This is a genomic window from Mycolicibacterium duvalii (assembly GCF_010726645.1).
In the GTDB taxonomy this organism is placed as follows: Bacteria; Actinomycetota; Actinomycetes; order Mycobacteriales; family Mycobacteriaceae; genus Mycobacterium; species Mycobacterium duvalii.
This window is the reverse complement of record NZ_AP022563.1, coordinates 5057705-5114363: the sequence shown is the minus strand read 5'-3', so window position 1 is coordinate 5114363 and position 56659 is coordinate 5057705. Positions and strand designations below refer to the sequence as shown.

Here is a 56659-nt window from a genome sequence, read left to right as displayed (position 1 = left end):
ACCGTCACCACCGCGGAGGTCGAGGACATCCACACCGCCCACTTCCGCACCCCCACCGGCGCGGTCTACCAATCCACCGCCCCACCACTGCCCGGACCGCCACCACAACGGCGCAGCATCATCGAAGACGGCATCACCATCGACCTCATCACCTTCGACGCTGCGTGACGTACCAGTCGAGTAGCTCGGGATCGTCGACGGCGCTGCGCTCGACCACCTTGGCGGCGTCGCGACCCTGGAACAGCTTCTTGATCGGCACTTCGAGCTTCTTGCCGGTGCGGGTGTGCGGAATGCCGGGCGCCACGATGATCTCGTCGGGGACATGCCGCGGCGAAACCTCGGTGCGGATGGTGTCGTTGATGCGGTCCCGCACCTCGTCGGTGAGGTTCACCCCGTCGGCCAGGACGACGAACAGCGGCATCCAGTAGCCACCGTCGGGTTGCTCGGCGCCGATCACCAGCGCCTCGACCACCTCGGGCAGCCGTTCGACAGCCTGGTAGATGTCGGCGCTGCCCATCCGGATCCCATGCCGGTTCAGTGTCGAATCCGAGCGGCCGTGCACCACGACACTGCCGCGCTCGGTGACGGTGATCCAGTCGCCGTGACGCCAGACGCCGGGGTAGACATCGAAATAGGCGTCGTGGTAACGGCTTCCGTCGGGATCGTTCCAGAACGCGATCGGCATCGACGGCAGCGGTTTGGTGACCACCAGTTCGCCGACCTCTCCGAGGACCGGTTCGCCGGACTCGTCCCATGCCGCCAGCGCCACCCCGAGATACGGCGCCGACAGCTCACCCGGCCACACCGGCACCGAGCGCACTCCGCCGATGAACGCCGACACCACGTCGGTGCCGCCGCTGATCGACGAGACCTGTACGCCCACGTGGTCACGCAGCCACAGCGACGACGTCGGCGGCAGCGACGATCCGGTGATCCCGACGCTGCGCAGCGCCGACAGATCGTGGGTCTTCTTCGGTTCGGCGCCCGCCTTCATGCACCCCAGCACGTAACCTGGGCTGGTGCCCAGCACCGTCGCCCGCACCCGGGCGGCGATGTCCCACAGAGCATCCGGCTGCGGAGAACTCGGGCTGCCGTCGTAACAGACGATCGTCGAGCCGACCAGCAACCCGGCCACCTGGAAGTTCCACATCATCCAGCTGGGGCTGGTGTACCAGAAGAAGGTATCGGCGGGGCCGATGTCGGATTGCAGCGCAACAGCTTTCAGGTGCTCGACGAGGACCCCGCCGTGTCCGTGCATGATGCCCTTGGGCAATCCGGTCGTGCCGGACGAGAACAGGATCCACAGCGGATGGTCGAACGGCACGGCAACCGGTTCGAGCCGATCGGCAGTCGACGCGGCGAGATCGTCGAGCCCGAAACTCGCCTGCACCGTCGGCAGGCCCGAACGCACCGCGTCGACGTCATCACGCTTGTCGCGGTACTTCCCGGCGAAGAGATACCCGTCCGCGGCGACCAGCACCTTGGGCTCGAGCTGGCCCAGCCGGTCCAGCGCGGCCTTGGCCGAGTAGTCCTGTCCGCAGGCGCTCCACACCGCGCCGATGCTGGCCGTAGCCAGGAACGCGATCACGGCCTCGGGGATGTTGGGCAGGTATCCGACCACCCGGTCACCCGGCTGCACGCCGGCCGACCGCAACGTCTCGGCGAACGCCGCCGTCCGGCCCAGCAGGTCCTGCCAGGAGATCTCGCGGTCGGGACCGGTTTCGCTGACGGCGACGATGGCGGGCCGGTCGGTCCGGGCGCTGCGGATGACCTGATCGACGTAGTTCACGGTGGTACCCGGAAACCACTGCGCCCCAGGCATGTCCATGCCGGACACCACGGTGTCACCGCGCTCGCCCAGAGCGAAGTAGTCCCACAGCGCCGCCCAGAACGCGTCCGGCTCGTCGACCGACCACCGCCACAGGGCGCCGTAGTCGTCGAACGTCTCGCCGATGCGCTTCTCGACGAAGCCCGTGAAGTCGGTGATACGCGCGTTGGCGATGTCCTCGTCGGTGGGGACCCATTGCGGCACGGTGTCGGTCACTTGGCGCTCCACCCACCGTCCATCGTGTATGACGCCCCGGTCACCATGCCCGCTGCCGGCGATGCCAGCCATCCCACCAACGCACCCACCTCCTCCGGCTCGACGAGCCGCTTCACGGCGCTCTCCTTGAGCAGGATCTCGGTCAGCACCTGCTCTTCGGGAATGCTATGCGTTCGGGCCTGATCGGCGATCTGCCTGGTCACCAGCGGCGTGCGGACATAGCCGGGGTTCACGCAGTTGCTGGTGACGCCATGAGGCCCGCCTTCCAGCGCCGTCACCTTCGACAACCCCTCGAGGGCGTGTTTGGCGGTGACGTAGGCGGACTTGAACGGTGAGGCCCGTAGTCCGTGCACCGACGAGATGTTGACGACGCGGCCGAACTCGTTGCGGTACATGTGCGGCAGCGCCGCCCGGATCAGCAGGAACGGCGCCTCGACCATCAGCGCCAGCATCGCGCGGAACGTCTCCGGCGGGAAGTCGACGATCGGGTTGACGCTCTGCACCCCGGCGTTGTTGACCAGGATGTCGACCTCGAGCCGGAGGTCTTCGAGCGCTCGCCCGTCGGAAAGATCCAGCGTCCAGGCGGTTCCGCCGATGGAGCTTGCGACCTCCCGCGCCCCCGGCTCATCGACGTCGACGACCGTGACCGTCGCGCCCCTTCCGGCCAGTTCGCGCGCGCATGCCGCGCCGATGCCGCCCGCGCCTCCGGTGACCAGCGCGGTGCGGCCGCGCAGATCACTCACACCAGCCCCGCCCGGGCCAGTTGCTCACGGTCGGCCTCGTCGAGGTCGTGCAGGTCGATGCCGTTGGTCTCCCGGGTGAACCAGGCCGCCGCGAGCGTGATCACCGAGGCTCCCGCCAGGTACAGCGCGATGGGCACCCAGGTGCCGAACCTGTCCAGCAACCAGGTCGCGATCGCCGGTGCCAGCGAGCCCGCGACGATCGAGGTGACCTGATAACCCAGCGAGACACCGGAATACCGCATCCGGGTCGGGAACATCTCGGCCATGATGGCCGGCTGCGGGGCGTACATCAGGGCGTGGATCACCAGGCCGAGGATCACCGCGCCCATGATCATCAGGTAGTCGCCGGTGTTCATCATCGGGAAGGCGAAGAACCCCCAGGTGGCCGCCAGGATCGCACCGACCATGTACACCGGTCGTCGCCCGAACCGGTCGGCCAGGCGGCCCACCTGCGGCACCACCACGAAGTGCACCGCGTGCGCGGCCAGCAGATACCACAGGATGTCGCCGGTGTCGGTGCCGACGTGGGTCTTGAGGTAGACGATGGAGAAGGTGACCACCAGGTAGTACATGATGTTCTCGGCGAACCGCAGTCCCATCGCGGTGAAAACGCCACGCGGGTAACGCTTGAGCACCTCGACGACGCCGTAGGAGACGGACTTGACCCGGTCCACCTCTTCCTGTGCGGCGACGAAGATGGGCGCGTCGGTGACCTTGGTACGGATGTAGTACCCGATCAGCACCACCACCGCCGACAGCCAGAACGCCACCCGCCAGCCCCACGACAGGAACGCGTCGTCCGACAGCACACCGGTCAGCACCAGCAACACCACCGTGGCGAGCATGTTGCCGATCGGCACCGCCGCCTGCGGCCAGCTGGCCCAGAACGCGCGCTTGGAGTTCGGGCTGTGCTCAGCGACCAATAGCACCGCCCCGCCCCACTCCCCACCGACGGCGAAGCCCTGCAGAAAGCGCAGCGCCACGAGCAGGATGGGTGCCCACACCCCGATCTGGGCGTACGTGGGCAAGCACCCCATCAGGAACGTGACGGCGCCGACGAGCAGGATCGCGAACTGCAGCAGCTTCTTGCGGCCGTACTTGTCGCCGAAGTGGCCGAACACGATGCCGCCGAGCGGTCGCGCGACGAAACCGACCGCGTAGGTCAGCAGCGCGGCGATGAGTCCCGCGGCTTCGCTCGTGCCCTCCGCGAAGAACACCTTGTTGAAAACCAGCGTCGCCGCGGTCGCGTACAGGAAGAACTCGTACCACTCGACAACGGTGCCCGCCATCGACGCGACCACCACCCGCTTGAGGCCGGTCGGGGCCGAGGCGGCGCTGTCCGACTGTTGTGTGCTCATCGCGCACCCCTCCTTGTGATGCTCACCACAGATCGCAGTGAGTATTCATGCAGCTACCCACGCGGTGCAATGCCCAAAACTGCACCACGCGTCTGCAAAAATGCAGAGGTGTCCGTGCCTACCCGCCGTCCCAGCGCCGACGACTTGTTGGTGCTGCTGGCGGTCGGCCGCACGGGGCGCTACACCACGGCCGCCGACGAACTGGGTCTCAACCACACCACGATCAGCCGCCGGATCGCCGCACTCGAACGGGCGATGGGCGGCCGGGTGCTGGCCCGGGTGGGCGGTGGATGGGAACTCACCGATCTGGGCCGCGAGGCGCTGACCGCAGCCGAGGCGGTGGAGAGCGCGGTGCGCTCGCTGGCCACCGACGCGGCCGGTACGCGCGCACTCGAAGGTGTGGTGCGAATCTCGGCGACCGACGGCTTCTCCGCCTACATCGCCGCTCCGGCTGCGGCCGCGGTGCAGCGGGACCACCCCAAGGTCGCGGTGGAGGTCGTGGCCACCACCCGGCGCGCCACGCAACAGCGTTCCGGGATGGACATCGAGGTGGTCGTCGGCGAACCGAAGGTGCACCGGGCGCGGGCGCTGCGGCTAGGTGACTACTGCCTCGGGCTGTACGGCTCGCGCGACTACCTCGCCGCGCACAGCGCTCCGGTCGACGTCGCCGACCTGCACCGGTTTCCGCTGGTCTACTTCATCGATTCGATGCTGCAGGTCGATGATCTGGATCTGGCGACCAGCTTCGCGCCGGCGATGCGGGAATCGGTGACCTCCACCAACGTGTTCGTCCACGTCGAGGCGACCCGTGCGTCGGCCGGGCTGGGGCTGCTGCCCTGCTTCATGGCCGACCGGCACGCCGACCTGGTCCGGGTACTGCCCGACGCGGTGTCCATCCGGTTGACCTACTGGCTGGTGACACGCGCCGAGACGCTGCGCCGCCCCGAGGTGGCGGCGGTGGTGGACGCCATCCGCGCCCGCGTGCAGGACCAGCGCGACGTGCTCCTGGGCAGGCGCTGAGCAGTTGTCCCCAGCGCTTGTCCACAGTGTGGATGAATCACATCGATGTGATTAGTGCAGGTCAGTGCACGCCTTCCATCCGGCGACTGATCCACGGGGCGATGAGCAGAACGACGAGACCGGTGGCCACCGTCACCCCACCGAGAGTGCCGAAGTACGCGATCTCGCGAGTTGGGTCGTAGGCGCCGGCCAACACGCCCGACATCGCGGTCCCGAGACCGACCGAGAAGAAGTACAGCGCCATCATCTGGGCGCGGAACGCCTCCGGGGCCAGCTTGGTGGTCACCGACAGCCCGATCGGCGACAGCAGCAGCTCCGAGACCGCGAACACACCGAGGATCACCAGCACGAGCAACGCCGGTACCGCGTCGACGCCCGCCAGCGGGACGAAACAGAGGAAGGCCAGCCCCATCCCGATGACGCCGTAGGAGAACTTGCGCGGCGTGGTGGGCGCCCGGCTGCCCAGCCGGGTCCACATCGCCGCGAAGAGCGGCGACAGCGCGATGATCCAGATGGGTTCGATCGAGCCGATCCAGTTCGACGGCGCCACCCACCCGAAGATCGACCAGTTCATCCGCTCGTCGGAGTAGATCGCGAGCACGGTGAAGATCTGCTGGAACAACGACCAGAAGACCGCGTTGGCGATGAACAGCGGGATGAAGGCGCGCACTCGCTCTCGCTCTGCAGCGGTGACCGTGCCCGAGCGCAACATCACGACGAAGTAGGCCACCGACGCGGCGACGATCACCGCGGTGGTGATCTGCGACAGATTCTCCAGGGTCACCCACCGCAGGCCGATCGCGGCCGCGACGACGACCACCGCGGCACCGGCCACCCCGGCGGCCCTGCCGAGCGCGCTGCGCGGCAACGGGTTGGGCACCTCGCGCCCATGGGTGCCGAGGTTGCGCCGGAACACCACGTACTGGATCAGCCCGAGGGCCATGCCGACCGCAGCGGCACCGAAGCCGTAGTGGAAACCGACCCGGGTCTGCAACAGACCGGTGAGCAACGGCCCGGCGAACGCACCGAGGTTGATGCCGAGATAGAACAGGGTGAACCCGCCGTCCGCACGCGCGTCACCCTTGGCATAGAGCGTGCCGAGCAGCGATGAGGCATTCGCCTTGAGTGCGCCCGACCCGAGGGCGACGAAGACCAGCCCGATCCCGACGCCGGTCAGTCCGGGGAGTACCGCGAGCGCGATGTGGCCGATCATGACGACCACCCCGCCGTAGAACACCGTCCGTTCCATTCCGAGCAGCCGATCGGCGATCCACGCACCCAGCACCGTGGACAGATAGACCAGACCGCCGTAGGCCCCGACGATGCCGGTGGCGGTGGCCTGGGACAGCCCCAGACCGCCGTCGGTGGCGGTGTAGTACAGGTAGTAGCCCAGGATGGTGAGCATCCCGTAGAACGAGAACCGTTCCCAGAGTTCGACACCGAACAGGTTGGTCAACCCGATCGGGTGTCCGAAGAAGGTACGCGCGGGGCTCTGCTCGCGGGTCGTCACAGCGCCAGACTAGAGCCAGGTGTCTTCGCTGGCGACGGTGAGAAAGGCCTCCAGGTCGTTGCGCCAATCCGCCGGGGTGTTCTTCTCGGGCTCGATGCCGGTGTACTGCCCCTGGTAGAACAACAGCGGCCGGGGCTTGGTGTCGGGCACCTCCGACAGCGAGTGCACCGCGCCGAACACCACGAAGTGATCTCCGCCGTCGTGCACCGAGTCCACGGTGCAGTCGAGGTGGGCCAGGTTGCCCTCGATCACCGGGGAACCCAGTTCGGACGGCTTCCAGTCGATGCCGGCGAACTTGTCGGGCTCGCGGGAACCGAAGCGCGCCGAGACGTGCTGCTGGTTCTCGTGCAGGATGTTGACGCAGAACCGGCCGCTGGCCTCGATGGCCTGCCAGGACCGCGACTGCTTGGTCGGGCAGAACAGCACCAGCGGCGGATCCAGCGACAGCGCAGCGAACGACTGGCAGGCGAAACCCACCGGGGCGTCCTCATGAACGGTGGTGATCACCGTGATGCCGGTACAGAACTGGCCGAGCACATTGCGGAAGGTGCGCGGATCGATCGGGCTGCCCACGATGGCTAGCTCTTGAATCCCACGCTGAAATCGTGCCCCCACAGCGACACCGCGGTGCTCTCTCGCGCCACCCAGTTGTCGTCGTCGACTTCGAGTCCCTCGCAACCGAATTCGATGTCGAAGCCGCCGGGCGTCTTCATGTAGAACGACAGCATCTTGTCGTTGACGTGCCGGCCCAGCGTGGCCGCCATCTTGACGTTGCGGCGCAGTGCGCGGTCCAGGCACAGACCCACGTCGTCGGAGTTCTCCACCTCCACCATCAGGTGCACGATCCCGCTCGGGGTTTCGCCCGGCATGAACGCGAGGCTGTGGTGGCGCGGGTTGACGCCGAGGAAGCGCAGCCACGCCGGGGCTCCGTCGGCGGGTCGGCCGACCAGTTGCGGGGGCAGCCGCATCGAATCGCGCAGGCTGAATCCCAGCACGTCGCGGTAGAAGTGCAGGGTCTCGGTGTCGTCGCGGGTGGTCAGCACCACGTGCCCCAGTCCCTGCTCCTCGGTGACGAACTTGTGGCCGTACGGGCTGACCACGCGGCGGTGCTCGAGTGCGACGCCGTGGAAGACCTCCAGGGTATTGCCCGACGGGTCGTCGAAGACGATCATCTCGTCGACGCGGCGCTCAGCCAGCTCGGCGCCGGTGGCCTCCTTGTACGGCGTGCCGTGCACATCGAGGCTGTTGCGGATCTCCTGCAGCGCCGCGGCGTTGGCGGTCTCCCACCCCGAGCTGATCAGCCGGTCGCTGTCCCCGGGCACGATCACCAGCCGCGCCGGGAACTCGTCCATCCGCAGATACAGCGCGCCGTCAGTGCCGCCTTTGCCTTCCACCATGCCGAGCACCTTGAGCCCGTACTCGCGCCACGCCGCGACGTCGGTGGCCTCGATCCGCAGATATCCCAGTGATCGGATGGTCATGACTATGCCTCCAGAAGGAAGTCTGTGGTCAGCTTGTTGAACTCGTCGAACTTCTCCAGCTGCGCCCAGTGCCCGCACTGTCCAAACACGTGCAGTTGCACCCGCGGAATCTGCTTGAGCGCCACCAGCGCCCCGTCGAGCGGGTTCACGCGGTCCTCGCGGCCCCAGATCAGCAGTACCCGCTGGCGCAGCTTGTACACGTCGCGCCACATCATGCCCAGCTCGAAATCCGCACCTGCGAACGATTTCCCCATGGCTTTGGTGGCGGCCAGCGACTCCGGGGTGCTGGCGATCCGGAAGCGCTCCTCGACCAGTTCTTCAGTGATCAGGCTCTGATCGAAGACCATGATGCGCAGGAACTTCTCGATGTTCTCCCGGGTCGGTTCGGCCGCGAACCTGCCGAGCATCTTCACGCCCTCGGTCGGGTCGGGCGCGAACAGGTTGACGCTCAGGCCGCCGGGGCCCATCAGGACCAGCCGGCCGGCCCGCTTGGGGTTGTCCAGCGCGAAGCGCACCGCGGTGCCGCCACCAAGCGAATTACCCACCAGCGCAGCACGTTCGATACCGAGGTGATCGAACAGGTTCAGCAGTGCGGTCGCGCTGTAGCGGTTGTACTGCTCGTGCTCGGTGTGCTTGTCGGAGTGGCCGTAGCCCGGCTGATCGACAGCCAGCACGTGAAAACGCTGGGCCAGCACCGGGATATTGCGGCTGAAGTTCGACCAGCTCGACGCGCCGGGGCCACCGCCGTGCAGCAGCACCACGGTCTGCGTGTTGCCGACGCCGGCCTCGTGGTAGTGCAGCCGCATGTCGTCACGCACCTGCGCAAAGCGTGACGTCGACTCGAACGTGACCTCGGCCTGCTGCTCGGTCTCCTGGATGTAGGACGTCATACCATCGTGTCCTGCGGCGGCAGTCCGAACGCGTCGTTGCCGAAGATCAGGTACGCCCGCTCGGGCTCGTTGGCGGCGTGCACGCGCCCCGCGTGCGCGTCGCGCCAGAACCGCTGGACCGGCTGGTCCAGTCCGAGCGCGGTCGCGCCCGAGGCTTCGAACAGCAGGTCGATCGAGGCGATCGCGCGCGCGGTGGCGCGGACCTGGTCGCGGCGGGCGGCGGCGCGCAGCGAAAAGGGAATCTCCTTGCCGGCCTGCAACAGCTCGTACTCGTCGCGGACGTTGCCGATGAGCTGACGCCACCCGGCGTCGATGTCGCTGGCCGCCTCGGCGATCCGGATCTTGGCGAACGGGTCGTCCTTGGACTTCTCGCCCGCGAACGCCGCGCGCACGCGCTTGCCCTGATGCTCGACGTGCGCCTCGTAGGCGCCGTAGGCCATGCCCATGATGGGTGCACTGATCGTGGTGGGATGCATGGTGCCCCAGGGCATCTTGTAGACCGGCGCGGTGTTGTTCTGGTAGCCGCCCGCGGTGCCGTCGTTCATCGCGCGGTACGACAGGAAACGGTGCCGCGGCACGAACACGTCCTTGACGACCACGGTGTTGCTTCCGGTGGCCTTGAGGCCGACCACATTCCACACGTCGTCGATGGTGTAATCGGTGCGCGGGATCAGGAAGCTGCCGAAGTCCACCGGCTTGCCGTCCTTGATCACCGGGCCGCCGAGGAACGCCCAGGTGGCGTGGTCACATCCCGACGACCACTGCCAGGCCCCGCTGACCAGGTAACCGCCGTCGACGACGTGTCCGGCGCCCATCGGCGCGTACGAGCTCGAGACCCGCACCGTGGGGTCGTTACCCCAGACGTCGTCCTGGGCCTGCTGGTCGAAGAGGGCCAGATGCCAGTTGTGCACGCCGATGATCGACGACACCCAGCCGGTGGAGCCGCATGCGCTGGCGATGCGCCGCACGGCCTCGTAGAACAGCGTGGGGTCGCACTGCAGCCCACCCCACTGTTCGGGCTGGAGCAGTTTGAAGAAACCGACCTCGTCGAGTTCGGCGACGGTCTCGTCGGGCAGGCGGCGCAGCTCTTCGGCGGCCGGCGAGCGCTCGGCGATCCGCGGCAACAGGTCGTCGATACCGGCGAGAACCGTCTGCGCGTCGCGCTGTTGAATGGACGTCACTGGTGTGCCTCCCGAGGCGTGCGAAGTAACCTGTATGAGATTAGAACACGTTACGATTTGTGTCGAGTAGCGCTGTCCTGTGGCTGCTGGACCTGCGGACATGCATTTCTGTAACCTGTTCTAGTTATGACCGGCCGATGACGTGGAGGAAAGGGCCCATCTTGTGACGGACGTAGCCGCCGACGAGCCATTGGGCAGTCACGTTCTGGAGCTGGAGATCGCCCAGATCGTCGATGAGACGCCCGACGCGCGTTCTCTGGTGTTCAAGGCGCCGGCCGACGCGCCGGTCCCGGACGAGAAACTGCGCTACTCGCCCGGGCAGTTCCTGACCCTGCGTGTCCCCAGCGACCGGACGGGTTCGGTCGCGCGCTGCTACTCGCTGTGCAGCTCCCCGTTCACCGGCGACCCGTTGACCGTGACCGTCAAGCGCACCGCCGACGGCTACGCGTCGAACTGGCTGTGCGACAACGCCCACGCCGGCATGCGCCTGCATGTGCTGGCGCCGTCGGGCACCTTCGTCCCGAAGAATCTCGACTCCGATTTCCTGCTGCTGTCGGCCGGCAGCGGAATCACCCCGATGATGGCGATCCTGAAGTCGGCGCTGAGCGAGGGCACGGGCAAGATCACGCTGATCTACGCCAACCGCGACGAGAACTCGGTGATCTTCGCCGCCGCGCTGCGCGAACTGGCGGCCAAGTATCCCGACCGGCTGACCGCCGTGCACTGGCTGGAATCGGTGCAGGGGCTGCCGACGGTGTCCGGGCTGAGCGAACTGGTCGCGCCGTACACGGCGCGCGAGGCGTTCATCTGCGGGCCCGGACCGTTCATGGCCGCTGCCGAGGAAGCGCTCACCTCATCGGGAACAGCACCCGAGCGCATTCACATCGAGGTGTTCAAGTCGCTGGAGTCCGACCCGTTCGCCGCGGTCAAGGTGGAGCAGGACGACAGCGACGAAGGTCCCGCCACCGCCGTCGTCACCCTCGACGGCCAGACCCACGAAGTGACCTGGCCGCGGCGCGCCAAGCTGCTCGACGTGTTGCTCGACAAGGGTCTCGACGCACCGTTCTCCTGCCGGGAAGGCCACTGCGGCGCCTGCGCGGTGGTGAAGAAGTCCGGCGAGGTCGAGATGGAGATCAACGACGTGCTCGAACAGCAGGACCTCGACGAGGGACTGATCTTGGCCTGCCAGGCGCACCCGTGCTCCGATTCGGTCGAAGTCACCTACGACGAGTAGCGAAGGACTACCTTCTTGACGATGAAGCGGCTCGCAGCGGCAGGTGCCGCCGCCCTGTTGACGATGGCGCTGGCCCAGCCCGCATCGGCCGGGGCGGCGTCCAATTCGGCGGTCACCTCGATCCCGGTCGACGGCGCGACCTCGATCGAGATGCACGTCAACGCCAACTGTGTGCCGGCCGAGAACAAGTGCTACTTCGACACCGCAGCGAACCTGCTGACGCCGACCGGACCGATCGGATTCCCGCAGGACACCTGGGCGCGCCAGACCATCACACTGCGTAGCGACGAGCGCAGCGTATGGCAGGAGGCCTGGTACAGCGCCCCGGCCGGGGTACCGCGAGAACTCAAGGGCGCCAACCACAACAACGTGCTGTCGAAGATGTACAAGGCACTCAACAACGTCGAGATCTCGGTGACGTACTTCGGCGGCGGACCACTGGAACGGTTCCGGGTCGACGGCGACTCGATGCCGACCGTGTGGGCCACCGGCCTCCCCGCCACCGAGGCCGACTTCCTGGCCTGCTCGCAGATCCAGGTGGTCTACGGCGGGGTGAACCTGACCACCCCGACCGCCTGCGCGCAGACACGCTTCTAGCTAGCGCGGCAGGCCCAGCAACCGCTCCCCCGCCATGGTGAGCAGAATCTGCTCGGTGCCGCCGGCGATCGTCAGGCAGCGGGTGTTGAGGAAGTCGTGCACCTGTTGGTTGACCACCACACCGGCCCCGTCGGACAGGTCCATCCGGAACTCGGCCAGACCCTGGCGGTACCGCACGCCGATCAGCTTGCGGGCGCTGGCTTGCGCTCCCGGATCCTGCCCCTCGACGGCCAGCTGCGCGATGCGCTGATCCAGCAGCGAGCCCACCTGCGCCAGCCCGATCAGCGTGCCGAGGCGATCCTGTTGCGCCGCATCGATTCCCGCGTCGGCGACCACATGCAGAAGCTCCTCCATCGGGTTGCCCAGCGCGGTGCCGTTGGCCATCGCGACGCGCTCGTTGGCCAGCGTGGTGCGCGCCAGCCGCCACCCGTCATTGACCTGGCCGACCACCATCTCGTCCGGCACGAAGACGTCGTCGAAGAACACCTCGTTGAACAGTTCGTCGCCGGTGATCTCGCGCAGCGGCCGGATCACGATGCCCGGTGACCGCATGTCGATCAGGAAATACGTGATGCCCTTATGTTTTGGAGCGCTTGGGTCCGTCCTGGCCAGGCACACGCCCCAGTGCGCCTGCTGTGCGGCTGAGGTCCACACCTTCTGGCCGGTGAGCTTGAAGCCCCCATCCACACGAACGGCCTTGGTGCGCAATGCCGCGAGATCCGAGCCGGCGCCCGGTTCGCTGAACAGCTGGCACCATCTCAGCTCGCCGCGCAGGGTCGCCGGCACGAACTTCTCGACCTGCTCAGCGCTGCCGTGCTCGAGAATCGTCGGCACCGCCCACCAGCCGATGACCAGATCGGGCCGGGTCACGTCGGCAGCGGCCAGTTCCTGGTCGATCAGCAGTTGCTCGGCCGGCCCGGCCGCCCGGCCGTATGGGCGCGGCCAGTGCGGTGCCAGCAGACCCGTCTCGGCCAGCGCGACCTGCCGCTGGTCCTGCGGCGCGGCCACCACCTCGGCCACCGCCGCCGCGATCTCGGGCCGCAGGTCGGCCACCGAATCGAGGTCGATGTGCAACTCGCGGCGCACACCCTGCTGGGTCAACTGCACCACCCGGCGCAGCCACCGGGACCGACCGCCGAGGAACTGCGCGATGCCGTAGGCACGCCGCAGGTACAGGTGCGCGTCGTGTTCCCAAGTGATGCCGATTCCACCGAGCACCTGAATGCAGTCCTTGGCGTTGGCCTTCGCGGCCTCGATGCCCACGGAAGCGGCCAGCGCGGCGGCGATGGACAGCTGGTCGGCATCGTCGCCCGCGGCGGCGGTGGCCGCGTCGGCAGCGGCGACCGAGGCCTGTTCGGAGCGCAGCAGCATCTCCGCGCACATGTGCTTGATGGCTTGGAAGCTACCGATCGGCTTGCCGAACTGTTCGCGCACCTTCGCGTAGTCGGTGGCGGTCTGCAACAGCCGGCGCGCCAGGCCGGCCGCCTCGGCGGCCATCAGCGTCACCGCCAGGTCGACGATGCGCTGAGCAGACACGTCGATCACCGCGGCGGCGGCGCCGTCGAAGGTCACCTTTGCCAGCGGCCGGGAGAAGTCGGTCGCCGTCAGTGCTTCGACGGTCACCCCGTCGGCATTCGCGTCGACCAGCACCCAGCGGTCGCCGGCGGGCATCAGCAGCACGGCGGTCGCGTCCGCGCCGAGTACGTACGGCGCGGTTCCCGACACCCGGCCGTCGACGCAGTCGAGCTCAGCTGTCAACGTCATCCCGGCGGTGCGCTCACCGGCAACCAGCGCCCCGACGAGCTCAGGGTCGGCGTCGCCCAGCACCAGGGTGGCCAGCGCCGTCGTGGCCACCGGCCCCGGCGCCAGTGCCGCGGCCGCTTCGTCGACCATGGCGCACAGGTCGCCGATCGAGCCGTCGGCACCGCCGAGTTGCTCCGGGAGCGCGACACCGAAAATCCCGAGTTCGGCCAGACCGCGGTATGAACTGCGCCACGCATCGGGGCTGCCCTGCTCGACCTCGCGGGCCGCCTCGATGCCGCCCGAACCGCTTGCCCAGCTCCGGACCAGTTCACGCGCCGCGGCCTGTTCGTCGGTGATGCTCGCCGAGGAAGATACCGACACCGTGACTCCTAGCGTTTGGGGGAGAAGACGGTGCTTCTCACTAGAACGTGTTCTAATAGTGCCAGCGCTCGACAGTCAAGTCGACCGCCGTTGCAGCAGCGCACGCCGCGAATCGAGTGAGGAGCCGCAGGTCGCATGTCCGGGACGTCTGAGTCAGCGAAGGTGTCGCCGACGCCTGCGCGCGAGTCCGCCGGCTCCGAGTCCGACTCGCGGCCACGGCAGGTGATGAACGTCGCGGTGCTGGCCGAGTCGGAGTTGGGTTCGGAAGCGCAGCGGGAGCGCCGCAAGCGCATCCTGGACGCCACGCTGGCGATCGCCTCCAAGGGTGGCTACGAGGCGGTTCAGATGCGCGCGGTGGCCGAACGCGCCGATGTCGCGGTCGGCACCCTGTACCGCTATTTCCCGTCCAAGGTTCACCTGCTGGTCTCCGCGCTCGGACGGGAGTTCGAACGTATCGACGCCAAGACCGACCGGTCGGCATTCCCGGCCGGCGCCACCGCCTATCAGCGGCTCAACATCATGGTCGGCAAACTCAACCGCGCGATGCAGCGCAACCCGCTGCTGACCGAGGCGATGACGCGCGCGTTCGTGTTCGCCGACGCATCGGCGGCCGGCGAGGTCGACCATGTCGGCAAGCTGATGGACTCGATGTTCGCGCGCGCGATGAGCGATGGCGAGCCGACGGAGGACCAGTACCACATCGCCCGGGTGATCTCCGATGTCTGGCTGAGCAATCTACTGGCCTGGCTGACCCGCCGGGCGTCGGCCACCGACGTCGCCAAGCGGCTCGACCTGGCCGTGCGCCTGCTCATCGGAGACGGCGAGCAGCCCAAGATCTGACGGTGCGCAGCTGCCCGCTAGGCCGGCGGACCTGCAGTCCGGCCGCGCACCACTTCGGTGGTCAACACCTCGACGACCGGGACTCCCGACCGTAGGTGCAGCAGTTCGCCTGCCCGTCTGCCCTTGTCGACACTGGGCTGCACGACCGTCGTCAGGCCGCGGCGCAACGCCTCCGGCACGCCGTCGAATCCGGTGACGGTCATCTGGCCCGGCACGTAGATGCCGCGTGCCCGCAGGTGGTCCATCGCCGAGAGCGCCAGTACGTCGGCGGTGCACATCAACGCCGTCAGGTTCGCGTTGGACCGCAGCGCGACCTCTGCCGCGGCGCCGCCGGAGGCCGGCCCGTGGTCGTAGCTCTCGACGATGGTCAGCGCACCCGGATCCAGACCCGCGGCGGCCATCGCGTCGCACACCCCACCGATCCGTTCGGCCTGCACCCCGAACGCGGGATTGCGCAGCCGGCCGGTGTCGGCCAGCGCCGGGCCGGGGCCGCCCGGTGGCCGAGCGCGATCCAATCGCATTGTCAGCAGCGCGATCTCACGATGCCCCAGCTCGATCACGTACTCCGCCAGAGCGCGCATCGCGGCTCGGTCGTCGATACCCACCCACGACGCGCCCGCGACGCCCTTGGGTTGGTCGACCACGACCACCGGCAGCTGACGCTGCAATACCGAGGGCAGGTAGGGGTCGTCGTCGGAGGCCGAGTAGACGACGAATCCGTCGACGCCGGCGGCCAGCACCGCCGCCGAGCCCTCGCTGACGCTGCGGTTCGGTCCGACCGCGACCAGGAGTAGGCCCTGCCCGGCCGCCTCGCACGATTCGGCCAGTCCTGCAACGAAATCCAACGCTGCCGGGTCACTGAAGCTGTAGTTCAACGGCTCGGTGGTCAGCAGGCCGACCGCCCCGGCTCTGCGGGTCCGCAGCGAGCGCGCCACCGGGTCGGGGCCGGGGTAGCCGAGCCGCTTGGCCGTCGAGAGCACCCGCTCGCGCAACTCCGCCGACAGCTGGTCGGGGCGGTTGTAGGCGTTGGAGACCGTGGTCCGCGAGATCTTGAGCTCGGCGGCCAACGAAGCCAAGGTGGCCCGCCGGCGCGGCGTGGGACTCCTGGGCATGCTCCCGGAGGCTAGCGCACACCGTCGGCAGTGTGGGTTGCGGTCTACGCCGTCAACACCCGATCGGCGGATGACCGCTCACGGCGGAGGACCCACACCACAGCCCACACGCCGCATGCGATGGTGACGATGACGAAACTGGGCGGTGCGTTGAAGATTGCCGACAACGCCAGCCCCAGCCACACTGCGAGCAGGCTGATCGCCGTCGAGACCGCGATGGCCAGCGCCGGGCGCGGAGTCAGCATGATCGCCGCTGCAGCGGGCGTGACCACCAGCGCGAAGAGCAGTAGGGTGCCGACCGCCTGCACGGCCATCGTGACCGTGAGGCCCAACAGGACCATGAAGATGATGGACAGTCCCCGCACCGGGACGCCGCGCGCCTCGGCGACTTGAGCGTTGACCGACGTGAAGAGCAGCGGTCGGTAGATCACGGCGATGCTCACGGCCAGCACGGCAAGCAACACCGTAAACGACACGATTTGTTCGTCGGTGATCGCGAGCAGGTTCCCGAACAGGATGTTGGTCATCGTGCTGGAACTACGCGTGGCCAGGGAGTTGAACAAGAGGCCCAGTGCCGTGGCCATCGCCAGCACGGTGCCGGTGGCGACCTCTCGGTCCCCGGCGCGGCGTCCGAGGGCACCTATGACCAGGGCGCCGCCGACGCAGAAGATGCCCAACCCGATCGCGACCGGCATGCCGACCAGCACGGCACCGGTGGCGCCGGGCAGTCCGATGTGGGCGAGTGCGTGCGCGGCGAACGAGGTGCTGCGGACCACCACGAAGTAGCCGATCAGTCCGGCGGCCACCGCGACGATGGTGCCGCCGATCAACGCGTTGCGCATGAAGCTCGACGAGAGAATCTGCCACCAGTTCTCCTGGTAGCCCAGAGCTACGAGCGTCGTCGTCATGAGGACCGCCGAACGTACAGCTCACCCTGCGGCGTGTGAACGACATCGACCTGTGTGCCGTACAGGTGGGTGAGCAGGGTGGCGTCCACAACACCCTCCACCGAGTCATAGTGGGCATGCCCGTCGAGCAGGTAGACCGCCCCGGTCAAGATCGGCAGAAGCGGGTTCAGGTCGTGGGCGACGAGCAGGACGGTGACGTCGAAGTCACGGTTGACCCGTTGCACCAGGCTGACCAGTTCCTGCTGGCTCTTGAGGTCCAGGGACGCCAAGGGCTCATCGAGGATCACCATCCGCGGGTGGCCGACCAGCGCCTCGGCGAGGGCCACCCGCTGACGCTGACCGCCCGACAACTGCGACAGGCGCCGGTCGGCGAACGCGGTGGCGGCGACGGCTTCGAGCGCCTCGTCGACGCGCCGGCGGTCGGCCCGCGACGTGCGGCCGAAGCCCCAGCGGTGGCCGTTCAGACCGAGCATCACCGCGTCGCGCGCCCGAATCGCCTCGCCGACGGTAGCCGCGTAGTTCTGCGGGACGTAGCCGATCTGGTCGTTGGCCGTGCCGGGCGGCTGACCGAACACCTCCACACGGCCGGTGGCACACGGCATCAGACCGAGGACGACCTGAAGCAGGGTGGTTTTGCCGGAGCCGTTCGTTCCGATGACGGCGACCACCGCGCCGGCGGGGATGTCGAATGTCGCTTCCGACCATACGGTGCGGCCGCCGCGGACAACGCTGACGTCATTGAACGCCAGGGCTGTCTCAGTCTGAGACACCCAACGCCCCGGCGAGCGATCTGAGTTGGCTCATCTGCCACGTCTGGAACGATTCGGCATCGGGGGGAAGCGTTTCGGTGACCTCGACCACCGGAACCCCCGCATCCTCAGCGGCACTGCGGATCTGTTCCGGCACCGAGCCTTCGGTCTGAGTGTTGTAGATCAACACATCGACACCCCTGTCCCCGAGCAGTCGCAGGAACGCGTCGAGATCGGCGGGCGATGGTTCTGTCTCGTTGGCCGACGCCGCCTGATAGCCCTCGGGCGTCCGGTTCTGCAGACCGACCGCAGCCGCCATGTCGTCGAACACGCTCTCCGTGGCAGCATAGGTCTTTCCGGATGCGCCTGCCTTGATCGAGGCGATCTGCTCGTCATACGACGTCAGCGAGGCCGCGAATGCGGACCGGCGTTCGCCGAAGTAGTCCGCCGCCTCCGGCGAGAGTCGTTTCAGCTCTGCGGTGACGTTGTCCGCGACGGCGGTCACGGCACCCGGGTCGTACCAGACGTGGGGGTTGGTGTCCCCGGCGTGGTCGTGGCCATCGTCGGGGCCATGCTCATGGCCGTGGTCCTGGTCACCGAGGCCACTGGCTTCCAGCGCGTTGACCACGGGCGCATCAGGGGCCGACGTGGCCGCCAGCTTCACCGCCCACTCGTCGTAATGGCCGCCGTTGAGGACGACCAGTTGCGCTGCTTCGAACAGCGCGGCATCGCGGGGCGCGGGTTCGAAGTCATGGGGGTCCACCGACGAACTGGCGACGATCGTGGTCACCGTCGCGCACTGGCCGCCCAGCTGGGAGACGATGTCGCCCCACTGGTCGACGCTCACGACGACCTTGACCGGTGCCGCCGGACAGTCGCTGCTCGTTGGCGGAGGTGCCGAGGTGGCGCCCTCGTCGGCCGCCGAGCATGCGGACAGTGCGAACGGGAGGGTGAGCAGTGCACCGGCGGCGAGCCGACGGAGTCGTACACGAGCGGAGATCACCCGATAACGATAACCGTTTGCAATAGCTTGAGCACATCTCGTGTCGCTTGATGCGTCACGTCCTCCGCCCGTGGACCGAACCGGACGACCGTCCCACATTCAGCGCTCAGTGGTGGTGATGTCCGACTGCGCCGCTGACCTCGTTGGGGGTCTGCTCCAGCGTCGCCGACGCGGTGACCGTCCCGGCCTGCACGTCGACCAGGTGAATCTGCCTGGTGGCCGGATCCGCCACATAGACCGCGTCGTCACGGCTGAACGCGGTCGGGCGAGGGTCCTGCCAGTCGTCCGGTTCGGTCCACGGGCCGGTGACATCGACGGTTTTGATCGTGTCTCCGGTCACCGGGTCGAACACGTAGAGCCTGCCGTCTGTCCCCAGGATCAGGGCCTCCGCCTGCGGACCGCGGGCCAGCGACCGGAACGAGTAGCTCACCGACGCGGGCAGGTCGACGATGTTCAGCGTGTCGGTGGTCGTGTCGATCAGCGAGAACTGCTCTGGACGTTCCAGTTCAGCGTCCTCGTCGATCTTCATATCCCCCAAAGCCACCGGAGAATCACTATGTCCCTTGATGTTTCCGATGCGGCCGTAGGGTGTGGGGCTGGGCACTTTGGTGAACTGTCCACCCGCGTAGATGAGTGCTCCGTTCTCGCAGCCGAGGACGACCGCTTCGTCCGCGACCACTGTTTCACCATGCAGTCCGGGACAGTCGTCGTTGCGAGCGATCTCGCGGTCTCCCTGCAGCGCAACCGCGCCCGTACGGCTCTCGGGATCACCGAGGCTGTGCACCAGCGTGCCGTCGGACAGGACCACGGCGACACCGTGGTGGGGCTGCGGCGTGGTGAACTTCTCGGTCTCGGGCATGCCGTCACCCAGATCGTGTGGGTCGAACGCGGTGATCTCGCCGCTGCCGTCGGCGAACAACACCGTGCGTTCACCGTGCGCGACCACGTGACCGGCCTCAGCCGCGGGGAACGTGTCGTCGGTCAACTGGCCCTTGCCGGCATCCAGGATTCGGAAGCCCTCGTCGGTGGTGACCAGCACATGCGACTCGTCACCTGCCGGGTTGACCCGCAGAAATCCGTCGAGGGGAATATCCTCCCGCACTTCGAGGGTCGCACCATCCAGGACATACAGACCGCCGTCGTATGTGACCACCAGGGGCTCCTCGAAGCTGACCCCCTCGGCGGGGGTCTCGGTCGCCGGACCGGTGCCGTCGGCGGTCTCGTTGTCGCCCCCGCACGCCACCAGGAGTGCGGCGGTGCACGACAGTGCTCCGACGCGGTACAGCCACCGCGTACTTTTCATGGTTGCTCCCTTCCGAAGCTGCTGTCTGCGCTCATCGCAGACCGCTGACTATGGCGTCGGTGTTCGCGCGCATCATGTCCAGATACGTCGCGCCCGGCGTGCCCGGTGGACCGAGCGATTCGCTGTAGAGCGCGACGATGCGGACATCGATGCCCGCGTCGTCGGCAAGCACCCGCGCCAGGCGCTCGGGCTGCGAGGAGTCGACAAAGATCGCGGGGACGCGCGCCGACCTGATGGCCCCCACCAAGGACTGCAAGTCAGAGGGGCTCGGCGCGGCCAGCGTGGTACCGCTGGGAACGATCGCACCGATCACGGTGAAATCGAATCGCTGCGCCAGATAACCGAGTACGTGGTGATTGGTCACCAGCTTGCGCCGCTCGGCGGGGATCGTGTCGAAGCCTGCCGCCATGGATCGGCCGAGTTCGTCGAGCTGCTTGCGGTAGGCGTCGGCGTGCGAAGTCACATCTCCCGCGTCGACACCTCCGACGTCGCGCAGGATCGCCTCCTCGATGACATCGACGGCGGTGATCATCCGGTGCGGGTCGGTCCAGAAGTGCGGATCCGGCGCACCGGCGGTGCCGCCCTCCGCGTACTGGATCGGGTCGATGTGCGCGCCGACGGCCAGCGTCGGAACACCCTGAGCTGCCGCGCTTTGCACGTTGCGGGCGATGTTCTCCTCCAGACCCAGACCATTGGAGATGATCAGCCCCGCCTCCGACATCGCTGCAGCGTCCTGCGCGGAGAGGCCGAACGAGTGCGGATCGGCGTTCGGCTGCATCAGGACGCGTACGGACGCAGCGTCGCCGACGATGTTGCGAACGACGTCACCGAGGATGTTGGTGGTGACGATGATCTCCGTACCGGCACCGGTGTTGCCGCCACATGCGGTGACCAACCCAGCGATCAGCGCGACGATCCAGACCTGCGGCGAACGATTCACCGTCCCGTCTCCACCATCAGTCCTGGCGCGACCTCGGTGTGCAGGGTGCGTGCGATGCGTAGTCCGTCCGCATAGTCCACCTCGTAGACGACCTGTTCGGCGGCGTTGTTCACATAGGCCCGGTCAGAGTCGATGTCGACCACCGGCTGCGGCCCCGCGGCAGGAACGGCGCCGGGGAACAGAGGCACCCGCGCCGTCTCGGTACGGGAATCGACGTCGAACAAGCTCAACGTGCCGTCGCGGTGTAGCACCAGGACGGTTCCGTCACCGCCCGTGTTGGCCGCTACCGCGCCGGGCGCCGGGATGACCGTCCACGCGCGCTGCCGACTGTCGAGCACCCAGACCGTTCCGTCGGACACACCGGCGAACACGTCTGCGCGATCCCGGTGCTGTATCCGTTGTGGCCGCTCCGGCGGGGCATCCGGCGGGAACGGCATCGCCGTCACCGTGAGATCTCCGGCCCCACCGGTTATCCGCACCGCTCCGGTGCCGCAGCCGAACACCACGGCACGCCGCGTCGGCCTCGACCAGGATGGGTCGGGACAATCACCAGCGAGATCCGTTGCGCCGCTGCCATCGACGACCTGCAAGCGACCCGTCCGGGCCACCGTGACAACCCGGGTCCCGTACGGAACCGCGGCAACGACGTCGTCGCCGATGTTCAGGCCGACCGGGGCTTCGACCGAGCGGCGACCCAGTTCCTCCCGGTCGAGCAATCGCACTGCACCGCCGTCGGTTTCGACGACCACAGTGGAGTTGCTCGCGCCCACCGAGGTGACTGCGGCGTCGAGTCTGCCGACTTCGCCGATGTCGCTCGCGAAGTAGTGATAGTGATCGCCGTGGTCGAACGTCCAAGCGCCGGCGTCGATGATGGTCGTGCTCTGGCCCGTGCGAAGATAGGCGAATCGGCCGTCACCGGCGATCTCGTCCACGGCCCCGAACGAGCCGACGCGCGTCTCGGCTTCGTCGATCGCATCGTAGACTGCGGTGTCCCCGGTTTCCGGGTCGACCAGCACCAGCCTCGTCAGCGCACCGTCGAGCTCCCGGGCGCCTTCTACCACGACCTCATCTTCGCCCGCGCCGAGCGACTGCACCGGGGGCGAAGAGGCACCGTCGCTGGCACATCCCACTGCGACGCCGAGCGAAAGCGCGGCCACTGCAGTGCGTTTGAGCATCGTTGCGTTGGCGAGCTGCCGGACCAGCGTCGAGACGAAGAAGATCAGGACCGCGACTCCCGCGATGGTCGCACCACCCGCGGTCCCGGCGTGCCACGAGAGCAGGAGGCCCAGGTAAACAGCAGCCGAACCGATCATCGCGGCGAGCACCATCACCGTCGGAATCGATCGAGCCCAGGCCAGGGCAGTCGCCGGTGGCGCGACCAGTAGTCCCAGCACCAGCAGAGTCCCGACGACGTGAAACGAAGCCACCATGGCCACGGCCATCAGCACCGTCAGCGCGGAAATGGCCAGCTGCGGACGGAGTCCGAGAGTGGTGGCTTTGCGCGGGTCGAAGGTGACCGCGACAAACGCACGGTGGCCGAGAGCCGCAGCCGCTGCGGTAACCGCCAGGGCTCCGGCCAGCACAACCAAATCTGCTGCCCTCACGGCGAATACATCGCCGAACAGGAATCCGGTGAGATCGACCGCGAAGCCCTGCGAACGCGAGACGATGATGACCCCCAGGGCGAGCATGCCCACCAGCAGCAGCCCAATGCTGGTATCCGAGGACAGCTTCGACGAACGCCCGATGGCCGCGATACCGACGGCCATGGCCAATGCCGCGATCATCCCGCCGACCATCAGGCTGACACCCAGCAGAGCCGCGACGGCGACACCCGGCAACATGCCGTGCGTCATCGCCTCGCCGAGGAACACACTGCCACGCAGCACGATCCAGCAGCCCACCAGCGCGCACAGGCACGCGGCGACGACGCCGGCGACGAGTGCCCTGGTGACCACCTCCGCCTCGAACGGCGCCGTCCACCAGTCAAGGGTCATGACGTACACTTCTATCAGTAATGAAAACCATTTTCAACAAGCTGGCCCCGGTCACGGCTCCGCTAGTCGCGCGCGGTGTGGATTTCAGCTATCCGCAGACGCCGGTCTTCCGCGACCTCACAGTCGCCCTGTCCCCCGGGCGATTCCACGTGCTCGCAGGATCGAACGGCTCCGGCAAATCGACGCTGCTCGCGTTGCTCGCGGGAGTGCTTCGGCCCCAGCGCGGGCTCGTCGAGGTCGGTACCCGCAACATCGCGTTCGCCGTGCAGCGCAGTGCGGTGACCGACAGCTTTCCCATCACCGCTGGTGAGGCGGTGATGATGGGACGCTGGCGACAGCTCGGCCTGTGGCACCGGCCCCGAAGTGCCGACCGCGATGTCGTCGACCACTGGCTGTCGGCGCTGGATCTTGACACGCTGCGCAACCACACCCTGGGCGAGTTGTCGGGCGGTCAGCGCCAACGCGTGCTGCTGGCGCAGACTTTCGCGCAGCAGGCCCCGCTGCTGCTGCTGGATGAACCCACCACCGGCCTCGACGTCGCATCGGCGACACGGGTGAGGACGATTCTGCGGCGTCTGACCGACGGCGGCGCGACGGTCGTCGCTGCCACACACGACGCGCTTGTCATCGACGCGGCGGACTGCCGTCACGACCTCGACGAACTCGGCAATGACCGAGTGCTTCGGCCCTCGGACAATTCCCCGAATGCGGGTCACGTCGGGGACGCAGATCGAACCTCCGCGTGACCGGTACAGTTTCTGAGTGCCATCCGGGCTCGTTCAGCCGGGGTCGTCGCGCCCCAGATTCCGTGGGGTTCCGCCGTTTCCAGCGCATGCTCCAGACACTGGCGCCGGACGCCACAGGCCAGGCAGATCTGTTTGGCGCGTTCTTCGCACGCCCGCCTGCCCGCGCCGCGGTGTTGTTCGGATACGAAGAACAGATCGGTGGGCAGGCTTGCACAGCGCGCATGTCGTCGCCAACGCCACGTCTCTGCGTGTGCGGACAATTCTAAGCGGGTCACTGGTCGTTACCGGAGGTCCGCGACCCAAAGCGGCGGCGAAACTTCTCGACCTGCCCCGCGGCGTCGACGATCCGCCGGCTGCCGGTCCAGAACGGGTGCATCCCCGGTTTCATCTCGCCTCCGCTGTTCGTTATTGAAAATCGTTTCCATTAGTACCGGATCGCGCCAGCCGGTGGCAAGACCGGCGCATTACGCTGGTGAGGGTGGACACCCCGACCGTCGACCTCAACGCCGATCTCGGCGAGGGCTTCGGCGTGTGGCAGATCGGCGACGACGACGCCATGCTCGACATCGTCACCAGCGCCAATGTCGCGTGCGGTTTTCACGCCGGTGACGCCGCGACGCTGGCCCGCACCTGCCGGGCCGCGACCGAGCGCGGCGTACGCATCGGGGCGCAGGTGGCCTACCGAGACCTGGCCGGGTTCGGCCGCCGCTTCATCGACGTCGCACCCGACGAACTGACCGCAGACGTGATCTACCAGATCGGCGCGCTGCAGGCGCTGGCGCGGGCCGCCGGCTCCACCGTGACGTACGTCAAACCGCATGGCGCGCTGTACAACGCGATCGTCGACCACGAAGAACAGGCGCAGGCCGTCGCCGCCGCGGTACATGCGACCGACCCCGGCCTCGCGGTGCTCGGCCTGGCCGGTTCGGCCTTTCTGAACGCCGCCGAACGGCTTGGACTACGCACCATCCCCGAAGCATTCGCCGACCGCGCCTATACCCCCGATGGCCGGCTGGTGTCGCGGCGTGAACCGGGCGCGGTGCTCGACGACGCCGACGAGATCAGCCACCGCGTCGCGTCGATGGTTCGGGACGGCACGGTCACCGCCGTCGACGGAACCGCCATCAAGATCCACGTCGAATCGGTGTGCGTGCACGGGGACTCCCCGGGCGCGGTACAGATCGCCACCGCCGTGCGGCGCCGATTGATCGCCGACGGGATCGCCGTGGCGCCGTTCGGCTGACCGTCGGGCATGATGTGCGTCGATGTCCTCCTCACTGCGCGACGTGCTGGCCACGCTGAACCTGCGGCGCGCCGGCGACAACCGGTTCATCGGTGAGCAGCTGCCCGCCCCGTTCAACCACATTCTCGGAGGCCATATCTCAGCCCAGGCGCTGCTGGCTGCCGGCCTGACCACGACAGACCGCCGGATCCACAGCATGCACACCTACTTCCTGCGCCCCGGTGATGCACGCCGTCCGGTCGACTTCGAGGTGGTGAGCCTGCAACAGGGCCGCACCTTCTCCGCGCGCCGGGTCACCGCCCGCCAGGACGACGAGGTGCTGCTGGAGGCGATGGCGTCGTTCAAGCACGACACCGCCGACGACACGTACTACCAGCCGCCGATGCCCGCCGTCACCGCACCCGAGTCGTTGCCCAGCGGCCCGACGCATTCGGCCGAGGACACCGACGGTGGGCGCGGCCAGTGGGCCAGCCTGCGCTGGTTCGAGCGGCGCGTCGTCGACACCGACACCGCACCGCCGGCGCCGTCGCGGATATGGTGGCGGCCCGACGGCGAAGTTCCCGCCGAACCGGTGGTACACACCGCACTGGTGGCCTACCTGTCCGCGGTGACGCTGACCGAGCCGGCGTTCGCGGCACGGGGGGCACTGGGCGCGTCCGCGCAGCGCGACCACTCGGTGTGGTTCCACCGGCCGGCCCGGTTGTCGGACTGGATGTTCTACGACCAGAGCTCACCGAGCAGCGTCGACCGCGTCGCGCTGGCCAGCGGACGGATGTACAACCGCAACGGCGAACTGGTCTGCACCGTCCGCCAGGAGATGTATTTCCCGTGATCCTGCGCCGGCCCGACCTGCACGCCTACACAGTGCGTTTCGACGTGCCCGCCGCGACGGCCGGCTCGTCGGTCACGGTGTCGTGGGCCGGGGTGACGACGCTGCTGGTCGATGACGGTCAGTCGGCGGTGCTGACCGACGGATTCTTCTCCCGCCCGAACCTCGTGACCGTCGCGACGCGCCGGTTGACGTCCTCGCTGCCGCGCATCCAGACCGCGCTGTCCCGGCTGGGAGTGCAGCGGCTCGATGCGGTCACCCCGGTGCACACGCACTACGACCACGCGCTGGACTCCGCGGTGGTGGCCGAACGCACCGGCGCCCGGCTCATCGGCGGCGAATCGGCGGCGCACCTCGGCCGCGGTCACGGGTGGCCGCACGTCGAGGTGGTCACACCCGGGCAGCCGGTACCGGTGGGCAATTTCGAGTTGACCCTGATCGAGGGCGCGCACTGTCCCCCCGATCGGTTCCCCGGCCCGATCACCGCACCGATCCACCCGCCGGCGCGGGTGTCGGCCTACCGGTGCGGCGAGGCCTGGTCGACGCTGGTTCGTCACCGCCCCACCGGCCGGCGGCTGCTCATCGTCGGAAGCGCCGGATACGTGGCCGGTGCGCTGGCCGGCCAGCGCGCCGACGTGGTGTATCTCGGGGTCGGGCAACTCGGCCGCCAACCGCTCGACTACCTGAAGGCCTACTGGCAGGAGACCGTGCGCACGGTCGGCGCGCGGCGGGTGGTGCTGATCCACTGGGACGACTTCTTCCGCCCGCTGCACGAGCCGTTGCGCGCCTTGCCGCGCGCCGTCGACGACCTCGACGTGTCGATGCGGGTGCTGTCCGGCCTCGCTGAGACCGACGGAGTCGCGCTGCATCTGCCGACCCTGTGGCAGCGCAGCGATCCATGGCGCTGATCGTCGCGCTGGCCGCGCTGGCTGCGGTGCTCGTGTTCGCGCTGGTGAGGCCGCGGGGCTGGCCCGAAGCCGTCGTCGCTGTTCCCGCCGCGGGTGTCGTCGTGGCCGTCGACGCGGTGTCTTGGGCCGACGCGACAGCGGAGATTCGCAGTCTGGCACCGGTGGTCGGCTTCCTGGCCGCCATCCTGGTACTGGCCCGACTGTGCGACGACGAGGGACTGTTCCGCGCCGCGGGCGCGTTCATGGCCCACATGGCCGACGGCAGCCAGCACCGGCTGTTCGGCTCGGTGTTCGCGGTGGCGGCCGCGGTGACCGCGGTGCTCAGTCTGGACGCCACCGTGGTGCTGCTGACGCCGGTGGTGCTGGCCACCGCCCGGCTGCTGCGGGTGCCGCCCCGCGCGCACGCCTACGCCACCGCGCACCTGGCCAACAGCGCGTCGCTGCTGTTGCCGGTGTCGAACCTGACCAACCTGTTGGCGTTCACCGCCGCCGGGTTGACGTTCCTGCAGTTCGCCGCGGCGATGGCGGTGCCCTGGTTGATCGCCATAGCAGTCGAATTCGCGCTGCTGCGTTGGCTTTTCGCTGCAGACCTGACCACCACCCCGCGCCGGCCGGCTGCGGACGAGCCGGTACGGCCGCCCCGCTTCGCTGTCGCGGTGCTCGCCCTGACGCTGGCCGGGTTCGCGGTGACGTCGCTGTTCGGCCTGTCCCCTGGCTGGGCGGCGCTGGCCGGGGCACTGACCCTCGGCGCCCGCGGGCTGGCGGCGCGCGGCACCACGCTGCCCAGAATAGCCGCCGCGCTGGATCTTCCGTTCCTGGTCTTCGTCCTGTGCCTTGGTGTGGTAGTCGAGGCGGTGATGCGCAACGGCCTGGAAACCGCGATGCGGCAGGTGGTTCCGGCCGGGACCAGCCTGCCCGCGCTGCTGGGCATCGCCGCGGTCGCGGCGGTGTTGTCCAATGTCGTCAACAATCTGCCGGCGGTGCTGGTGATGCTGCCGCTGGTCGGTGCCGCCGGGCCGGTGGCGGTGCTCGCGGTGCTGGTCGGCGTCAACGTGGGACCGAACCTGACCTACCTCGGGTCACTGGCGAACCTGTTGTGGCGCCGGGTTCTTCGCCGGGATGTGGGAGACCGGGCCGACGAGGGCTTCACCGAATTCAGCCGGATCGGACTCTGCACCGCGCCCGCAGTCCTGGTCGCCGCGGTGACCGGCCTGTGGGCGGGCTGTCGGCTGCTGGGGCTCTAGGTCCGGCGCTGGCGGGCGATCTCGGCGAGCACGACGCCCGCGGCGACCGATGCGTTGAGCGACTCCGTCGGCCCGGCCATCGGGATCGACACCACCGCGTCGCAGTTCTCCCGCACCAGCCGGGACAGCCCCTTTCCTTCCGAACCCACCACCACCACGATCGGGCCGGTGCCGTCGAGGTCGTCGACGGTGGTGTCGCCGTCGGCGTCGAGTCCGACGATCTGCAATCCGGAATCGGCCCACTGCTTGAGGGTGCGGTTGAGGTTGGTCGCCCGCGCCACCGGAACCCGTGCGGCCGCACCGGCACTGGTGCGCCACGCCACCGCGGTCACCGACGCCGAGCGGCGCTGTGGGATCAGCACCCCGTGGCCCCCGAAGGCGGCCACCGAGCGCACGATCGCGCCGAGATTCCGCGGATCGGAGATGTTGTCCAGCGCGACGAGCAGTGCCGGCGCGCCCTCCTGGCGGACCTCGGCGAGCACGTCGTCGGGGTGGGCGTAGTCGTACGGCGGAACCTGCAGCGCGATGCCCTGATGCATGCCGTTGGCGGCGATGCGGTCGAGGTCGTGGCGCGGCACCTCCAGGATCGAGATGCCCTTGTCGGCGGCGATCTGTACGGATTCCGTGAGCCGCTCGTCGGCGTCGGTGCCCAGCGCGACGTAGAGCGCGGTGGCGGGGACCCCGGCGCGCAGACACTCGATGACCGGGTTGCGGCCCAGCACGATCTCGGTCTCGTCGGTTTTCTTGGGCCGACCCTGCTGACGGCGAGCCTCTTTCGCGGCGCGTTTGGCCGCCGGGTGGTGCGGCCGCTTGTGCGCCGGAGGTGTCGCGCCCCGGCCTTCGAGCCCGCGACGGCGCACCCCGCCGGAGCCGACGGTGGGTCCCTTCTTGGTGCCCTCTTTGCGCACTGCGCCGCGGCGTTTCGAGTTGCCTGCCACTACTTGTCCGATCCGTCGAGGAGAGACCACTGGGGACCGTCGGCGGTGTCGGTGACCTCGATGCCGGCTGCCTTGAGACGGTCGCGGATGGCGTCGGCCTCGGCCCAGTCCCGCCGGGCGCGGGCGTCCTCGCGGCGTTTGACCTCCGCGTGCACCAGCACGTCGACCGCTGCCAGCGCCGCCGACGTCTCGTCGCGCGACTCCCAGCGCTCGTCGAGGGGGTCAGCGCCGAGGATGCCCATCATCGCCCGGATCGACATCGCGCGGGTCAGCGCGGTGTCGTGATCGCCCGCATCGAGCGCCCGGTTACCGTCGGCGCGCGCCGCGTGCACCTCGGCCAGCGCGATCGGCACCGACAGATCGTCGTCCAGCGCCGCAGCGAACGTCGGTGTCCATTGGCCCGGCGCCACCGCACCGACGCGGGTGCGGACCCGGTGCAGGAAGTCCTCGATGCCGGTGTAGGCGCGCGCCGCGTCCTGTAGCGCGGTCTCGGAGAATTCGAGCATCGAGCGGTAGTGCGCACTGCCCAGGTAGTAGCGCAGCTCGGCGGCACGCACCCGCTGCAGCACCGCCGGGATGGCCAGCACGTTGCCGAGCGACTTGCTCATCTTCTCGCCGCCCATCGTGACCCAGCCGTTGTGCAGCCAGAACCGGGCGAAACCGTCGCCGGCGCCCTCGGCCTGGGCGATCTCGTTCTCATGGTGCGGGAAGACCAGGTCCATACCGCCGGCGTGAATGTCGAACTCGGCGCCCAGGTAGGCCTCGCACATCGCGACGCATTCGGTGTGCCAGCCGGGCCGTCCCCGGCCCCATGGTGTCGGCCAGGACGGCTCCCCGGGCTTGGCGGCCTTCCACAGCGTGAAATCCCGCTCGTCGCGCTTACCCTTGGCCACTCCCTCGCCCTGGTGCACGTCGTCGATGCGGTGACCGGACAGCTTGCCGTAGTCGGACAGGCTCAGCACATCGAAGTACACATCGCCGGCGCCGGACCCGGAGCCGGTGTAGGCGTGTCCGCGCTCGATCAACCGCTCGATCAGTTCGACCATCTGGGTGATGTGTCCGGTGGCGCGGGGCTCGGCCGACGGCGGCAGCACGCCCAGCGCGTCGTAGGCCGCCGCGAACGCCCGCTCGTAGGTGGCCGCCCACTCCCACCAGGGCCGACCCGCATCGGCGGCCTTGGTGAGGATCTTGTCGTCGATGTCGGTGACATTGCGGATGAACGCGACGTCGAGACCCTTGGCGGTGAGCCAGCGGCGCAGCACGTCGAAGGCGACACCGCTGCGCACGTGGCCGATGTGCGGAAGTCCCTGCACGGTGGCGCCGCACAGATAGATCGAGGCATGTCCCGGGCGCAGTGGGACGAAGTCGCGCACGGCACCCGCCATGGTGTCGTAAAGCCGCATTCCTGTGGCGGGGCCGTCGGTCACGACGTGCCAGCTTACCGACACTATTGCGCGGCGATGACCAGTGCCGTGGCGATCGCGGCCAATCCCTCGCCGCGCCCGGTCAGGCCGAGACCGTCGGTGGTGGTCGCCGACACCGATACCGGTGCGCCCACCAGTCCGGAGAGCAGTTCCTGCGCCTCGGCGCGCCGCGGACCGATCTTGGGTCGGTTGCCGATGACCTGGACCGAGGCATTGCCGACCCGGAACCCGCGGTCGGTGAGCAGGGCGTGCACGTGGCGAAGCATGTCGGCTCCGCTCACGCCACGCCACTGCGGTTGATCCGTCCCGAAGACGTCGCCGATGTCGCCCAGCCCGGCCGCAGCCAGAAGGGCGTCACACAATGCGTGCGCCGCGACGTCTCCGTCGGAATGTCCGGCGCAGCCGTCTGCACCGTCGAAAAGCAGACCGAGCAGCCAGCACGGTCGACCGGCTTCGATCGGGTGGACATCGGTGCCCAGCCCGATTCTGGGCAGCACGGTCAGGATGCGGCGGCCAGAACCTCGTCGAGAATGGTCGAGGCCTTGGCGTCGTCGGTGTTCTCGGCCAGCGCGAGTTCACCGACCAGAATCTGGCGGGCCTTGGCGAGCATCCGCTTCTCACCGGCGGACAGGCCGCGCTCCTGGTCCCGCCGCCACAGGTCGCGCACGACCTCGGCAACCTTGTTCACATCACCTGAGGCCAGCTTCTCGAGGTTGGCCTTGTACCGGCGCGACCAGTTGGTCGGCTCCTCGGTGTGGGGTGCCCGCAGCACCTGGAAAACCTTGTCGAGACCCTCCTGCCCGACCACGTCACGGACGCCGACGTATTCCGCGTTGTCGGCAGGTACCCGAACGGTGAGATCGCCCTGCGCAACCTTCAAGACGAGGTATTCCTTCTGCTCGCCTTTAATGGTCCGGGTTTCGATCGCCTCGATCAACGCAGCACCGTGGTGTGGATAGACAACGGTGTCTCCGACCTTGAAAATCATCAGTTTCGAGCCCCTTTCACCCCTCGATGTTAACACGCGCCGCTGCCGGGGGCGGATCAACGATGCAGGTCAGGGGCACAGTCGAGCGATGTTAGGGGTTGACACACCGCCGAATCCGTGCAAGGCGCACCCGGCTTCGGCCCTGCGCTACCGCTGGGAATCGGCACCTACTACTCTGCATAGTCGAACCAAAGCAACCGGCACGCGAGTCGCCTTGTCGGCTGAGCAGGAGGCCTTTCGACAGTGATCCCCATGAAACGGCGCACCAGTTTTGCAGGCCGGTCCGTCGCCGCGCTTGCCGCGGGCGGTGTGGTGCTCTCGGCGGCCCTCAGCGGCTGCGGCGCGGGCCAGGTCTCGCAGACCGCCACCCAGGAGGCGGCGATCAACGGGGTCAACGCCACGCTCGGCGAGATCGCCCTGCGCAACGTGCACATCTTCGCCACCCAGACCAGTGCCGCGATTCAGGCCGGCCGTGACGTGGAGCTGGTCTTCGTGGTCACCAACCAGTCCACCGACACCCCCGACAGGCTGGTGTCGGTGTCCACCGACATCGGCGATGTCGAGGTAACCGGCAACAAGGAGGTGCCCGCGGGCGGCGCACTGGTCGTCGGCACCCCGGATGGTCAGCCGACCCCGCTGGAAGCGGTCGAACCCGCCGAGACCGCCGAGGCGACCGTCTCGTTGAACAAGCCGATCACCAATGGTCTGACCTACGACTTCACCTTCACGTTCGAGCGGGCCGGCGCCGCCGTGGTGGCCGTACCGATCTCGGCCGGGGAGGCGCCGCGGCGCGACTTCGAGGCCGGCACCGGGGCACCCGGGGGCCACTGACCCCCCTCCCGGGCCGCGCCTGACCTGATCTGTCGGCGCCGCCGGTTACGGTCAGCAGGTGGTCCGGGCCAATTCGAAAGTTCGTTCGCAGCACCGCTGCTCCGAGTGTCACCACGTCACGCCCAAGTGGGTGGGCCGGTGCCCGGAGTGCGGCACCTGGGGCACCGTCGACGAAGTCGCGCTGACCGCGATCGGCGGGACCGCCACCCGGCGCGCCGTGGCCCCGGCGTCGCCGGCGGTGCCGATCAGCTCCATCGACCCGGGCCGCACGCGTCACTTCGCCACCGGCATCAGTGAGCTCGACCGCGTCCTCGGCGGCGGGGTGGTGCCCGGCTCGGTGACCCTGCTGGCCGGGGATCCGGGGGTCGGAAAATCGACGCTGCTGCTGGAGGTCGCGCACCGCTGGGCGAGGTCCGGCCGTCGGGCGCTGTACCTGTCCGGCGAGGAGTCCGCGGGACAGATCCGGTTGCGGGCCGAGCGCACCGGCTGCACGCACGACGAGGTTTATCTGGCCGCCGAGGCCGATCTGCAGACCGCGCTGGGCCACATCGACGTGGTGCGGCCGTCGCTGGTGGTGGTGGACTCGGTGCAGACCCTGTCCACCACCGAGGTCGACGGCGTCACCGGCGGCGTCACCCAGGTGCGTGCGGTCACCACGGCGCTGACCATGACCGCCAAGACGACGGGCGTGGCGATGCTGCTGGTCGGCCACGTCACCAAGGACGGTGCGATCGCCGGTCCACGGTCGTTGGAACATCTGGTGGACGTGGTGCTGCACTTCGAAGGCGACCGCGCCTCGGCGCTGCGGATGGTGCGCGGCGTCAAGAACCGGTTCGGCGCCGCCGACGAGGTCGGGTGTTTCCTGTTGCACGACAACGGGATCGAGTGCGTGTCGGATCCTTCGGGGCTGTTCCTCGACCAGCGGCCCAAAGCGGTGTCCGGCACCGCGGTCACGGTCACCCTCGACGGCAAGCGCCCGATGATCGGTGAGGTGCAGGCACTGATCGGCGCGCCCGCCAGCGGCACCCCGCGCCGGGCGGTCAGCGGGATCGACTCGTCGCGGGCGGCGATGATCACCGCGGTGCTGGAGAAACGCGCGCGGCTGCCCGTGGGTACCAACGACATCTACTTGTCCACCGTGGGCGGGATGCGACTGACCGACTCGTCCTCCGATCTCGCCGTCGCACTGTCGATCGCTTCGGCCTACATCGATCTGCCGCTGCCGGCCACCGCGGTCGCGATCGGCGAGGTCGGCCTGGCCGGCGATCTGCGCCGGGTGACCGGGATGGACCGGCGGCTCGCCGAGGCGGCCCGGCTGGGGTTCACCACCGCGATCGTGCCGGCCGGGGTGGCCGCCGCGCCGGCCGGACTGCGTACCGTCGCCGCCGACGACATCACCTCGGCATTGCAGGCACTGCGCCGGATCGGCCAGAATGACGCGAGCTGAGAGGGGCCGGGCCCGGCCGGCCCGAGCAGATCGTGGAGAGAACATGGCCGTGAAATCGTCGGCGAGCCGCACGGCGCGCACGGTCGTGCCGATGACCCGGCCCACGCTGCGGGAGACGATCGCCAGGCTGGCGCCCGGAACACCGCTGCGCGACGGCCTGGAACGCATCCTGCGCGGCCGAACGGGTGCGCTGATAGTGATCGGCTACGACGACAGCGTGGAAGCGATCTGCGACGGCGGCTTCGAGCTGGACGTGCGCTACGCGCCGACGCGGTTGCGCGAGCTGTCCAAGATGGACGGCGCGGTCGTGCTGAGCAGCGACGGCAGCCGGATCCTGCGGGCCAACGTGCAACTGGTGCCCGATCCGTCCATTCCCACCGAGGAGTCCGGCACCCGGCACCGCTCCGCCGAGCGCACCGCCATCCAGACCGGTTATCCGGTGATCTCGGTCAGCCACTCGATGAGCATCGTCACCGTCTACGTCGCCGGTGAGCGCCACGTGGTGCCCGACTCGGCCACCATCCTGTCGCGCGCCAACCAGACCATCGGCACGCTGGAGCGCTACAAGACCCGGCTAGACGAGGTGAGCCGGCAGCTCTCCACCGCCGAGATCGAGGACTTCGTGACGCTGCGCGACGTGATGACCGTCGTCCAGCGCCTCGAGATGGTGCGCCGCATCAGCCTCGAGATCGACGCGCATGTCGTCGAGCTCGGCACCGACGGGCGCCAGCTCAAACTGCAGCTCGACGAGCTCGTGGGCGACAACGAGACCGACCGTGAACTGATCGTGCGCGACTACCACGCCAACCCCGACCCCCCGACGGCCGCCCAGGTCAGCGCCACGCTGGAGGAGCTGGACACGCTCTCGGACAACGAGTTGCTCGACTTCACGGTGCTGGCAAGGGTTTTCGGTTATCCGTCGACGGCCGAGGCCCAGGATTCGGCGATGAGCTCCCGCGGCTACCGGGCGATGGCGGGCATCCCGCGGCTGCAGTTCGCCCACGTCGACCTGCTCGTCCGTAGTTTCGGGTCGCTGCAGGGTCTGCTGGCCGCCAGCGCCAGCGATCTGCAGTCAGTGGAGGGCATCGGCTCGATGTGGGCGCGCCACATCCGCGAGGGGTTGTCGCAGCTGGCCGAATCGACGATCGCCGACCGGCTCGCCTGACTCAGCCGACCGGGCCCGGCACCGGCAGGTGCGGCGTGCCGTCGGCAGGGGGCACCACCGCGCCGTCGGCCAGCGTGAACGGCACCGTGGCCGATCGAAGGTTGCCGAGCTGGACGACGAGGTTGTAGGTGCCCGCACCGATCGGCTGGCGCGGCAGCGGGCAGTTCGGCGCCGAGCTCATGCCGGTCCAGGTCACCTCGGTGGTGACCTGCTCACCCGGCTGGAAGGTCTTGATCAGCGTCTCGTTGGACGGTGCGCAGTCCAGGTTGCTCCACAGCCGCTGGTTGTCCAGCGAGTAGACGTAGGCGGCCAGCACCGCGGCCCCGACGTCACGCTTGCAGGCCACCAGGCCGATGTTGGTGACGACCATCGTGAACTTCGGCTGATCGCCGACGACGTACTGCGGCTCGTTGGTGATGCCCTTGACCGCCAGCGTGGAGTCGGGGCAGTCGTCGCCCTCCTTGAGGATCGGCGGGGGCACCACGGCCGCCGTCGGAGTCGGCGTGGGTGGCGGCGCCTGCTGCGCGGGCGGCTGGATCGGCGACTTGACCTCGGGATCCTGCCCCGGCAGGGGCGGCGGGGCGACCTCGCCGTTGGGCGCGGGTGCCTCGTTGGCGGTGGGCTGCTCGTTGCTGGTGCTGTTCGACACGACGACCGCGATGACCGCAGCGATGATCCCGATGACGAGCACCGCGACGCCGAGCGCCAGCGCCCTGCGCCGCCAGTAGATCTGGGTGGGCAGCGGGCCCTGCGGTTCTAGATCCAGCACGAGACCACGGTAAAGCCAGGTCGCGCCGCGTTGTCCGAGGCTGACCGGCGTGTCGCCGCCGAGGTGTCAGTCCTCGCCGATGTCGCCGATGTGGTCGCGCAGCACCACCTGCCCGTCGGACAGGTGGTAGGTCAGGCCGGCGATCGCGAGGTTGCCGGCGGCGACGGCTTCATTGATGACCGTCGACCGGCTCAAAAGCTGTTTGCCAGTCTCGGTGACGTGGCGGGCCTCGAACTCGTCGACCCGGGACAACCCGTCCCGGCGGCCCATCAGGATCGACGGTGTCACGCGTTCGACCACGTCACGGATGTACCCGTCGGGCACGGCGCCGTCGTCGAGCGCCGAGATCGTCGCCCCGACGGCGCCGCAGCTGTCGTGGCCGAGCACCACGATCAACGGGACGTCGAGAATGGCCACGGCGTACTCGATGGAACCGAGCACCGCGCTGTCGATGACGTGGCCGGCCGTGCGCACCACGAACATGTCGCCCAGGCCCTGGTCGAAGATGATCTCCGCGGCGACGCGACTGTCGGCGCAGCCGAACACGACCGCGGTCGGTTTCTGCGCTGCGGCCAGGCTCGCCCGGTGCTCGATGCTCTGACTGGGATGCTCGGCCTTGCCGGCCACGAAGCGCTCGTTACCCTCTTTGAGTGCTTTCCAGGCGGTCAGTGGGCTGGTGTTCGGCATGGTCGTCATTGTGCACCAGCGAGACCCGATGATCGATCCCGACCAGCTGATCCGTTGGTATGCGCGGGCCCAGCGAGATCTGCCGTGGCGGCGTCCGGGGGTGTCGGCGTGGCAGATCATGGTCAGCGAGTTCATGCTGCAGCAGACGCCGGTGTCGAGGGTCGAGCCGATCTGGCGCGACTGGGTGACCCGGTGGCCGACTCCGTCGGCGACCGCCGCGGCCGGCGCCGCCGACGTGTTGCGGGCGTGGGGAAAGCTCGGCTACCCGCGGCGGGCGAAGCGGCTGCACGAGTGCGCGACGGTGATCGCCGCCGAGCACGAGGACGTGGTGCCCGACGATGTCGACACCCTGCTGGCGCTGCCCGGGATCGGGGCCTACACCGCGCGCGCGGTGGCGTGCTTCGCCTACCGACAACGGGTTCCGGTGGTCGACACCAACGTCCGGCGCGTGGTGGCCCGGGCGGTGCACGGCCGCGCCGACGCCGGCGCCGCCTCGGTGCGCGACCTCGCCGACGTCGAGGCGCTGTTGCCCGAACATGGCGCGGCGCCGGTCTTCTCGGTCGCCCTGATGGAGCTGGGCGCGACCGTGTGCACCGCCCGCAGCCCCCGCTGCGGCGCCTGCCCGTTGAGCCACTGTGCTTGGCGCGCAGCCGGATTCCCGGCGGGAACGCTGCCGGCGAAACGGGTGCAGCGCTACGCCGGCACCGACCGCCAGGCCCGTGGTCGCTTACTGGATGTGTTGCGCGGCAGCCCGACTCCGGTCACGCGGGGTCAATTGGACCTGGCCTGGACCGTCGACCCCGCCCAGCGGGACCGCGCGCTGGACTCGCTGCTCGTCGACGGGCTGGTCGAGCAGACGCCGGCGGGCCTGTTCGCGTTGTGCGGCGAGGGCGAGGCTCACGCCGATTCGGCGCACTCGGCCTCGGCGGTGACCGCGGCGAAACGCCGGCGGTAATCCGACGGGGTGACCCCGACGACGCGGCGGAAGTGGTGCCGCAACAGCGTCGCGGTGCCGAAGCCGCTGCGCTCGGCGATGCGGTCGATGTCCAGCGTCGTGCCTTCCAGCAGCCGGCGCGCGAACAGCACGCGCTGATCGGTCACCCACTGCATCGGGGTGCGGCCCGTCTCCTCGACGAACCGGCGGGCGAAGGTACGGCTGGACATGTGCGCGCGCCGCGCCAGCGAGGTCACCGAGTGCGGCTTGTCGAGATTGGCCAGGATCCAGTCCAGGTGCGGCGCGAAACGATCCGAGCCGCGCGCCGGGATCGGCTGCTCGATGTACTGGCGCTGGCCGCCGTCCCGCTGCGGCGGCACGACCATGCGCCGCGCGATGGTGTTGGTGACCTCGCTGCCCATCTCCCGGCGCACCAGGTGCAGGCATGCGTCGATCCCGGCGGCCGTGCCGGCGCTGGTGATCAGGTTGCCGTCGTCGACGAACAACACGTTGCGGTCGACCTTGGCGGTCGGAAAGCGGCGAGCCAGTTCATCGGCGTGCATCCAGTGGGTGGTACACGGCCGGCCGTCGAGCAGGCCGGCGGCACCCGCGACGAACGCACCCGAGCACACCGTCAGGATGGTCGACCCCGACGCCGCGGCCCGGCGGACCGCGTCGAGTGCGGCGGGGTCGTAGTCGTCGGAGCCGATCGCCGGGATCGCCACCAGGTCGGCGCCGATCAGGTCGGCGAAGCCGTGGTCGGGGGTCAGGGTCGCCCGCACCGAAGTCCGCAGCGGCCGGCCCGGTTCGGGTCCGCACACCTTGAAGTCGAAGTTCGGCACTCGGTCGGCGGACCGGTCGATGCCGAACACCTCGCAGATGACGCCGAACTCGAACATCGCGACGTCATCGAGCACCAGCGCCGAGACGGTGCTTATCGCCATGGCGGAACTTTATCGACAACGGGCCTTGCTGCCACCTGATTTTTTTCCTCACGCGCGACGGGCGGACGTGGAGAGGAACGCTTCGACGGCCTGCCGGTATTTCTCCGGAGCGTCGTCGTGGATCAGATGGCCCGCGTCGGGCACCCGGACATAGGTCGCCCGCGGCCCGGCCTGCTGCGCCATCGTCGACATCTGTCCGGGCGGGGCCACCGAGTTGCCGGCCTCGAGCAGCAGCGTCGGCGCCGTCACCGACTGCCACTGCGCCCAGTAGTCGCGCACACCCCACTGTGCGGCGATCTCGATCCACTTTCCGGTGTCGCCGTGCAGCCGCCAGCCCGTGGCGGTGCGGTCGAAAGCCTCCAGGAAGTACCGGCCGGCGACCGGGCCGAACTCCTGGTACACCTGCTCGGCCGTGCTGAACTCGACCGGCAGCGCGTGCAGCCACGGCTCCCACGGCCCGGTGGTACGGCCGCGGAAATCCGGCGCCATGTCCTCGACGACGACGGCGTCGACCAGCTCGGGGTGCGCGGCCGCCAGGCACCAGGAATGCAGCGCCCCCATCGAGTGGCCGATCATGATCGCCGGCTCCCCCAGGCCGGTCACCGCGTTCCGCAGATCCTCGACGAACCGCTCGGTGCTGACGGGGTGGTCGTCGCGCACCTCCCGGCCCCGGTGCCACGGCGCGTCGTAGGTGAACACCCGCCCCAGTCGCGTCAGCCACGGCAGTTGACGCGACCAGGTGGACCCGCGCCCCATCAGCCCGTGCACCAGGACCAGCGGTCGGCCGGTACCGCCGCGGGCGGTCAGCAGATCCATACGGCTCATCATGCCGAGGATCATTCCGGGCCACGCGGTAGCCTGAAAACCATGGCTGTAGTCAAGATCAACGCGATCGAGGTCCCGCCCGACGCCGGGCCCGAGCTGGAGAAGCGCTTCGCCCACCGGGCCCACGCGGTGGACAACCAGCCCGGCTTCCTCGGCTTCCAGCTGCTGCGTCCGATCAAGGGCGAGAACCGCTACTTCGTGGTGACCCAGTGGGAGTCCGAAGAGGCGTTCCAGGCGTGGGCCTCCGGACCGGCCGTCGAGGCGCACGCGGGCGAGCGCAAGAACCCCGTCGCCACCGGCGCGTCGTTGCTGGAATTCGAGGTCGTGCTCGACGTTGCAGGTCCAGACACCACGGCGTGAGGCAGGGGCGCGACGCCGCACGGCCACGCTGACGGTCGCGCTGGCGCTCGTCGTCGCCCTTGCCGGTGGGTGTGCCGCCACCCGGCCCGCGCCGGCCGAAGCGGCCTACGGTGCACCCATCGCGATCAACACCCCGCAGGGTCTGCGCGCCAAGCAGACGATGGACATGCTCAACAGCGACTGGCCGATCGGCGAAGTCGGTGTCCGCACCCTGGCTGCGCCGGAGATCGTCGAGCACGTCGGCGTCACGCTGGACCGGATGTGGTGGGACCGGCCGTTCACCGTGCGCGACGTCGAGGTCGGCGCCGGCAACGCGACCCTGCACATCACCACGTCCTACGGGGTGCAGCAGACGATCGACCTGCGCACCGACGACACCACCAGCCTGGTCGACCGCTTCCACGTCAGCCTGGTCAAGCCGGAGATCGGCCAGTGGTCCGACGTCGACGCCGCGCTCACCTCGTCCGGGGCGCGCTACTCGTATCAGGTCGCCAAGGTCGTCGACGGCAGCTGCGAGAAGGTCGCCGGCACCAACACCGAACAGTCGCTGCCGCTGGCCTCGATCTTCAAGCTCTACGTGCTGCTCGCGGTGGCCGACGCGATCAAGGCCGGCGACGCGGCATGGGACGACACGCTGACCATCACCAAGGAGGCCAAGGCGGTCGGCTCGTCCGGTTTCGACAAGCTGCCACCGGGAGCCACCGTCACCGTGCGCCAGGCCGCCCAGCAGATGATCTCGGCCAGCGACAACATGGCCACCGACCTGCTGATCGGCCACCTCGGTCCGGGCGCGGTGGAACGCGCCCTGGTGACCGCGGGACACCACGACCCGGCCAGCATGACGCCGTTTCCGACCATGCACGAGCTGTTCTCGGTCGGCTGGGGGAAACCGGACGTGCGCGACCAGTGGAAGCAGGCGTCCCCGCAGAAGCGGGCGCAGCTGCTCCAGCAGGTCAAGTCCCGGCCCTACGAGCCCGACCCGGAACGCACCCATGTGCCGGCGTCGACCATCGGCGCCGAGTGGTACGCCAGCGCATCGGACATCTGCCGCCTGCACGCGGCGCTGCAGGAGGCCGCGGTCGGCGAGGCCGCGCCGGTCACCGAGATCCTGTCGGCGATCCCCGGCATCGATCTGAACCGGAAGACCTGGCCCTACATCGGCGCCAAGGCCGGCAACCTGCCCGGTGACCTGACCTTCAGCTGGTATGCGGTGGACAAGACCGGCCAGCCGTGGGTCGTCAGCCTGCAGTCCAACTGGCCGGAGTACCGCAGCCAGACCGCCGCCGCGTGGCTGTTGTCCATGGCCGAGCAGATGTTCGGTCTGATCGAGCCCTGAATCAGCGATTCAACCGGAGGGTCCACGCCTGGCCCCGGTAGTGCAACACCGTCCGGCTGGCCGGCTCGACGTCGATGCGCCAGAACGACTTCGGCGGTGCGTCGAGCGCCACCACCACGGCCGCCCGCACCACGGCCGGGTGCGTCACCGCGACGGTGCGGATCCGCTCCGCGGCCATCGACGCCAGCCAGTCGCGGACCCGGGCGATCACGTCGACGACGGTCTCCCCGCCGTGCGGGGCGCTGGCCGGCTCGGTCAGCCACAGGGCGAGTTCGTCGGGTGCCACCTGGTCGAGCGCCTCACCGCGCCAGCGCCCGCAATCCAGGTCGGCCAGCCGGGTATCGACGGCCGGCGTCAGCCCGAGCAGCTCGGCGGACTGCTGCGCCCGCAGTTCCGGACCGCACACCACCCGACCGTCGCCGCTCTCCATGGTCGCGGCGAACTGTCTGCGGCCGGCGTCGTTGAGTGGCTCGTCGATCGGGAATCGTCCGGCCGACATCGCGTCGGTCATGCCGTGCGACACGAGGGTCAGCCGGACGACCCCACTCACGCAGGAACGACGTGCTTACGCTCGCCCAGCAGCCGCGACACCATCGCCGCGAACACCAGACCGATGGTGGCGTAGACGATGACCTGCGTGCCCAGCGAGTAGAGCCGGAACTCGTACAGCACGCCTGCCGGGAAGCCCGGGTAGACGATGGTGCCTGCGTCGTCGACCAGCGGACCGGGGGTCTCCTCGATCGACGGCAGCACCAGCATCAGCACCGCCACCGCGACGAGGTAGCCGCCCGCGGCGGCCAGCGTCGCATTCCAGGTGCCCAGCCGCGCCACGAGTTGCCGGCCGGCGTACACCGCGGCGACCAGCAATGCCGCCGAGGCCACCACCATCAGCAGGTACAGCATCGTGCGCTGGCCGATCGTCTCGTCCAGGCTCAGCGCGGGTGGGCTGGCCGGATATTTCAGCGTCGGCACCACATACAGGCTCAGCAGCATTCCGCCGGCCACCAGCAGCGACAGCAGCCGTGCCGAGACGTTGCCGACCCGGCCGTAGGCCACCGCGTAGACGACCGAGAACAGCGCGCCGATCGCGACGGAGAACGCCAGCAGTCCCAGCCCCAACCCGATGTTGGCCTGGATGGCGCGGGTGATCCCGCCCCCCTCCTCGCCGTGGCTGTGGCTGTGGCCGCCGCCGTGGTCATGGCTGTGGTCGAGCGCCTCTCGGGCCGCTCCGACGCCCTCTTCATAGCCGATCGCCAGGTCGATCTGGGGTTCGACGAAGATCCGCGCGAACAGGAAGGCGAGCACTCCTGCGATGGCGCCGGCCAGCAGGCCGCGCCAGATGATGTGTTTTTCCATCGCTCAGTGGCAGGGGAAACCGAGCAGGTGGCGGGCGTCGTGCACGAACTCATGGATGTAGGTGCTGTTGCCGAACACCGACGTCGCCCCCTGGTCCATGCCGACGAAGTACAGCACGATCAACGCGAAGAACGCGGTCAGCGACAGCCATGCGGCGGCCTTGGTGCCCGAGAAGTCGATGGCGGTCGCGGAGGACCTGCTCATCTCAGGAGTCGTCATCGCGGATTCCTTTCTGGGATTGCGCGTCCCAACCAGATCTGCGACGGGCACCGGGTCTGACTGTCACAGTGGCGCGACCGTCCTGGATTTCCACCAGGTTCCGTCACCCGTCGATTACCCGAGCATCGTAAGCCACCCGGGCGCCGGCCGGGCCGTCCGGACGCACAAACGCCCCCGACTCGCGTCGGGGGCGTCTGTACGTGACCGGTTACTCGGCGGCGCTGGGCGCACCGGCCGCGCCGGCCTGTGCCAGGTCCGGCTCGGCGGCTGCGACCGGCTTGCGGCTGCCGGCGAACGTGAACTTCGCGTCCTCGCCGGCGCCTTCGCCGTCCCAGCCCTCGACGTCGACCGTGACGAGCTGGCCGGGGCCGAGCTCCTCGAACAGGATCTTCTCCGAGAGTTGATCCTCGATCTCGCGCTGGATGGTGCGGCGCAGCGGCCGCGCCCCCAGCACCGGATCGAAGCCGCGCTTGGCCAGCAGCGCCTTGGCCTGGTCGGTCAGCTCGATCGCCATGTCCTTGGCCTTGAGCTGGTTGGCGACCCGGCCGATCATCAGGTCGACCATCTTGATGATCTCGTCCTGCGTCAGCTGGTGGAACACGATGATGTCGTCGATGCGGTTGAGGAACTCCGGGCGGAAGTGCTTCTTCAGCTCGTCGTTGACCTTCTGCTTCATCCGCTCGTAGTTGTTCTCTCCGCCACCCTGGGAGAAGCCCAGCCCGACCGCCTTGCTGATGTCGGACGTGCCCAGGTTCGACGTGAAGATCAACACCGTGTTCTTGAAGTCGACCGTGCGGCCCTGACCGTCGGTCAGGCGGCCGTCCTCGAGCACCTGCAGCAGGCTGTTGTAGATCTCCTGGTGGGCCTTCTCGATCTCGTCGAACAGCACCACCGAGAACGGCTTGCGGCGCACCTTCTCGGTGAGCTGGCCGCCCTCTTCGTAGCCCACGTAGCCCGGAGGGGCACCGAACAGCCGCGACGCGGTGAAGCGGTCGTGGAACTCGCCCATGTCGATCTGGATCAGCGCGTCGTCCTCGCCGAACAGGAAGTTGGCCAGCGCCTTGGACAGCTCGGTCTTACCGACACCGGACGGGCCGGCGAAGATGAACGAGCCCGACGGGCGCTTGGGATCCTTCAGGCCGGCACGGGTGCGGCGGATCGCCTTGGAGACCGCCTTGACGGCGTCCTCCTGGCCGATGATCCGCTTGTGCAGCTCCTCTTCCATGCGCAGCAGCCGAGTCGTCTCCTCCTCGGTCAGCTTGAACACCGGGATGCCGGTCCAGTTGCCCAGGACCTCGGCGATCTGCTCGTCGTCGACCTCGGCGACCACGTCGAGATCACCGGAGCGCCACTGCTTCTCCCGCTCGGCGCGCTGCGCGACGAGCTGCTTCTCCTTGTCGCGCAGGCTGGCGGCCTTCTCGAAGTCCTGCGCATCGATCGCGGACTCCTTCTCCCGGCGGGCATCGGCGATCTTCTCGTCGAACTCGCGCAGGTCCGGCGGAGCGGTCATCCGGCGGATCCGCATCCGGGCGCCGGCCTCGTCGATCAGGTCGATTGCTTTGTCCGGCAGGAACCGGTCGTTGATGTAGCGATCGGCCAGCGTCGCGGCGGCCACCATCGCGCTGTCGGTGATGGAGACGCGGTGGTGCGCCTCGTAGCGGTCGCGCAGACCCTTGAGGATCTCGATGGTGTGCTCGACGGTCGGCTCACCCACCTGGACCGGCTGGAAGCGGCGCTCCAGCGCGGCATCCTTCTCGATGTACTTGCGGTACTCGTCGAGCGTGGTGGCACCGATGGTCTGCAGTTCGCCGCGGGCCAGCTTCGGCTTCAGGATCGACGCGGCGTCGATCGCGCCCTCGGCGGCACCCGCGCCGACGAGCGTGTGCAGCTCGTCGATGAACAGGATGATGTCGCCGCGGGTGTTGATCTCCTTGAGCACCTTCTTCAGGCGCTCCTCGAAGTCACCGCGGTAGCGGCTGCCGGCCACCAGCGACCCGAGGTCGAGGGTGTAGAGCTGCTTGTCCTTGAGCGTCTCGGGCACCTCGCCGGCGACGATGGCCTGCGCGAGGCCTTCGACGACGGCGGTCTTGCCGACGCCGGGCTCGCCGATCAGCACCGGGTTGTTCTTGGTGCGGCGGCTCAGCACCTGCATGACCCGCTCGATTTCCTTCTCGCGGCCGATGACCGGGTCGAGCTTGCCCTCCATCGCCGCGGCGGTGAGGTTGCGGCCGAACTGGTCGAGCACCAGCGACGTCGACGGGTTGCCCGCTTCGCCGCCCCGGCCGCCGGTACCGGCCTCGGCGGTCTCCTTGCCCTGGTAACCGCTCAGCAGCTGGATCACCTGCTGGCGCACGCGGGTGAGCTCGGCGCCGAGCTTGACCAGCACCTGCGCGGCAACGCCCTCGCCCTCGCGGATCAGGCCGAGCAGGATGTGCTCGGTGCCGATGTAGTTGTGACCCAGCTGCAGCGCCTCGCGCAGGCTCAGCTCCAGCACCTTCTTGGCGCGGGGGGTGAAGGGAATGTGTCCGGACGGCGCCTGCTGACCCTGGCCGATGATCTCCTCGACCTGGCTGCGCACACCCTCCAGCGAGATGCCCAGCGACTCGAGTGACTTGGCGGCTACGCCCTCACCCTCGTGAATGAGGCCCAGCAGGATGTGCTCGGTGCCGATGTAGTTGTGGTTGAGCATCCGGGCCTCTTCTTGGGCCAGGACGACAACCCGACGCGCTCGGTCGGTGAATCTTTCGAACATCCGTGGTTACCTGCTCTCCATCGCATAGGTGGTGCAGCCCTGAAAAGAGCCTGTGCACCTGCCGTCCACTCTAGTGGGCGGCAGCACCGGGCGCCCCGCCTCCCGGGTGCTAAATCGGGCGGCTCGCCGTGACAGTCAGGCTGTTACCCAGCGCTGTCAGGGTCAACGCCGGATGTCAGGGAATCGTTTCCCGATCCGGCGGTGCAGGGTTCGCCGGTAGCGAACGAGCAGGATCGTCCTAGGTGGCCGCGTGGAAAGCGTCGATGACGTCGGCCGGGATCCGGCCGCGCGTCGACACGTTGTGGCCGTTGCGCCGGGCCCAGTCCCGGATCGCGGCGCTCTGCTCCCGGTCGATCGCGGCGCGTCCCCGGCCGGTGGCGACCGCGCGGCCGCGCCGGCGGCCGCCGACCCGGCGGCCCGCATCGACCCATTGCTTCAAATCGTTGCGCAGCTTTGCGGCATTCTTGGAGGAGAGATCGATCTCATAACTGACTCCGTCGAGGCCGAATTCCACAGTCTCGTCGGCGGCACCCTCACCGTCAAAATCGTCGACAAGTGTGACGGTGACTTTCTTCGCCATTTTCGAATGCCCTTCTACGCAACGACCCCAAGCCCCGCGACCAATCTGCCATAAAGAGCGTTTCCATTCAACAACGCGCCCATTCCGCGCGGTGTGAATCGCGGCGGTTCAGTTACCGGATCGGCGAACAATGGGGAACAAAACCGTGTCCCTAATCGACAGCCCCGTCAACGCCATCAACAACCGGTCGATGCCCATTCCGGTACCGGTTGTCGGGGGCATGCCGTGTTCGAGTGCGGCCAGGAAATCCTCGTCCAGCGCCATGGCCTCGTCATCCCCGGCGGCCGCGGCGCGGACCTGGGCTTCGAACCGCTCGCGCTGGATCACCGGGTCGATCAACTCCGAATATCCCGTGGCCAATTCGATGTGACGAACGTAGAGGTCCCACTTTTCGGTGACGCCGTCGATGCTGCGGTGCGAGCGGGTCAGCGGTGTGGTCTCGACCGGGAAATCGCGCACGAACGTCGGCGCCCACAGTTTGTCGCCGACCGTGTGCTCCCACAGTTCTTCGATCAATTTACCGTGCCCATAACCACGGTCCCGCGGAATCTCGACACCGAGCCGATCGGCGATCTGCCAGAGACGATCGGCGGTGGTCTGCGGTGTGATCTCTTCGCCGAGGGCTTCTGACAATGACGGATACATTTGAATGGAGTCCCATTCTCCGTCGAGATCGTAGACGGTGCCGTCGGGCAATGGCACCTGCCGGGTGCCGATGGCTTCGTCGGCGACTTCCTGAATAAGTTCACGGGTGATGACGGCGGAATCGTCGTACGTACCGTAAGCCTGATAAGTCTCCAGCATCGCGAATTCCGGGGAATGCGTCGAATCCGCGCCCTCGTTTCGGAACACCCGATTCAGTTCGAAAACCCGGTCCAGGCCGCCGACGACGCAGCGTTTGAGGAACAGTTCCGGCGCGATGCGCAGGTACAGGTCGGAGTCGAGCGCGTTGGAGTGGGTGACGAACGGTCGGGCAGCGGCCCCGCCGGCCAGCGTCTGCAGCATCGGGGTCTCGACCTCGAGGAAGTCCCGGCGCTCGAGGGCCGATCGCACCGCGCGGACCACCGCGATGCGCTGACGAGCCACCGCGCGGGCCTCCGGGCGCACGATCAGGTCCACGTAGCGCTGCCGGACCCGCGACTCCTCGCTCATCTCCTTGTGGGCCACCGGTAGCGGTCGCAGCGCCTTGGACGCCATCTGCCAGGAGTCCGCGAGCACGGACAGTTCGCCCCGCCTCGAACTGATCACCTCACCGGCGACGAACACGATGTCGCCGAGGTCGACATCGGCCTTCCACGCGTCCAGCGAGTCCTGGCCCACCCTGGCCAGGCTGATCATCGCCTGCAACTGGGTGCCGTCACCCTCCTGCAGCGTGGCGAAGCACAGCTTGCCCGAGTTGCGGGCGAAGATGACCCGGCCGGCGACGCCGACGTGCTGCCCGGTCTCGGTGTCGGCCGCCAGATCCGGATAGGCCGCGCGCAGCTCTGCGAGCGTGTGCGTGCGGGCCACCTCGACCGGGTACGGATCGCGTCCCTCGTCGAGCAGACGCTCGCGCTTGCCTTGGCGGATGCGGAACTGCTCAGGGATGTCCTCGCGCGGGTCGGGGGCAGAATCAGGGGACGTCACGACGTGCCAGCTTAAATGAACACATGACCGGCCCCGCCAACGCGCTGATCGACCCCGCCGCGCTGCGCGCGCTGGCGCAGCGGCCGCTGGAGACCGGGCTCAAGGGGGTCCCGCCGCACTGGTGGGGACGCACCCCGGCAGAGCTGATCGCCGATGCGCCGCAGCTGTCGGCCGCCGGAGTGTTCGGACCGGTGTGTGTGCTGCACGCCGCTGCGCTGGCGCACAACATAACCACGATGGCCGGGTGGTGCCGCGAGCGCGGGGTGGAGCTCGCACCGCACGGCAAGACCCACATGGCCCCTCAGCTCGCCGCCCGCCAGCTGGCCGCGGGCGCGTGCGCGGTGACCGTGGCCACCGTCGGGCAGGCCGCCGTCTATCGCGCCTTCGGAGTGACGAACCTGGTCCTGGCCAACCAGCTGGTCGACGAGGCCGGCCTGCGCTGGCTGGGCCGCGAGCTGGACGCCGACCCGGATCTGCAGGTGCTGTGCTGGGTGGATTCGGGGCGCGGCGTCGAGGTGATGACAGCGGCGCTGGCCGACACGCAGCGGCCGGTGGACGTCTGCGTGGAGGTGGGGCTGCCCGGCGGGCGGACCGGGTGCCGCACCGATGCCGAGGTCGACGCCGTCGCCCGCGCCGCTGCGGCGTCGCCCCGGCTGCGGTTGGTCGGGGTGGCCGGCTACGAAGCCGCGCTCGGCCACGGCCGCGCGCCCGACGCGCTCGCCGGGGTGCGCGCACACCTGGCGCAGGTCCGTGCGGCGGTGTTGCGGTTGGCGCCGGTGTTCGAGACCGACCTGCCGGTGGCGAGCGCCGGGGGGAGCAGCTATTTCGACGAGGTGGCCGACACGCTGACCGACTGGCCGGGCGCACTGGCGGTGCGCACGGTGCTGCGCAGCGGCTGCTACCTGACCCACGACCACGGTCTCTATGCGCGCACCTCGCCGCTGACCGACCGACTGCGTCCCGCGCTGGAGATCCGCGCACAGGTGGTGTCGCGGCCGGAGCCCAACCTGGCCGTGCTGACGATGGGCCGCCGCGACGTGGCGTTCGACCAGGACCTCCCGGTGCCACTGGACCTGCCGGACAGCTCGGTGGCCAAGCTCAACGACCAGCACGCCTACCTGCGTCTGGGCGGTGCGGACCGGGCCGCGGTCGGTGACTGGCTCCGGTTCGGGATCTCGCATCCGTGCACGGTGTTCGACAAGTGGCGGATATTCCCCGAAGTCGACGCCGCAGGCCGGCTGGTCGACCTCATCCGCACGTACTTCTAGCGCGCAGCCTTGGCCTTGCCCCGCTGGTTGTCGCGGTTGCGCTCGAACACCAACCGCAGTCCGTCCAGTGTCAGGTGCCGGTCGTAGTGCTCCACGGTGCGCAGGTCGGGCAGCACCAGCGGGGCACTGTGCCCGGTGGCCACCACGGCGACGTCGGCGCCGTCGAATCCGTCGACGTCGGAGCGCACCCGGCTGACCAGCCCGTCCACCAAGCCGGCGAATCCGAACACCGCACCGGCCTGCATGCACTCGACGGTGTTCTTGCCGATCACCGACCGCGGCCGGGTCAGCTCCACCCTGCGCAACGCTGCCGAGCGGGCTGCCGCCGCATCGGAGGACACCTGCACGCCCGGGGCGATGGCGCCGCCGAGGAACTCGCCCTTGGCCGAGACCACGTCCACGCAGATCGACGAGCCGAAATCGACGACGATCGCGGCCGAGCCGTACTTCTGGTATGCCGCAAGGCAATTGACGATCCGGTCAGCGCCCACTTCCTTGGGGTTGTCGACCAGCAACGGGATGCCGGTGCGCACACCGGGTTCGATCAGCACGTGCGGCACGGTGGGCCAGTACTGCTCGAGCATCACCCGCACCTCGTGCAGCACCGACGGGACAGTCGACAGACCCGACGCGCCGGTGAGACGTTCGGCGTCGTCGCCGATCAGACCGTCGATGGTCAAGGCCAACTCGTCGGCGGTCACCTCGGGTTCGGTCCGGATGCGCCAGTGCTGTTCCACCGTGGCGTGCGCACCGAAACCGGAGATCAGCCCGACGACGGTGTGGGTGTTACGAACGTCTATCGCGAGGAGCACGCCATCACCTCGGCGACAACAGCCCGGACGCGTCCGCGGGGACGCCGGCCGGGTCGTCGCCCAGGTCGATCGGACGGTTCTCGGCGTCGACGAAGACCACCCGCGGCCGGTAGGTCCTGGCCTCCGCGTCCTCCATGGTGCCGTAGGCGATCAGGATCACCAGATCACCGGGATGCACCAGATGCGCTGCAGCCCCGTTGATCCCGATGACCCCGCTGCCCCGCTCACCGGTGATCACATAGGTGACCAACCGGGCGCCGTTGTCGACGTCGACGATCGTGACCTGCTCACCCTCGATGAGATCGGCGGCATCCATCAGGTCGGCGTCCACAGTCACCGACCCGACGTAGTGCAGGTCGGCCTGCGTCACCGTGGCGCGATGAATCTTGGATTTCAGCATGGTTCGAAACATCAGTTCCTCCAGGGCAATTCGTGACTCTGTTCGGTCGAGCTGCGGGGGTGGCCGTCGATACCGGCGCTTGCGCCGATGTCGACGGCGATGTTGTCCAACAGCCGGGTGGAACCCAGCCGTGCCGCGACCAGCATCCGCGCGGGACCTTCGGCCGGCGCGGGACCGAGCATCGGGTCTCGCACTTCCAGGTAGTCGAGCTCGAGGTCGGGCACCTCGTCGAGTACGGCGCGAGCGGCGTCGAGGGCGGCCGTCACTCCCCCACTGGCGGCGTACATCCCGGCCAGCAGCGCCGCCGACAACGCCCCAGCCTGCTCCCGCTGTACCGGGTCGAGGTAGCGGTTGCGCGACGACATGGCCAGACCGTCGGGCTCCCGGACGATCGGGACACCGACGACGCCGATCCTCAGATCCAGGTCGGTGACCATCTGCCGGATCAGCGTGAGCTGCTGGTAGTCCTTCTCGCCGAAGTAGGCGCGGTCCGGTGCCACCACGTTGAACAGCTTGAGCACCACGGTCAGCACCCCGGCGAAGTGCGTTGGCCGGGAGTCTCCTTCGAGCTCGGCACCCAACGGTCCGGGTACCACGCCGGTACGCTTGCCGGCCGGGTACATGTCGTGTTCGGTCGGGGTGAACACGATCTGCACGCCCTCGGCGCGCAATGCCGCGAGGTCGTCGTCCAGCGTACGGGGGTAGGCGTCGAGGTCTTCACCTTCGGCGAACTGCAGCGGGTTGACGAAGATCGACACCACCACCATCGCGCCCTGCACCCGCTTGGCCGCGCGGATCAAACTCAGATGTCCGTCGTGCAGCGCACCCATGGTGGGCACCAACACGATTCGGCGTCCGGTGGTCCGCAGCGCCCTGGTCACCGCGGACACATCGGAGGGCCGGGTGTAGACGTTGAGCTGGTCGGCCGTGAACTTCGGCGTCGGTCCGGCGATCATCCCTGTCCTGCTTCCGCGAGCGCGTCGAGAACTTCCTGCGGTGCGTCCGCCCGCTGTGCGGTGCGGCGGGCGTTGGTCCGGTAGGCCTGTGCCACATCGGGATCCACCTCGGCCAGTGCCTGCAGGTGACCGGCCACCGCGGCGGCGTCGCCGCGCGCGACCGGCCCGGTCAATGCGGCCTGGCCGCGCTGCAGCGCGTTCTCCAGTGACGCGCGTGCCAACGGGCCGATGATCCGCTCGGCGACGCCACCGGGGGTGTCGTCGATGGGCTGCTGCCCCAGCAACTCCTGGCCCCACAATGCGCCACGCAGCGCTTCGGCCGCGTCGAGCACCAGCGTGACGAGATGGTTGGATGCATGTGCCAGTGCGGCGTGGTAGAGCGTGCGGGCGTCCTCGCGGACCCGAAAGGGTTCGCCGCCGATCTCGAGGACCAGCGATTGCGCAATCGCGTAACCGATCTCGTCGGCGGCGGTGATCCCGAAACAGGTTCCGCGCAAGCGGTCGACGTCTTCATCGGTGCCGGCGAAGGTCATCGCGGGATGGATCGCCAGCGGCAGAGCTCCCTGTTCGGTCAGCGGCTCCAGCACCGCGATGCCGTTGGCACCCGACGTGTGCGCGACGATCGTGTTCGGCCGCACCACCGAGGTAGCGGCCAGACCGCGCACCAGCGCCGGGAGTTCGGCGTCCGGAACGGCCAGCAGCAGCAGTTCGGCGCGCGCCGGGACTTCGTCGACGGGCAGCACCGCGGTGTCGGGGAGCCAGCGCTGCGCACGCCGGCGCGACGCCGCGGACACCGCGCTGCAGGCCGCGACGACGTGGTCGGAGCGCTCCAGCGCTGCCCCGAGGGCCGTGCCGACACGGCCCGCGGAGATCACTCCGATCGTGAGGCGGGCGGGACGTAGCCCGTCATGCGGAAGCTTCCCGCCGGCGGGGGGCTGCACCATCGCAGACGACCTCGCAGATTCATTCGGTTCGTTCCAGTCCCGACGATCGGGTACCGGACGGTCGATGAAAGCCTAGCTCACTCGTCGCGGCGCCTGCGCCGCCCGCCCGGCGCCGGCGACGCCTGCAGCCGGGCCAGGAGTTCGGCCACCGACTGGCCGCCGGTGTGCGCGCCGCCGCCCTCGTCGTCCTCGGGCGGGGCCGGCGGCGGCTCCGGCTCGGGCTCCGGTTCGGGCGCGGCGTAGTGCCTGCCGACCGGTGGGGCGTCGTCGCGCCGGCGACGGCCGACGTACTCGCTCTGCGGTTGCGCCGGTGGCGGCATCACCGGCTGCTGCTGCGGCGGAGGCGGCGGAGAGGCCGGTGCGGGCTGCTGTTGCGGCGGCAGCCACGGCATCTGCGGCTCGGGGGCGTGCGGCGGAGCCGGTGTCGGGGGTGCCCAGTGCGCGGCCGCGGCCGGGGCCTCGTCGCGGTGATGGCGACGCGGGGCGTCCTCGCCGGCGCGCCGGTGCGCACCCGACGGTTCCGCGGCGGGCGCTTCCTCCGGATGCGGCACCGCGGGCACGTCGATGATCGGGCTCTCGACCGTGTCCGGGGCGTGGGCGTCGGCATAGCCGGCGCCCACGCCGACCTCCTCGGCGGTGTCGACGCGGCTGCTGCTGACCCGGCCGGCGGCCTCGGCACCCGAAGCCCATTCCCCCAGCGCCGGCCGGCTGCGGTCCTCGATCGCGTGGCGGTGCGACAGGTCGGTGTCGAACAGGTACTCGAGGTTGGCCCGCAGCGCGGCCAGTTCGGCGCGCAGCGCCCCGACCTCATCGGCGGACTGCTCCCGCAGTTCTGCGGCGAGTTCGCGGCGCAGATGGGCCTCCACGGTCAGCTCGTATTCGCGGCGCGCCGAGATCTCCCGCTCCAGCTGCAGGTCGTAGACCAACTTCAGGTCGCGGACCTTGGCCTGGTCGCTGTCGGACTGGCGGCGGTAGATCACCGACACGAACGCGGCGACGACCGCGGCCCACAGCGCCAGGATCACGGCGAGCTTGAGCAGCTCGACGCGGTTGGTGAACACCAGCGCCGAGCTGGCGCCGATCGCCAGCACCAGCAACACCGTCAGCAAGATCCAACCCGGCCTTCGACCGCTGCGCCGAAGCCGGGCGCCGCGGGTCGGATCCATCATGGGGCGACTGTACCTGCGACTGGTCGTCTGGCGTGTCGACCGTCACGGCGATTCGACCGGCACATGATCAATCCGGGGCCGGCTCGGCGTCGGCGGACGCGTCGTCTGGCGACTTGCAGCAATGCTGCAGCCACAACCCCGCGATCACCAGTGCCAGCGCGCACAGCGCGGCCACCGCGACGCCGGGGAAATCCTGCGCGGCCACGCGCAGTTCGCTACGTCGCGGCACCAGGTAGACCGCCACCCCGAGCCACCAGCCCAGCACCACGCCACCCATCCACGCGCAGGCCTTGGCGATGACGACCGAGCGCGCCACCGCCAGCGGGTGCAGCCTGTTCACCCCGACCCCGATGTCGCCGTCGCGGATTCGGGCGCGCACGTAGAAGCCCCACCCGGCGACGGCCACCGCGACACCCAGCAGCGACACCCCGGTCCAGACCGTGATCGGCGGGAACCACCGGTAGACGATGCGCACCAGCAGGTAGCCGAGCACCGTGGTCACGGCGACAGCCGCGGCCAGGTCACGCACCCGGGTCGGCCCCATCAGCGGACCACCAGCTGCAGATCCGTTTCCCGCACGCCCGCCCGCTCGGCCGGCTTCAGGCCGGCGAGCAGCGTCGCCACCGCGACGCGGGAACCGGTCTGCGTCAGCGTCGCGTCGGGCTCCACGGCCAGCCACGGCACCAGAACGAACGCGCGCTGGTGCGCGTGCCGGTGCGGAAGCGTCAGCACGTCGTCGTCGACCGTCACCTCGCCGTCGTCGGTGCGGACCTGGACCAGGTCGACGTCGAGCGTGCGCGGACCCCAGTGCTGGGTACGCACCCGCCGGGCCGCGTCCTCGATCTCGTGTGCGCGCGCCAACCAGGCGTGCGCGTCGCGGGCGGGGTCATCGGCCACTACCACCGCGTTGAGGAACGGGCCCTGTTCGACCCCGCCCCAGGCCGCGGTCTCGTAGACCGGGGACACCGCGCGCACCGCGGCGCCGAGCGCGTCGAGCACCGACTGCAGGTGAGCCGATCGGTCCCCGAGGTTGGACCCGATGGAAAGCACTGTGGTGGTCAAGCCGGTGGCGCCCCTTGCCCGCCGCGGCGCGACCGGCGGGCCACCACCGCCACGTCGGCGAACTCCAGCGGGATCGGGGCCGTCGGCTTGTGCACCACCACTTCGGTGGCGTGCACCCGCTCGTCGGCCAGCACGCCGTCGGCGATCTCCGCGGCCACCGTCTCGATCAGCTGACGCGGCGGCCCGGCCACCACGTCGGCGGCCCGCTGCGCCAGCGCACCGTAATCGAGGGTGTCGGCCAGGTCATCGCTGGCGGCCGCGACGTCGAGGTCCATCCAGACCGTGATGTCGACGACGAAGTCCTGGCCCTCGCGCCGCTCGTGGTCGTACACGCCGTGGAAGCCGCGGACCCGCAGGCCGCGCAACTCGATCCGGTCAGTCACGTGACCCCTTCCCGTGCGCCGCGTCCTGCCAGGCCGAGACCACCGCGAGCGCGTCGACCGAGGCCGCGACGTCGTGCACCCGCACGCCCCAGGCGCCGTGCCAGCCGGCCAGCGCCGAGATCACCGCGGTGGCGGTTTCGCGCCCGTCCGGCGGGCGGGGCCGCCCGTCGGGGCCGGCGAGCAGCGTGCCGAGGAACCGTTTGCGCGAAGCCCCCACCAGCACCGGGATACCGGTCGCGACGAAATCGGGCAGCGCCGCCAGCAGCGCCCAGTTGTGCGCTGCGGTCTTGGCGAACCCGAGGCCCGGATCGATGATCAGCTTGGCCGGGTCCACCCCGGCGGTGACGGCGGCGTCCACCCCCGAGAGCAGTTCGTCACGCACCTCGGTGACCACGTCGCCGTAGTCGGGTACCTCGTGGGGCCGGTCCTGCCCCACCGACCGCCAGTGCATCAACACCCACGGCACCCCGGCCTCGGCGACCACCCGGACCATGTCCGGGTCGGCCCGGCCCCCGGACACGTCGTTGACGATCGACGCGCCGTGCGCCACGGCCGCGGCGGCCACCTTCGCGTGCATGGTGTCGATGCTGACCGTGATCGATTGCTGGGCGAGTTCTCTGATCACGGGCAGCACCCGCGCGGTCTCGATGTCGGGGTCGACGCGCACCGCGCCGGGGCGGGTGGACTCACCGCCGACGTCGACGATCGCCGCGCCCGCGGCCGCGAGCCCGACGCCGTGCTCGATCGCGCGATCGCGGTCGAGGAACAGACCGCCGTCGGAGAAGGAGTCGTCGGTGACGTTGACCACGCCCATCACCTGCACAGCTGGACTCACTTGCGAAGGATCAGGTCCAGAGCTTCGGCGCGAGATGCCTTGTCGGTCTTGAACTGTCCGCGCACCGCCGAGGTCGTCGTGACCGCCCCGGGCTTCCGGATGCCGCGCATCGCCATGCACAGGTGCTCGGCCTCGATGACCACGATGACGCCGCGCGGGTCGAGCCTGCGCATCAGCGCGTCGGCCACCTGCGCGGTCAGCCGCTCCTGCACCTGCGGCCGCTTGGCGTACAGATCGACCACCCGGGCCAGCTTCGACAGCCCGGTGACCCGGCCGTCCTCGCCGGGGATGTAGCCGACATGCGCCACCCCGTGGAACGACACCAGGTGATGTTCGCAGGTCGAGTACATCGGGATGTCCTTGACCAGCACGAGCTCATCGTGCTGCTCGTCGAACATGGTCTTGAGGACGTCGTCGGGGTCGGTGTAGAGCCCGGCGAAGATCTCCCGGTAGGCGCGGGCCACCCGGGCCGGCGTGTCGACCAGACCCTCCCGGTCGGGGTCTTCGCCGACGGCGATCAGCAGCTCGCGAACAGCTGCCTCCGCGCGGGCCTGGTCGAATGTGGCGAGGGTGATCGTGGCCGAGTTGTTGTGCGACCGCGTCATCGATGTCTCCATTCGGTTGTCGGCCGGTCTAGTCCCGGCGGGGCGCGTCGTTACGGCCTTCGTGACGTCCGTGGTCGCGCCCGTTCTCGTTGCCCTGGTCCTGCTGGCCGCTCTGCTGCGGGGGCTGCTGGTAGGGCGGGTAGTGCGGCGCCGGCGCACCCTGCCAGCCCGACGGCGGATACCAATAGCCCTGCGGCTGCTGGTGCTGGGGCTGCTGATGCTGCGGCGGCCCCTGATGCTGGGGCTGCGGTCGCTGGGGCTGCTGCTGTTGGGGTGGCGGCGGCCAGCCCGGCGCGTGCCAGCCCGCGGGGGCGCCGTAGTCGGGCTGGGTCGGACCGTTGGGAGCGCCGTTGGCGCCGTGGGCACCACTGGCACCGTTGGCACCGTTGTTGCCCGATTCGGCAGCGGCTTTGGAGGCTTGCGCGATGGCGGTCTTGAAGGCCGGTTCGGGCACGGGTTTGGGCCACGGCTCGCCGCGTTCGATGGCCAACTCGCCCGGCGTCTTGATCGGCGGCTTGTCCGACGGGATCCGCCCGCCGAAGTCGTCGAACATGGTCAGTCGTGGGCGCTTCTTCACGTCGGAGAAGATCGCCTCGAGCTCGTTGCGGTGCAGCGTCTCCTTCTCGAGCAGCTGCCCGGCCAGCGTGTCGAGCACGTCGCGGTACTCGGTGAGGATCTCCCACGCCTCGGTGTGGGCGGCCTCGATGAGCTTGCGGATCTCGTCGTCGATGTCGCGGGCGACCTCGTGGCTGTAGTCGGCCTGGGTGCCCATCGTGCGACCTAGGAACGGATCACCGTGCTCGGTGCCGTAGCGCACCGCACCCAGCTTGGAACTCATGCCGTACTCGGTGACCATGGCGCGGGCGATCTTGGTGGCCTGCTCGATGTCGGACACCGCGCCGGTGGTGGGCTCACGGAACACCAGTTCCTCGGCGGCGCGGCCGCCCATCGCGAAGACCAGCCGGGCGATCATCTCCGACCGGGTCATCAGGCCCTTGTCGTCTTCGGGGACGGCCACGGCGTGGCCGCCGGTGCGGCCG

The 56659-nt window shown here is 69.0% G+C and carries 59 protein-coding genes and 1 pseudogene (2 of these 60 cut by a window edge); 17 read left to right on the top strand and 43 right to left on the bottom strand.

The window, feature by feature from the left end:
* Positions 1-168, top strand: the 3' end of a protein-coding gene (locus tag G6N31_RS24265) for an HNH endonuclease (RefSeq protein ID WP_163722355.1). It extends 1116 nt beyond the left edge of the window; the window shows 168 of its 1284 coding nt (coding positions 1117-1284); the start codon falls outside the window, past its left edge; the stop codon is at positions 166-168.
* Here the strand turns inward: G6N31_RS24265 and G6N31_RS24260 are convergent.
* Genes G6N31_RS24260 through G6N31_RS24250 form a run of 3 tightly spaced genes read right to left on the bottom strand, consistent with a single transcriptional unit; the run spans position 149 to position 4145 of the window.
* On the bottom strand, positions 149-2056 hold the full coding sequence (locus tag G6N31_RS24260; protein ID WP_179964234.1) for an acetoacetate--CoA ligase: 1908 nt from the start codon (positions 2054-2056) through the stop codon (positions 149-151). The genes G6N31_RS24265 and G6N31_RS24260 overlap by 20 nt on opposite strands.
* Positions 2041-2787 (bottom strand): 3-hydroxybutyrate dehydrogenase, encoded by a 747-nt coding sequence (locus tag G6N31_RS24255; RefSeq protein ID WP_098004988.1) that lies wholly within the window; start codon positions 2785-2787, stop codon positions 2041-2043. Before G6N31_RS24255 ends, G6N31_RS24260 begins: the two co-directional genes overlap by 16 nt.
* Positions 2784-4145, bottom strand: a complete 1362-nt coding sequence (locus tag G6N31_RS24250) for an MFS transporter (RefSeq protein WP_098004989.1) — start codon at positions 4143-4145, stop codon at positions 2784-2786. The genes G6N31_RS24255 and G6N31_RS24250 overlap by 4 nt, the downstream gene beginning before the upstream one ends.
* 69 nt (positions 4146-4214) lie before the next feature.
* Here G6N31_RS24250 and G6N31_RS24245 point away from each other — a divergent pair, with 69 nt between their 5' ends.
* Positions 4215-5165: a LysR family transcriptional regulator gene (locus G6N31_RS24245; RefSeq protein ID WP_098004990.1), complete on the top strand. Its 951-nt coding sequence runs from the start codon at positions 4215-4217 to the stop codon at positions 5163-5165.
* 61 nt (positions 5166-5226) lie between these two features.
* Here the strand turns inward: G6N31_RS24245 and G6N31_RS24240 are convergent, their stop codons facing one another.
* From G6N31_RS24240 to hsaA, 5 genes are read right to left on the bottom strand one after another with little or no spacing between them, the layout of a single operon-like run.
* Positions 5227-6675 (bottom strand): peptide MFS transporter, encoded by a 1449-nt coding sequence (locus G6N31_RS24240; RefSeq protein ID WP_098004991.1) that lies wholly within the window; start codon positions 6673-6675, stop codon positions 5227-5229.
* A 9-nt stretch (positions 6676-6684) separates the two neighbouring features.
* Positions 6685-7248 (bottom strand): 3-hydroxy-9,10-secoandrosta-1,3,5(10)-triene-9,17-dione monooxygenase reductase subunit, encoded by a 564-nt coding sequence (hsaB, locus tag G6N31_RS24235; protein ID WP_098004992.1) that lies wholly within the window; start codon positions 7246-7248, stop codon positions 6685-6687.
* A gap of 5 nt (positions 7249-7253) precedes the next feature.
* Positions 7254-8156: an iron-dependent extradiol dioxygenase HsaC gene (gene hsaC, locus G6N31_RS24230; RefSeq protein ID WP_098004993.1), complete on the bottom strand. Its 903-nt coding sequence runs from the start codon at positions 8154-8156 to the stop codon at positions 7254-7256.
* Positions 8157-8158: 2 nt separating this feature from the next.
* Complete coding sequence (hsaD, locus tag G6N31_RS24225) at positions 8159-9046, bottom strand: 4,5:9,10-diseco-3-hydroxy-5,9,17-trioxoandrosta-1(10),2-diene-4-oate hydrolase (RefSeq protein WP_098004994.1); 888 nt, start codon at positions 9044-9046, stop codon at positions 8159-8161.
* Positions 9043-10227 (bottom strand): 3-hydroxy-9,10-secoandrosta-1,3,5(10)-triene-9,17-dione monooxygenase oxygenase subunit, encoded by a 1185-nt coding sequence (gene hsaA / locus G6N31_RS24220; RefSeq protein ID WP_098004995.1) that lies wholly within the window; start codon positions 10225-10227, stop codon positions 9043-9045. Before hsaA ends, hsaD begins: the two co-directional genes overlap by 4 nt.
* 163 nt (positions 10228-10390) lie before the next feature.
* Here hsaA and G6N31_RS24215 point away from each other — a divergent pair, with 163 nt between their 5' ends.
* Entirely contained in the window at positions 10391-11461 is a 1071-nt protein-coding gene (locus G6N31_RS24215) for a ferredoxin--NADP reductase (protein WP_098004996.1), read from the top strand.
* Between the two features lie 21 nt (positions 11462-11482).
* The gene (locus G6N31_RS24210) at positions 11483-12058 is read left to right on the top strand and encodes a hypothetical protein (RefSeq protein ID WP_098004997.1); all 576 of its coding nucleotides are present in this window, start codon (positions 11483-11485) and stop codon (positions 12056-12058) included.
* Here G6N31_RS24210 and G6N31_RS24205 read toward each other — a convergent pair whose 3' ends face one another.
* On the bottom strand, positions 12059-14182 hold the full coding sequence (locus G6N31_RS24205) for an acyl-CoA dehydrogenase family protein (protein ID WP_098004998.1): 2124 nt from the start codon (positions 14180-14182) through the stop codon (positions 12059-12061). It abuts the gene before it with no gap.
* Positions 14183-14317: 135 nt separating this feature from the next.
* Between G6N31_RS24205 and kstR the strand changes: the two genes are divergently transcribed.
* Complete coding sequence (gene kstR, locus G6N31_RS24200; RefSeq protein ID WP_098004999.1) at positions 14318-15022, top strand: cholesterol catabolism transcriptional regulator KstR; 705 nt, start codon at positions 14318-14320, stop codon at positions 15020-15022.
* A 17-nt stretch (positions 15023-15039) separates the two neighbouring features.
* Here kstR and G6N31_RS24195 read toward each other — a convergent pair whose 3' ends face one another.
* From G6N31_RS24195 to aztB, 7 genes are all read right to left on the bottom strand, one after another.
* Positions 15040-16134 (bottom strand): Rv3575c family transcriptional regulator, encoded by a 1095-nt coding sequence (locus G6N31_RS24195; protein WP_098005000.1) that lies wholly within the window; start codon positions 16132-16134, stop codon positions 15040-15042.
* 44 nt (positions 16135-16178) lie between these two features.
* Positions 16179-17042, bottom strand: a complete 864-nt coding sequence (locus G6N31_RS24190) for a metal ABC transporter permease (protein WP_098005001.1) — start codon at positions 17040-17042, stop codon at positions 16179-16181.
* Positions 17039-17812 carry a metal ABC transporter ATP-binding protein gene (locus tag G6N31_RS24185; RefSeq protein WP_098005002.1) on the bottom strand — a complete coding sequence of 258 codons (774 nt, stop codon included), beginning with the start codon at positions 17810-17812 and terminating at the stop codon, positions 17039-17041. Before G6N31_RS24185 ends, G6N31_RS24190 begins: the two co-directional genes overlap by 4 nt.
* Positions 17799-18728, bottom strand: a complete 930-nt coding sequence (locus G6N31_RS24180; RefSeq protein ID WP_234815435.1) for a metal ABC transporter solute-binding protein, Zn/Mn family — start codon at positions 18726-18728, stop codon at positions 17799-17801. The genes G6N31_RS24185 and G6N31_RS24180 overlap by 14 nt, the downstream gene beginning before the upstream one ends.
* Before the next feature lie 172 nt (positions 18729-18900).
* Complete coding sequence (gene aztD, locus G6N31_RS24175; protein WP_098005004.1) at positions 18901-20097, bottom strand: zinc metallochaperone AztD; 1197 nt, start codon at positions 20095-20097, stop codon at positions 18901-18903.
* 31 nt (positions 20098-20128) lie between these two features.
* Positions 20129-21037, bottom strand: a complete 909-nt coding sequence (gene aztC / locus G6N31_RS24170; RefSeq protein WP_234815433.1) for a zinc ABC transporter substrate-binding protein AztC — start codon at positions 21035-21037, stop codon at positions 20129-20131.
* Positions 21034-23034: a zinc ABC transporter permease AztB gene (aztB, locus tag G6N31_RS24165; protein WP_098005048.1), complete on the bottom strand. Its 2001-nt coding sequence runs from the start codon at positions 23032-23034 to the stop codon at positions 21034-21036. Before aztB ends, aztC begins: the two co-directional genes overlap by 4 nt.
* Positions 23035-23054: 20 nt before the next feature.
* Here aztB and aztA point away from each other — a divergent pair, with 20 nt between their 5' ends.
* Positions 23055-23780 carry a zinc ABC transporter ATP-binding protein AztA gene (gene aztA, locus G6N31_RS24160; RefSeq protein WP_098005005.1) on the top strand — a complete coding sequence of 242 codons (726 nt, stop codon included), beginning with the start codon at positions 23055-23057 and terminating at the stop codon, positions 23778-23780.
* On the opposite strand, the gene G6N31_RS24155 is transcribed toward aztA, so the two are convergent.
* Together G6N31_RS24155 and rpmE are read right to left on the bottom strand one after the other, a co-directional pair.
* Positions 23747-24055 (bottom strand): WhiB family transcriptional regulator, encoded by a 309-nt coding sequence (locus tag G6N31_RS24155; protein ID WP_234815434.1) that lies wholly within the window; start codon positions 24053-24055, stop codon positions 23747-23749. The genes aztA and G6N31_RS24155 overlap by 34 nt on opposite strands.
* Positions 24052-24156 (bottom strand): annotated as a pseudogene (gene rpmE, locus G6N31_RS24150) (50S ribosomal protein L31); the annotation flags it as partial. The pseudogene rpmE and the gene G6N31_RS24155, both read right to left, overlap by 4 nt.
* Positions 24157-24258: 102 nt before the next feature.
* Here rpmE and G6N31_RS24145 point away from each other — a divergent pair.
* From G6N31_RS24145 to G6N31_RS24130, 4 genes are read left to right on the top strand one after another with little or no spacing between them, the layout of a single operon-like run.
* The gene (locus tag G6N31_RS24145) at positions 24259-25023 is read left to right on the top strand and encodes a LamB/YcsF family protein (protein WP_098005007.1); all 765 of its coding nucleotides are present in this window, start codon (positions 24259-24261) and stop codon (positions 25021-25023) included.
* 22 nt (positions 25024-25045) lie between these two features.
* Positions 25046-25855, top strand: coding sequence for an acyl-CoA thioesterase (locus G6N31_RS24140; RefSeq protein WP_098005008.1), 810 nt, complete (start codon positions 25046-25048; stop codon positions 25853-25855).
* Entirely contained in the window at positions 25852-26760 is a 909-nt protein-coding gene (locus G6N31_RS24135) for an MBL fold metallo-hydrolase (protein ID WP_098005009.1), read from the top strand. The genes G6N31_RS24140 and G6N31_RS24135 overlap by 4 nt, the downstream gene beginning before the upstream one ends.
* Positions 26751-28004, top strand: coding sequence for an SLC13 family permease (locus G6N31_RS24130; protein WP_098005010.1), 1254 nt, complete (start codon positions 26751-26753; stop codon positions 28002-28004). The genes G6N31_RS24135 and G6N31_RS24130 overlap by 10 nt, the downstream gene beginning before the upstream one ends.
* Here G6N31_RS24130 and rlmB read toward each other — a convergent pair.
* The 4 genes from rlmB to carD are packed head-to-tail and all read right to left on the bottom strand — an operon-like array spanning position 28001 to position 31354.
* Positions 28001-28942 carry a 23S rRNA (guanosine(2251)-2'-O)-methyltransferase RlmB gene (gene rlmB / locus G6N31_RS24125; protein WP_098005011.1) on the bottom strand — a complete coding sequence of 314 codons (942 nt, stop codon included), beginning with the start codon at positions 28940-28942 and terminating at the stop codon, positions 28001-28003. The genes G6N31_RS24130 and rlmB overlap by 4 nt on opposite strands.
* Positions 28942-30345: a cysteine--tRNA ligase gene (cysS, locus tag G6N31_RS24120; RefSeq protein ID WP_098005012.1), complete on the bottom strand. Its 1404-nt coding sequence runs from the start codon at positions 30343-30345 to the stop codon at positions 28942-28944. The genes rlmB and cysS overlap by 1 nt, the downstream gene beginning before the upstream one ends.
* Positions 30346-30389: 44 nt before the next feature.
* Positions 30390-30863 carry a 2-C-methyl-D-erythritol 2,4-cyclodiphosphate synthase gene (gene ispF, locus G6N31_RS24115; protein WP_179964233.1) on the bottom strand — a complete coding sequence of 158 codons (474 nt, stop codon included), beginning with the start codon at positions 30861-30863 and terminating at the stop codon, positions 30390-30392.
* A 2-nt stretch (positions 30864-30865) separates the two neighbouring features.
* Positions 30866-31354, bottom strand: coding sequence for an RNA polymerase-binding transcription factor CarD (gene carD / locus G6N31_RS24110; RefSeq protein WP_011892341.1), 489 nt, complete (start codon positions 31352-31354; stop codon positions 30866-30868).
* Between the two features lie 252 nt (positions 31355-31606).
* Between carD and G6N31_RS24105 the strand changes: the two genes are divergently transcribed.
* From G6N31_RS24105 to disA, 3 genes are read left to right on the top strand one after another with little or no spacing between them, the layout of a single operon-like run.
* Positions 31607-32185, top strand: a complete 579-nt coding sequence (locus G6N31_RS24105; protein ID WP_098005014.1) for a copper chaperone PCu(A)C domain-containing protein — start codon at positions 31607-31609, stop codon at positions 32183-32185.
* 58 nt (positions 32186-32243) lie between these two features.
* On the top strand, positions 32244-33632 hold the full coding sequence (gene radA / locus G6N31_RS24100; RefSeq protein WP_098005015.1) for a DNA repair protein RadA: 1389 nt from the start codon (positions 32244-32246) through the stop codon (positions 33630-33632).
* A 43-nt stretch (positions 33633-33675) separates the two neighbouring features.
* Complete coding sequence (gene disA / locus G6N31_RS24095) at positions 33676-34797, top strand: DNA integrity scanning diadenylate cyclase DisA (protein ID WP_098005016.1); 1122 nt, start codon at positions 33676-33678, stop codon at positions 34795-34797.
* A 1-nt stretch (position 34798) separates the two neighbouring features.
* On the opposite strand, the gene G6N31_RS24090 is transcribed toward disA, so the two are convergent.
* Together G6N31_RS24090 and G6N31_RS24085 are read right to left on the bottom strand one after the other, a co-directional pair.
* Complete coding sequence (locus G6N31_RS24090; RefSeq protein ID WP_163722353.1) at positions 34799-35566, bottom strand: hypothetical protein; 768 nt, start codon at positions 35564-35566, stop codon at positions 34799-34801.
* 66 nt (positions 35567-35632) lie between these two features.
* On the bottom strand, positions 35633-36253 hold the full coding sequence (locus tag G6N31_RS24085; RefSeq protein WP_098005017.1) for a carbonic anhydrase: 621 nt from the start codon (positions 36251-36253) through the stop codon (positions 35633-35635).
* A gap of 28 nt (positions 36254-36281) precedes the next feature.
* Between G6N31_RS24085 and G6N31_RS24080 the strand changes: the two genes are divergently transcribed.
* Entirely contained in the window at positions 36282-37208 is a 927-nt protein-coding gene (locus tag G6N31_RS24080) for an iron-sulfur binding domain-containing protein (protein WP_098005051.1), read from the top strand.
* Here the strand turns inward: G6N31_RS24080 and G6N31_RS24075 are convergent.
* Together G6N31_RS24075 and G6N31_RS24070 are read right to left on the bottom strand one after the other, a co-directional pair.
* The gene (locus G6N31_RS24075) at positions 37151-38131 is read right to left on the bottom strand and encodes a GlxA family transcriptional regulator (protein WP_098005018.1); all 981 of its coding nucleotides are present in this window, start codon (positions 38129-38131) and stop codon (positions 37151-37153) included. The genes G6N31_RS24080 and G6N31_RS24075 overlap by 58 nt on opposite strands.
* 48 nt (positions 38132-38179) lie before the next feature.
* Entirely contained in the window at positions 38180-38947 is a 768-nt protein-coding gene (locus tag G6N31_RS24070) for an alpha/beta fold hydrolase (protein ID WP_098005019.1), read from the bottom strand.
* Between the two features lie 51 nt (positions 38948-38998).
* Here G6N31_RS24070 and mhuD point away from each other — a divergent pair, with 51 nt between their 5' ends.
* Together mhuD and G6N31_RS24060 are read left to right on the top strand one after the other, a co-directional pair.
* Positions 38999-39316 (top strand): mycobilin-forming heme oxygenase MhuD, encoded by a 318-nt coding sequence (gene mhuD / locus G6N31_RS24065; RefSeq protein WP_098005020.1) that lies wholly within the window; start codon positions 38999-39001, stop codon positions 39314-39316.
* The gene (locus G6N31_RS24060) at positions 39291-40652 is read left to right on the top strand and encodes a serine hydrolase (RefSeq protein ID WP_098005021.1); all 1362 of its coding nucleotides are present in this window, start codon (positions 39291-39293) and stop codon (positions 40650-40652) included. Before mhuD ends, G6N31_RS24060 begins: the two co-directional genes overlap by 26 nt.
* Position 40653: 1 nt before the next feature.
* Here G6N31_RS24060 and G6N31_RS24055 read toward each other — a convergent pair whose 3' ends face one another.
* From G6N31_RS24055 to lysS, 6 genes are all read right to left on the bottom strand, one after another.
* The gene (locus G6N31_RS24055; RefSeq protein WP_098005022.1) at positions 40654-41202 is read right to left on the bottom strand and encodes a histidine phosphatase family protein; all 549 of its coding nucleotides are present in this window, start codon (positions 41200-41202) and stop codon (positions 40654-40656) included.
* On the bottom strand, positions 41199-42008 hold the full coding sequence (locus G6N31_RS24050) for a CbtA family protein (RefSeq protein WP_098005023.1): 810 nt from the start codon (positions 42006-42008) through the stop codon (positions 41199-41201). The genes G6N31_RS24055 and G6N31_RS24050 overlap by 4 nt, the downstream gene beginning before the upstream one ends.
* Positions 42009-42011: 3 nt before the next feature.
* Positions 42012-42227 (bottom strand): CbtB domain-containing protein, encoded by a 216-nt coding sequence (locus G6N31_RS24045; RefSeq protein WP_098005024.1) that lies wholly within the window; start codon positions 42225-42227, stop codon positions 42012-42014.
* A gap of 208 nt (positions 42228-42435) precedes the next feature.
* Positions 42436-44979, bottom strand: a complete 2544-nt coding sequence (gene clpC1 / locus G6N31_RS24040; protein ID WP_098005025.1) for an ATP-dependent protease ATP-binding subunit ClpC — start codon at positions 44977-44979, stop codon at positions 42436-42438.
* A 238-nt stretch (positions 44980-45217) separates the two neighbouring features.
* Positions 45218-45559 (bottom strand): histone-like nucleoid-structuring protein Lsr2, encoded by a 342-nt coding sequence (gene lsr2, locus G6N31_RS24035; protein ID WP_098005026.1) that lies wholly within the window; start codon positions 45557-45559, stop codon positions 45218-45220.
* A gap of 108 nt (positions 45560-45667) precedes the next feature.
* A complete protein-coding gene (gene lysS / locus G6N31_RS24030) occupies positions 45668-47185 on the bottom strand; it encodes a lysine--tRNA ligase (protein WP_098005027.1) in 1518 nt (505 codons plus the stop codon).
* A gap of 23 nt (positions 47186-47208) precedes the next feature.
* Here lysS and G6N31_RS24025 point away from each other — a divergent pair, with 23 nt between their 5' ends.
* Entirely contained in the window at positions 47209-48453 is a 1245-nt protein-coding gene (locus G6N31_RS24025) for an alanine racemase (RefSeq protein ID WP_098005028.1), read from the top strand.
* Here the strand turns inward: G6N31_RS24025 and G6N31_RS24020 are convergent.
* From G6N31_RS24020 to ftsH, 11 genes are all read right to left on the bottom strand, one after another.
* A complete protein-coding gene (locus tag G6N31_RS24020) occupies positions 48450-49265 on the bottom strand; it encodes a type III pantothenate kinase (RefSeq protein WP_098005029.1) in 816 nt (271 codons plus the stop codon). The two genes, G6N31_RS24025 and G6N31_RS24020, sit on opposite strands and share 4 nt — an antisense overlap.
* A 4-nt stretch (positions 49266-49269) precedes the next feature.
* Complete coding sequence (gene panD / locus G6N31_RS24015; protein WP_098005030.1) at positions 49270-49677, bottom strand: aspartate 1-decarboxylase; 408 nt, start codon at positions 49675-49677, stop codon at positions 49270-49272.
* Positions 49677-50621 carry a pantoate--beta-alanine ligase gene (gene panC / locus G6N31_RS24010; RefSeq protein ID WP_098005031.1) on the bottom strand — a complete coding sequence of 315 codons (945 nt, stop codon included), beginning with the start codon at positions 50619-50621 and terminating at the stop codon, positions 49677-49679. Before panC ends, panD begins: the two co-directional genes overlap by 1 nt.
* The gene (locus G6N31_RS24005) at positions 50618-51565 is read right to left on the bottom strand and encodes a Rossmann-like and DUF2520 domain-containing protein (RefSeq protein ID WP_098005032.1); all 948 of its coding nucleotides are present in this window, start codon (positions 51563-51565) and stop codon (positions 50618-50620) included. The genes panC and G6N31_RS24005 overlap by 4 nt, the downstream gene beginning before the upstream one ends.
* A gap of 77 nt (positions 51566-51642) precedes the next feature.
* Positions 51643-52734, bottom strand: a complete 1092-nt coding sequence (locus G6N31_RS24000; protein WP_098005033.1) for a DUF6779 domain-containing protein — start codon at positions 52732-52734, stop codon at positions 51643-51645.
* Between the two features lie 67 nt (positions 52735-52801).
* Positions 52802-53278 (bottom strand): DUF3180 domain-containing protein, encoded by a 477-nt coding sequence (locus G6N31_RS23995; RefSeq protein WP_098005034.1) that lies wholly within the window; start codon positions 53276-53278, stop codon positions 52802-52804.
* Positions 53278-53796: a 2-amino-4-hydroxy-6-hydroxymethyldihydropteridine diphosphokinase gene (gene folK, locus G6N31_RS23990; protein WP_098005035.1), complete on the bottom strand. Its 519-nt coding sequence runs from the start codon at positions 53794-53796 to the stop codon at positions 53278-53280. The genes G6N31_RS23995 and folK overlap by 1 nt, the downstream gene beginning before the upstream one ends.
* Entirely contained in the window at positions 53793-54179 is a 387-nt protein-coding gene (gene folB / locus G6N31_RS23985) for a dihydroneopterin aldolase (RefSeq protein ID WP_098005036.1), read from the bottom strand. The genes folK and folB overlap by 4 nt, the downstream gene beginning before the upstream one ends.
* The gene (gene folP, locus G6N31_RS23980; protein ID WP_098005052.1) at positions 54172-54993 is read right to left on the bottom strand and encodes a dihydropteroate synthase; all 822 of its coding nucleotides are present in this window, start codon (positions 54991-54993) and stop codon (positions 54172-54174) included. Before folP ends, folB begins: the two co-directional genes overlap by 8 nt.
* 17 nt (positions 54994-55010) lie before the next feature.
* Positions 55011-55619: a GTP cyclohydrolase I FolE gene (folE, locus tag G6N31_RS23975; RefSeq protein WP_098005053.1), complete on the bottom strand. Its 609-nt coding sequence runs from the start codon at positions 55617-55619 to the stop codon at positions 55011-55013.
* A gap of 28 nt (positions 55620-55647) precedes the next feature.
* Positions 55648-56659, bottom strand: partial view of an ATP-dependent zinc metalloprotease FtsH gene (gene ftsH / locus G6N31_RS23970; protein WP_098005037.1) — the end only. It continues 1340 nt past the right edge of the window; the window shows 1012 of its 2352 coding nt (coding positions 1341-2352); its start codon lies off the right edge, out of view; the stop codon is at positions 55648-55650.

Coding starts and splice junctions, on each gene's coding strand:
- folE (WP_098005053.1), bottom strand. CDS start 55,619: ATGACGCGGTCGCACAACAACTCGGCCACGATCACCCTCGCCACATTC.
- aztB (WP_098005048.1), bottom strand. CDS start 23,034: ATGACCCTTGACTGGTGGACGGCGCCGTTCGAGGCGGAGGTGGTCACC.
- G6N31_RS24210 (WP_098004997.1), top strand. CDS start 11,483: ATGAAGCGGCTCGCAGCGGCAGGTGCCGCCGCCCTGTTGACGATGGCG.
- G6N31_RS24025 (WP_098005028.1), top strand. CDS start 47,209: ATGACCGGCCCCGCCAACGCGCTGATCGACCCCGCCGCGCTGCGCGCG.
- G6N31_RS24075 (WP_098005018.1), bottom strand. CDS start 38,131: ATGGCGATAAGCACCGTCTCGGCGCTGGTGCTCGATGACGTCGCGATG.
- mhuD (WP_098005020.1), top strand. CDS start 38,999: ATGGCTGTAGTCAAGATCAACGCGATCGAGGTCCCGCCCGACGCCGGG.
- G6N31_RS24195 (WP_098005000.1), bottom strand. CDS start 16,134: ATGCCCAGGAGTCCCACGCCGCGCCGGCGGGCCACCTTGGCTTCGTTG.
- cysS (WP_098005012.1), bottom strand. CDS start 30,345: ATGCGGCTTTACGACACCATGGCGGGTGCCGTGCGCGACTTCGTCCCA.
- folP (WP_098005052.1), bottom strand. CDS start 54,993: ATGGGCGTGGTCAACGTCACCGACGACTCCTTCTCCGACGGCGGTCTG.
- panD (WP_098005030.1), bottom strand. CDS start 49,677: ATGTTTCGAACCATGCTGAAATCCAAGATTCATCGCGCCACGGTGACG.
- hsaD (WP_098004994.1), bottom strand. CDS start 9,046: ATGACGTCCTACATCCAGGAGACCGAGCAGCAGGCCGAGGTCACGTTC.
- G6N31_RS23995 (WP_098005034.1), bottom strand. CDS start 53,278: ATGGGGCCGACCCGGGTGCGTGACCTGGCCGCGGCTGTCGCCGTGACC.
- G6N31_RS24105 (WP_098005014.1), top strand. CDS start 31,607: ATGAAACGGCGCACCAGTTTTGCAGGCCGGTCCGTCGCCGCGCTTGCC.
- G6N31_RS24245 (WP_098004990.1), top strand. CDS start 4,215: ATGCCCAAAACTGCACCACGCGTCTGCAAAAATGCAGAGGTGTCCGTG.
- G6N31_RS24190 (WP_098005001.1), bottom strand. CDS start 17,042: ATGACGACGACGCTCGTAGCTCTGGGCTACCAGGAGAACTGGTGGCAG.
- G6N31_RS24070 (WP_098005019.1), bottom strand. CDS start 38,947: ATGGATCTGCTGACCGCCCGCGGCGGTACCGGCCGACCGCTGGTCCTG.
- aztD (WP_098005004.1), bottom strand. CDS start 20,097: ATGAAAAGTACGCGGTGGCTGTACCGCGTCGGAGCACTGTCGTGCACC.
- G6N31_RS24140 (WP_098005008.1), top strand. CDS start 25,046: ATGTCCTCCTCACTGCGCGACGTGCTGGCCACGCTGAACCTGCGGCGC.
- kstR (WP_098004999.1), top strand. CDS start 14,318: ATGTCCGGGACGTCTGAGTCAGCGAAGGTGTCGCCGACGCCTGCGCGC.
- aztA (WP_098005005.1), top strand. CDS start 23,055: ATGAAAACCATTTTCAACAAGCTGGCCCCGGTCACGGCTCCGCTAGTC.
- G6N31_RS24000 (WP_098005033.1), bottom strand. CDS start 52,734: ATGATGGATCCGACCCGCGGCGCCCGGCTTCGGCGCAGCGGTCGAAGG.
- disA (WP_098005016.1), top strand. CDS start 33,676: ATGGCCGTGAAATCGTCGGCGAGCCGCACGGCGCGCACGGTCGTGCCG.
- hsaC (WP_098004993.1), bottom strand. CDS start 8,156: ATGACCATCCGATCACTGGGATATCTGCGGATCGAGGCCACCGACGTC.
- G6N31_RS24085 (WP_098005017.1), bottom strand. CDS start 36,253: ATGCCGAACACCAGCCCACTGACCGCCTGGAAAGCACTCAAAGAGGGT.
- G6N31_RS24050 (WP_098005023.1), bottom strand. CDS start 42,008: ATGGAAAAACACATCATCTGGCGCGGCCTGCTGGCCGGCGCCATCGCA.
- G6N31_RS24250 (WP_098004989.1), bottom strand. CDS start 4,145: ATGAGCACACAACAGTCGGACAGCGCCGCCTCGGCCCCGACCGGCCTC.
- G6N31_RS24080 (WP_098005051.1), top strand. CDS start 36,282: ATGATCGATCCCGACCAGCTGATCCGTTGGTATGCGCGGGCCCAGCGA.
- carD (WP_011892341.1), bottom strand. CDS start 31,354: ATGATTTTCAAGGTCGGAGACACCGTTGTCTATCCACACCACGGTGCT.
- lsr2 (WP_098005026.1), bottom strand. CDS start 45,559: ATGGCGAAGAAAGTCACCGTCACACTTGTCGACGATTTTGACGGTGAG.
- G6N31_RS24005 (WP_098005032.1), bottom strand. CDS start 51,565: ATGGTGCAGCCCCCCGCCGGCGGGAAGCTTCCGCATGACGGGCTACGT.
- G6N31_RS24130 (WP_098005010.1), top strand. CDS start 26,751: ATGGCGCTGATCGTCGCGCTGGCCGCGCTGGCTGCGGTGCTCGTGTTC.
- G6N31_RS24045 (WP_098005024.1), bottom strand. CDS start 42,227: ATGACGACTCCTGAGATGAGCAGGTCCTCCGCGACCGCCATCGACTTC.
- clpC1 (WP_098005025.1), bottom strand. CDS start 44,979: ATGTTCGAAAGATTCACCGACCGAGCGCGTCGGGTTGTCGTCCTGGCC.
- panC (WP_098005031.1), bottom strand. CDS start 50,621: ATGATCGCCGGACCGACGCCGAAGTTCACGGCCGACCAGCTCAACGTC.